The 55,318-nt window shown below is 70.8% G+C and carries 58 protein-coding genes and 1 pseudogene (2 of these 59 running past the window's edge); 18 read left to right on the forward strand and 41 right to left on the reverse strand.

Annotated elements, in window-relative coordinates:
* Nucleotides 1-1,887, forward strand: partial view of an AAA family ATPase gene (locus ACZ7OU_RS37620; RefSeq protein WP_470258906.1) — the 3' portion only. It extends 462 nt beyond the left edge of the window; the window shows 1,887 of its 2,349 coding nt (coding positions 463-2,349); its start codon lies beyond the left edge, outside the window; the stop codon is at nt 1,885-1,887.
* A gap of 85 nt (nt 1,888-1,972) precedes the next feature.
* On the forward strand, nt 1,973-2,395 hold the full coding sequence (locus ACZ7OU_RS37625) for a hypothetical protein (protein ID WP_470243096.1): 423 nt from the start codon (nt 1,973-1,975) through the stop codon (nt 2,393-2,395).
* A gap of 55 nt (nt 2,396-2,450) precedes the next feature.
* Here the strand turns inward: ACZ7OU_RS37625 and ACZ7OU_RS37630 are convergent, their stop codons facing one another.
* The 12 genes from ACZ7OU_RS37630 to ACZ7OU_RS37685 all read right to left on the reverse strand — a co-directional run bounded on the left by ACZ7OU_RS37630 (nt 2,451) and on the right by ACZ7OU_RS37685 (nt 12,330).
* Nucleotides 2,451-3,383, reverse strand: coding sequence for an SDR family NAD(P)-dependent oxidoreductase (locus ACZ7OU_RS37630; protein ID WP_470258907.1), 933 nt, complete (start codon nt 3,381-3,383; stop codon nt 2,451-2,453).
* A 13-nt stretch (nt 3,384-3,396) separates the two neighbouring features.
* Nucleotides 3,397-3,873, reverse strand: a complete 477-nt coding sequence (locus tag ACZ7OU_RS37635) for a TspO/MBR family protein (RefSeq protein ID WP_470258908.1) — start codon at nt 3,871-3,873, stop codon at nt 3,397-3,399.
* Nucleotides 3,870-5,234: a TIGR01777 family oxidoreductase gene (locus tag ACZ7OU_RS37640; protein ID WP_470258909.1), complete on the reverse strand. Its 1,365-nt coding sequence runs from the start codon at nt 5,232-5,234 to the stop codon at nt 3,870-3,872. Before ACZ7OU_RS37640 ends, ACZ7OU_RS37635 begins: the two co-directional genes overlap by 4 nt.
* 120 nt (nt 5,235-5,354) lie before the next feature.
* Complete coding sequence (locus tag ACZ7OU_RS37645) at nt 5,355-6,206, reverse strand: MerR family transcriptional regulator (RefSeq protein ID WP_470258910.1); 852 nt, start codon at nt 6,204-6,206, stop codon at nt 5,355-5,357.
* A gap of 34 nt (nt 6,207-6,240) precedes the next feature.
* A complete protein-coding gene (locus tag ACZ7OU_RS37650) occupies nt 6,241-7,107 on the reverse strand; it encodes an oxygenase MpaB family protein (protein ID WP_470258911.1) in 867 nt (288 codons plus the stop codon).
* Between the two features lie 290 nt (nt 7,108-7,397).
* Nucleotides 7,398-8,390, reverse strand: a complete 993-nt coding sequence (locus tag ACZ7OU_RS37655; RefSeq protein WP_470258912.1) for an RNA polymerase subunit sigma-70 — start codon at nt 8,388-8,390, stop codon at nt 7,398-7,400.
* 79 nt (nt 8,391-8,469) lie between these two features.
* Nucleotides 8,470-9,468 carry a zinc-binding dehydrogenase gene (locus ACZ7OU_RS37660; RefSeq protein ID WP_470258913.1) on the reverse strand — a complete coding sequence of 333 codons (999 nt, stop codon included), beginning with the start codon at nt 9,466-9,468 and terminating at the stop codon, nt 8,470-8,472.
* Between the two features lie 2 nt (nt 9,469-9,470).
* Nucleotides 9,471-9,908, reverse strand: a complete 438-nt coding sequence (locus ACZ7OU_RS37665) for a hypothetical protein (protein WP_470258914.1) — start codon at nt 9,906-9,908, stop codon at nt 9,471-9,473.
* Nucleotides 9,905-10,525, reverse strand: coding sequence for an MFS transporter (locus ACZ7OU_RS37670; RefSeq protein WP_470258915.1), 621 nt, complete (start codon nt 10,523-10,525; stop codon nt 9,905-9,907). The genes ACZ7OU_RS37665 and ACZ7OU_RS37670 overlap by 4 nt, the downstream gene beginning before the upstream one ends.
* The gene (locus tag ACZ7OU_RS37675) at nt 10,522-10,920 is read right to left on the reverse strand and encodes an arsenate reductase ArsC (protein WP_470258916.1); all 399 of its coding nucleotides are present in this window, start codon (nt 10,918-10,920) and stop codon (nt 10,522-10,524) included. Before ACZ7OU_RS37675 ends, ACZ7OU_RS37670 begins: the two co-directional genes overlap by 4 nt.
* Nucleotides 10,904-11,971 (reverse strand): ACR3 family arsenite efflux transporter, encoded by a 1,068-nt coding sequence (gene arsB / locus ACZ7OU_RS37680; RefSeq protein ID WP_470258917.1) that lies wholly within the window; start codon nt 11,969-11,971, stop codon nt 10,904-10,906. The genes ACZ7OU_RS37675 and arsB overlap by 17 nt, the downstream gene beginning before the upstream one ends.
* Nucleotides 11,968-12,330 (reverse strand): metalloregulator ArsR/SmtB family transcription factor, encoded by a 363-nt coding sequence (locus ACZ7OU_RS37685; RefSeq protein WP_470258918.1) that lies wholly within the window; start codon nt 12,328-12,330, stop codon nt 11,968-11,970. Before ACZ7OU_RS37685 ends, arsB begins: the two co-directional genes overlap by 4 nt.
* 83 nt (nt 12,331-12,413) lie before the next feature.
* Between ACZ7OU_RS37685 and ACZ7OU_RS37690 the strand changes: the two genes are divergently transcribed.
* Nucleotides 12,414-12,875, forward strand: coding sequence for an ArsI/CadI family heavy metal resistance metalloenzyme (locus ACZ7OU_RS37690; protein ID WP_470258919.1), 462 nt, complete (start codon nt 12,414-12,416; stop codon nt 12,873-12,875).
* Nucleotides 12,876-13,145: 270 nt separating this feature from the next.
* Here ACZ7OU_RS37690 and ACZ7OU_RS37695 read toward each other — a convergent pair whose 3' ends face one another.
* From ACZ7OU_RS37695 to ACZ7OU_RS37715, 5 genes and pseudogenes are all read right to left on the reverse strand, one after another.
* A complete protein-coding gene (locus tag ACZ7OU_RS37695) occupies nt 13,146-13,649 on the reverse strand; it encodes a GNAT family N-acetyltransferase (RefSeq protein WP_470258920.1) in 504 nt (167 codons plus the stop codon).
* Nucleotides 13,616-13,890 (reverse strand): annotated as a pseudogene (locus ACZ7OU_RS37700) (AMP-binding protein); the annotation flags it as partial. The pseudogene ACZ7OU_RS37700 and the gene ACZ7OU_RS37695, both read right to left, overlap by 34 nt.
* Before the next feature lie 15 nt (nt 13,891-13,905).
* Nucleotides 13,906-15,081, reverse strand: coding sequence for an acyl-CoA dehydrogenase family protein (locus tag ACZ7OU_RS37705; protein WP_470258921.1), 1,176 nt, complete (start codon nt 15,079-15,081; stop codon nt 13,906-13,908).
* Nucleotides 15,082-15,107: 26 nt separating this feature from the next.
* Entirely contained in the window at nt 15,108-16,217 is a 1,110-nt protein-coding gene (locus ACZ7OU_RS37710; protein WP_470258922.1) for an acyl-CoA dehydrogenase family protein, read from the reverse strand.
* 64 nt (nt 16,218-16,281) lie between these two features.
* Nucleotides 16,282-16,890: a TetR/AcrR family transcriptional regulator gene (locus ACZ7OU_RS37715; RefSeq protein ID WP_470258923.1), complete on the reverse strand. Its 609-nt coding sequence runs from the start codon at nt 16,888-16,890 to the stop codon at nt 16,282-16,284.
* A gap of 313 nt (nt 16,891-17,203) precedes the next feature.
* On the opposite strand from ACZ7OU_RS37715, the gene ACZ7OU_RS37720 reads away from it, so the two are divergent.
* From ACZ7OU_RS37720 to ACZ7OU_RS37740, 5 genes are all read left to right on the forward strand, one after another.
* Nucleotides 17,204-18,355 carry an acyl-CoA dehydrogenase family protein gene (locus ACZ7OU_RS37720; RefSeq protein WP_470258924.1) on the forward strand — a complete coding sequence of 384 codons (1,152 nt, stop codon included), beginning with the start codon at nt 17,204-17,206 and terminating at the stop codon, nt 18,353-18,355.
* 15 nt (nt 18,356-18,370) lie between these two features.
* Nucleotides 18,371-18,865 carry a PaaI family thioesterase gene (locus ACZ7OU_RS37725; protein ID WP_470258925.1) on the forward strand — a complete coding sequence of 165 codons (495 nt, stop codon included), beginning with the start codon at nt 18,371-18,373 and terminating at the stop codon, nt 18,863-18,865.
* A gap of 7 nt (nt 18,866-18,872) precedes the next feature.
* Complete coding sequence (locus ACZ7OU_RS37730) at nt 18,873-19,679, forward strand: LuxR C-terminal-related transcriptional regulator (protein ID WP_470258926.1); 807 nt, start codon at nt 18,873-18,875, stop codon at nt 19,677-19,679.
* A gap of 158 nt (nt 19,680-19,837) precedes the next feature.
* Entirely contained in the window at nt 19,838-20,797 is a 960-nt protein-coding gene (locus tag ACZ7OU_RS37735) for a patatin-like phospholipase family protein (RefSeq protein WP_470258927.1), read from the forward strand.
* On the forward strand, nt 20,788-21,285 hold the full coding sequence (locus ACZ7OU_RS37740) for a PaaI family thioesterase (protein WP_470258928.1): 498 nt from the start codon (nt 20,788-20,790) through the stop codon (nt 21,283-21,285). The genes ACZ7OU_RS37735 and ACZ7OU_RS37740 overlap by 10 nt, the downstream gene beginning before the upstream one ends.
* 574 nt (nt 21,286-21,859) lie before the next feature.
* On the opposite strand, the gene ACZ7OU_RS37745 is transcribed toward ACZ7OU_RS37740, so the two are convergent.
* From ACZ7OU_RS37745 to ACZ7OU_RS37755, 3 genes are read right to left on the reverse strand one after another with little or no spacing between them, the layout of a single operon-like run.
* Nucleotides 21,860-22,177, reverse strand: a complete 318-nt coding sequence (locus tag ACZ7OU_RS37745) for a carboxymuconolactone decarboxylase family protein (protein ID WP_470243108.1) — start codon at nt 22,175-22,177, stop codon at nt 21,860-21,862.
* A 16-nt stretch (nt 22,178-22,193) separates the two neighbouring features.
* A complete protein-coding gene (locus tag ACZ7OU_RS37750; protein ID WP_470258929.1) occupies nt 22,194-22,547 on the reverse strand; it encodes a DUF2255 family protein in 354 nt (117 codons plus the stop codon).
* Entirely contained in the window at nt 22,544-23,941 is a 1,398-nt protein-coding gene (locus tag ACZ7OU_RS37755; RefSeq protein ID WP_470258930.1) for an MFS transporter, read from the reverse strand. Before ACZ7OU_RS37755 ends, ACZ7OU_RS37750 begins: the two co-directional genes overlap by 4 nt.
* A 138-nt stretch (nt 23,942-24,079) precedes the next feature.
* Here ACZ7OU_RS37755 and ACZ7OU_RS37760 point away from each other — a divergent pair, with 138 nt between their 5' ends.
* A complete protein-coding gene (locus tag ACZ7OU_RS37760; protein ID WP_470258931.1) occupies nt 24,080-24,949 on the forward strand; it encodes a helix-turn-helix transcriptional regulator in 870 nt (289 codons plus the stop codon).
* A 13-nt stretch (nt 24,950-24,962) separates the two neighbouring features.
* A complete protein-coding gene (locus tag ACZ7OU_RS37765) occupies nt 24,963-25,382 on the forward strand; it encodes a (R)-mandelonitrile lyase (RefSeq protein ID WP_470243112.1) in 420 nt (139 codons plus the stop codon).
* Here the strand turns inward: ACZ7OU_RS37765 and ACZ7OU_RS37770 are convergent.
* The 8 genes from ACZ7OU_RS37770 to ACZ7OU_RS37805 are packed head-to-tail and all read right to left on the reverse strand — an operon-like array spanning nt 25,330 to nt 34,824.
* Nucleotides 25,330-26,622 carry an aspartate aminotransferase family protein gene (locus tag ACZ7OU_RS37770; protein WP_470258932.1) on the reverse strand — a complete coding sequence of 431 codons (1,293 nt, stop codon included), beginning with the start codon at nt 26,620-26,622 and terminating at the stop codon, nt 25,330-25,332. The genes ACZ7OU_RS37765 and ACZ7OU_RS37770 overlap by 53 nt on opposite strands.
* Nucleotides 26,622-27,731 (reverse strand): Zn-dependent alcohol dehydrogenase, encoded by a 1,110-nt coding sequence (locus tag ACZ7OU_RS37775; protein WP_470258933.1) that lies wholly within the window; start codon nt 27,729-27,731, stop codon nt 26,622-26,624. Before ACZ7OU_RS37775 ends, ACZ7OU_RS37770 begins: the two co-directional genes overlap by 1 nt.
* Entirely contained in the window at nt 27,728-29,002 is a 1,275-nt protein-coding gene (locus ACZ7OU_RS37780) for an NAD-dependent succinate-semialdehyde dehydrogenase (protein WP_470258934.1), read from the reverse strand. The genes ACZ7OU_RS37775 and ACZ7OU_RS37780 overlap by 4 nt, the downstream gene beginning before the upstream one ends.
* The gene (locus ACZ7OU_RS37785; protein WP_470258935.1) at nt 28,999-29,703 is read right to left on the reverse strand and encodes a transporter; all 705 of its coding nucleotides are present in this window, start codon (nt 29,701-29,703) and stop codon (nt 28,999-29,001) included. The genes ACZ7OU_RS37780 and ACZ7OU_RS37785 overlap by 4 nt, the downstream gene beginning before the upstream one ends.
* The gene (locus ACZ7OU_RS37790; protein ID WP_470258936.1) at nt 29,700-31,082 is read right to left on the reverse strand and encodes a flavin monoamine oxidase family protein; all 1,383 of its coding nucleotides are present in this window, start codon (nt 31,080-31,082) and stop codon (nt 29,700-29,702) included. The genes ACZ7OU_RS37785 and ACZ7OU_RS37790 overlap by 4 nt, the downstream gene beginning before the upstream one ends.
* Nucleotides 31,083-31,095: 13 nt before the next feature.
* Entirely contained in the window at nt 31,096-32,442 is a 1,347-nt protein-coding gene (locus tag ACZ7OU_RS37795) for an NAD(P)/FAD-dependent oxidoreductase (RefSeq protein ID WP_470258937.1), read from the reverse strand.
* A complete protein-coding gene (locus ACZ7OU_RS37800) occupies nt 32,439-33,338 on the reverse strand; it encodes an alpha/beta fold hydrolase (RefSeq protein ID WP_470258938.1) in 900 nt (299 codons plus the stop codon). The genes ACZ7OU_RS37795 and ACZ7OU_RS37800 overlap by 4 nt, the downstream gene beginning before the upstream one ends.
* A complete protein-coding gene (locus ACZ7OU_RS37805) occupies nt 33,331-34,824 on the reverse strand; it encodes a flavin-containing monooxygenase (protein ID WP_470258939.1) in 1,494 nt (497 codons plus the stop codon). The genes ACZ7OU_RS37800 and ACZ7OU_RS37805 overlap by 8 nt, the downstream gene beginning before the upstream one ends.
* Nucleotides 34,825-34,947: 123 nt before the next feature.
* Between ACZ7OU_RS37805 and ACZ7OU_RS37810 the strand changes: the two genes are divergently transcribed.
* Complete coding sequence (locus tag ACZ7OU_RS37810) at nt 34,948-36,168, forward strand: helix-turn-helix domain-containing protein (protein WP_470258940.1); 1,221 nt, start codon at nt 34,948-34,950, stop codon at nt 36,166-36,168.
* A 3-nt stretch (nt 36,169-36,171) separates the two neighbouring features.
* Here the strand turns inward: ACZ7OU_RS37810 and ACZ7OU_RS37815 are convergent, their stop codons facing one another.
* From ACZ7OU_RS37815 to ACZ7OU_RS37830, 4 genes are all read right to left on the reverse strand, one after another.
* On the reverse strand, nt 36,172-37,407 hold the full coding sequence (locus ACZ7OU_RS37815; protein ID WP_470258941.1) for an MFS transporter: 1,236 nt from the start codon (nt 37,405-37,407) through the stop codon (nt 36,172-36,174).
* A gap of 180 nt (nt 37,408-37,587) precedes the next feature.
* The gene (locus ACZ7OU_RS37820; RefSeq protein WP_470258942.1) at nt 37,588-38,442 is read right to left on the reverse strand and encodes an alpha/beta fold hydrolase; all 855 of its coding nucleotides are present in this window, start codon (nt 38,440-38,442) and stop codon (nt 37,588-37,590) included.
* Nucleotides 38,443-38,458: 16 nt separating this feature from the next.
* Nucleotides 38,459-39,310, reverse strand: coding sequence for an alpha/beta fold hydrolase (locus tag ACZ7OU_RS37825; protein WP_470258943.1), 852 nt, complete (start codon nt 39,308-39,310; stop codon nt 38,459-38,461).
* Between the two features lie 62 nt (nt 39,311-39,372).
* Nucleotides 39,373-39,957 (reverse strand): TetR/AcrR family transcriptional regulator, encoded by a 585-nt coding sequence (locus tag ACZ7OU_RS37830; RefSeq protein ID WP_470258944.1) that lies wholly within the window; start codon nt 39,955-39,957, stop codon nt 39,373-39,375.
* 135 nt (nt 39,958-40,092) lie between these two features.
* On the opposite strand from ACZ7OU_RS37830, the gene ACZ7OU_RS37835 reads away from it, so the two are divergent.
* A complete protein-coding gene (locus ACZ7OU_RS37835; protein ID WP_470259045.1) occupies nt 40,093-41,097 on the forward strand; it encodes an NADP-dependent oxidoreductase in 1,005 nt (334 codons plus the stop codon).
* A 172-nt stretch (nt 41,098-41,269) separates the two neighbouring features.
* Here the strand turns inward: ACZ7OU_RS37835 and ACZ7OU_RS37840 are convergent, their stop codons facing one another.
* The gene (locus ACZ7OU_RS37840; RefSeq protein WP_470258945.1) at nt 41,270-41,602 is read right to left on the reverse strand and encodes a helix-turn-helix domain-containing protein; all 333 of its coding nucleotides are present in this window, start codon (nt 41,600-41,602) and stop codon (nt 41,270-41,272) included.
* Nucleotides 41,603-42,653: 1,051 nt separating this feature from the next.
* Here ACZ7OU_RS37840 and ACZ7OU_RS37845 point away from each other — a divergent pair.
* Entirely contained in the window at nt 42,654-43,292 is a 639-nt protein-coding gene (locus tag ACZ7OU_RS37845) for a TetR/AcrR family transcriptional regulator (protein ID WP_470258946.1), read from the forward strand.
* On the opposite strand, the gene ACZ7OU_RS37850 is transcribed toward ACZ7OU_RS37845, so the two are convergent.
* The 4 genes from ACZ7OU_RS37850 to ACZ7OU_RS37865 are packed head-to-tail and all read right to left on the reverse strand — an operon-like array spanning nt 43,281 to nt 48,119.
* The gene (locus ACZ7OU_RS37850; protein WP_470243128.1) at nt 43,281-44,006 is read right to left on the reverse strand and encodes an SDR family oxidoreductase; all 726 of its coding nucleotides are present in this window, start codon (nt 44,004-44,006) and stop codon (nt 43,281-43,283) included. The genes ACZ7OU_RS37845 and ACZ7OU_RS37850 overlap by 12 nt on opposite strands.
* Nucleotides 44,003-44,773 carry an enoyl-CoA hydratase/isomerase family protein gene (locus tag ACZ7OU_RS37855; RefSeq protein ID WP_470258947.1) on the reverse strand — a complete coding sequence of 257 codons (771 nt, stop codon included), beginning with the start codon at nt 44,771-44,773 and terminating at the stop codon, nt 44,003-44,005. Before ACZ7OU_RS37855 ends, ACZ7OU_RS37850 begins: the two co-directional genes overlap by 4 nt.
* Nucleotides 44,770-46,377, reverse strand: coding sequence for an AMP-binding protein (locus ACZ7OU_RS37860; protein WP_470258948.1), 1,608 nt, complete (start codon nt 46,375-46,377; stop codon nt 44,770-44,772). The genes ACZ7OU_RS37855 and ACZ7OU_RS37860 overlap by 4 nt, the downstream gene beginning before the upstream one ends.
* Nucleotides 46,374-48,119, reverse strand: a complete 1,746-nt coding sequence (locus tag ACZ7OU_RS37865; RefSeq protein WP_470258949.1) for a CocE/NonD family hydrolase — start codon at nt 48,117-48,119, stop codon at nt 46,374-46,376. Before ACZ7OU_RS37865 ends, ACZ7OU_RS37860 begins: the two co-directional genes overlap by 4 nt.
* A gap of 126 nt (nt 48,120-48,245) precedes the next feature.
* Between ACZ7OU_RS37865 and ACZ7OU_RS37870 the strand changes: the two genes are divergently transcribed.
* Nucleotides 48,246-48,632, forward strand: coding sequence for an MmcQ/YjbR family DNA-binding protein (locus tag ACZ7OU_RS37870; RefSeq protein WP_470258950.1), 387 nt, complete (start codon nt 48,246-48,248; stop codon nt 48,630-48,632).
* A 91-nt stretch (nt 48,633-48,723) separates the two neighbouring features.
* Here the strand turns inward: ACZ7OU_RS37870 and ACZ7OU_RS37875 are convergent, their stop codons facing one another.
* A complete protein-coding gene (locus tag ACZ7OU_RS37875; RefSeq protein ID WP_470258951.1) occupies nt 48,724-50,049 on the reverse strand; it encodes an MFS transporter in 1,326 nt (441 codons plus the stop codon).
* Between the two features lie 190 nt (nt 50,050-50,239).
* Here ACZ7OU_RS37875 and ACZ7OU_RS37880 point away from each other — a divergent pair, with 190 nt between their 5' ends.
* The 4 genes from ACZ7OU_RS37880 to ACZ7OU_RS37895 are packed head-to-tail and all read left to right on the forward strand — an operon-like array spanning nt 50,240 to nt 53,099.
* Nucleotides 50,240-50,887 carry a bifunctional 4-hydroxy-2-oxoglutarate aldolase/2-dehydro-3-deoxy-phosphogluconate aldolase gene (locus tag ACZ7OU_RS37880; protein ID WP_470243135.1) on the forward strand — a complete coding sequence of 216 codons (648 nt, stop codon included), beginning with the start codon at nt 50,240-50,242 and terminating at the stop codon, nt 50,885-50,887.
* Nucleotides 50,884-51,450, forward strand: a complete 567-nt coding sequence (locus ACZ7OU_RS37885; protein ID WP_470258952.1) for a P-loop nucleotide/nucleoside kinase family protein — start codon at nt 50,884-50,886, stop codon at nt 51,448-51,450. Before ACZ7OU_RS37880 ends, ACZ7OU_RS37885 begins: the two co-directional genes overlap by 4 nt.
* A complete protein-coding gene (locus ACZ7OU_RS37890) occupies nt 51,447-52,280 on the forward strand; it encodes a shikimate dehydrogenase family protein (RefSeq protein ID WP_470258953.1) in 834 nt (277 codons plus the stop codon). Before ACZ7OU_RS37885 ends, ACZ7OU_RS37890 begins: the two co-directional genes overlap by 4 nt.
* 27 nt (nt 52,281-52,307) lie before the next feature.
* Nucleotides 52,308-53,099, forward strand: coding sequence for an SDR family NAD(P)-dependent oxidoreductase (locus tag ACZ7OU_RS37895; RefSeq protein WP_470258954.1), 792 nt, complete (start codon nt 52,308-52,310; stop codon nt 53,097-53,099).
* Nucleotides 53,100-53,102: 3 nt separating this feature from the next.
* Here the strand turns inward: ACZ7OU_RS37895 and ACZ7OU_RS37900 are convergent, their stop codons facing one another.
* The 3 genes in view from ACZ7OU_RS37900 to ACZ7OU_RS37910 are tightly spaced (at most 11 nt apart) and all read right to left on the reverse strand, a layout consistent with a single transcriptional unit that may run on beyond the window.
* Nucleotides 53,103-53,915, reverse strand: coding sequence for a sugar phosphate isomerase/epimerase family protein (locus tag ACZ7OU_RS37900; RefSeq protein WP_470258955.1), 813 nt, complete (start codon nt 53,913-53,915; stop codon nt 53,103-53,105).
* Between the two features lie 11 nt (nt 53,916-53,926).
* Nucleotides 53,927-54,916 carry a Gfo/Idh/MocA family protein gene (locus ACZ7OU_RS37905; RefSeq protein WP_470258956.1) on the reverse strand — a complete coding sequence of 330 codons (990 nt, stop codon included), beginning with the start codon at nt 54,914-54,916 and terminating at the stop codon, nt 53,927-53,929.
* Nucleotides 54,913-55,318 carry the final stretch of a sugar phosphate isomerase/epimerase family protein gene (locus tag ACZ7OU_RS37910; protein ID WP_470258957.1) on the reverse strand. It continues 485 nt past the right edge of the window, so the window shows 406 of its 891 coding nt (coding positions 486-891); the start codon falls outside the window, past its right edge; it ends in the stop codon at nt 54,913-54,915. The genes ACZ7OU_RS37905 and ACZ7OU_RS37910 overlap by 4 nt, the downstream gene beginning before the upstream one ends.

Consider the following 55,318-nt stretch of genomic DNA (forward strand, 5'->3'; position numbering starts at 1 on the left):
GGGGTCCGGCTGCTGGCCGCGGCCCGCGGGACCCGCGTGCCGTTCGGCCTGGAGCCCGACCGGATCCGCTGCCTCCGGCTCGCCGGGCTGCCACCGGCCGACCTGCGGCGGCTCGTCCGGCGCCGTGGTCCGCACCTCACCGGACGCGCGCTGCGGCGGCTGGCGGACGCGACCGGCGGCAACCCGTGCTACGCGCTCGAGCTGGCACACGAACCCCTGCGGCTGCCCGGTTCCCTCGTCGAACGCCTGGACCGGCTGCCACCCGAGACGCGGGAGGCGCTGCTCGTCGCCGCCGCGAGCCGGACTCCCGCCGCGGATGGCCCTTTGCAGGCCGCGGAGGACGCGGGGCTGATCGAAATCCGCGACGGGCACGTCCGATTCGTTCCTCCCCTGCTCGCCGACGCCGTCTACGCGCGTGCCCCGGCCGAAGCCCGCCGGGCACTGCACGCGCGGCTCGCCACGCTCGTCGAGGATCCCGACGAGCGGGCTCGGCACCGGGCGCGAGCGGTGGACGGTCCCGACGCCGGCGTCGCCGACGCAGTGGCCGAAGCGGCCGGCCGGGCGCAGGTTCCCGAAGTGGCCGCCGAACTGTGGCTGCTGGCCCGGGACCGGACGCCGCCCGGCGACCCCGCCGGCTTGGGACGCGCGGTCTCAGCGGCCGAAAGCCTCTTCTCCGCCGGTGACACGCCCGGGGCGCGGACGGTCCTGGAACCGGCGGCGGCCGAACCGGGACCCCACCGCGCGCGGGCTTTGCTGTGGCTGGGAACGATCCGCTTCTACGACGACGGTCCCCGCGCGGCCGTCGCGACGCTGCGGGAAGCCCTCGGCGAAGGCCGGGAACTGGCCGACACGCTCCACGAGCGCATCACGTCCGTCACCGACCACGACGTGCTGCGGCGGTCAGACAGCTGGGCCGAGAGCCCGGACATCCTGCGCACCCGCGCCGAGTGGCTGGCCCGGTACCAGGTGGCGGACGACACCACTCTTCCGCACGCTCTCGCGCAGCTCGCCGAGATCGAGTGCCGCCTGGGCGAACTCGACGTCGCCGCGCGGTACGCCGGGGAACTAACCGAACTGGCCGGACGCCGGTGGTGTGCCCACGCGCTGCACGTGACCGCGCTGGTGGCCGCCCACCGCGGCGATGTCGACATGGCGATCGCCGCGGCCACCGAAGGCCTGGCCCACGCCGAGTCCATAATGGACAAAGCGGCGGCCGTGCGGAACCTGGCCGTGCTCGGGTTCGCGGAGCTTTCCCGCGGTGCCCCGGAGGCCGCCGACCGCCACTTCACCCGGGCGGCCGCGCCGGGCACGTTCGCCGGCGACCACGTGGAAGCCCTGCTGCAGCTGGGTGCGGTGGACCGGGCGGCGGCAGTGGTCGCGGAGCTGGAGCGGCGCGCCGGATCGCCGTACTGGCGTTGTGTCGCCGCCCGAAGCCGTGCCCTGCTGGGCCTCGCCCGCGCCGACCTCACCGAGGTCGCGGACACCGAGCTGCCGCTGCCGTTCGAACGCGCTCGCACGCTGCTCGTCCAGGGTCAGATTCTCCGGCGGCGCAAGAAAAAGCGCGCCGCGGCGGACGTGCTGGACCGGGCCGGGGAGATCTTCGGCCGGTTGGGCGCGAAGCCGTGGCACGACCGGGTGGCGGCCGAGCTGCGGAGCCTCGGCCTGCGGCGGACCGCGCCGGACCGGCTGACCCCGGCCCAGCACCGGGTCGCCGCGCTCGTCGCCGCCGGGCGGAGCAACGACGAGGTCGCGGCCGCGCTGTTCCTCAGCCGGCGGACCGTCGAGACGCACCTTTCGCACATCTACCGCAAGGTCGGCGTCCGCTCCCGGACCCAGCTCGTCCAGGTCGTCGACCTCGACCTTACGTGTTTTCCCCGATTCGGCTGACCCGCCGCGCGCGGGATCGTGTGTCCGTCAACGCGGACGGCCCGCCGGAGCGGGCGCCGCGGAACCACGAGGGAGAGGAAACTCCGTGCGGAATCGCGTTTTCGGCTTGCTGGCGGCGATCGCCGTCGCGTTCGGGATCATGGCGACCGGGGGCACCCCGGCGCTGGCGGACTCGACGAAGGTGGTGGACGTCCACTTCCACAACGAGGGCTACTACTGGGCGTACGCGGACATCCAGGCCTACGACTCGTCGAACCGGCAGGTCTGGTCGGACTTCAGCGGCAGCCTCGGCCACACCGGCCACCGCACGTTCTTCGTGCCGGCGAACGTGGCGTGGATCCACTGGCAGGTCCGGATGGAGCCGTTCGGCAACACCATCCACGAGCAGTCGCTCGGCTGGGGCGACTTCAACGACTCCTGCCCGAGCGGCAAGCACGCGACCATCTACGTCGGCGGCATCGCCACGGACACCGACGACTACGACATGCACTGCTCGAACTGGTCCTGACCGGCAGGTGAGACGGGCCCGGGCACCCCGCCCGGGCCCGTCCGCGCGTCGCGGGTCACCGGCCGATCGCGTCCAGGCAATGTCGCAGCAGGCGTTCCGCTTCGCCTGGCTTGGGGCGGGTGCCCGGAATGACGTGACGAGGCCGCTCTCGCCGGTCGTGCCACCAGCCGCCCGGGACGGGTCCGGGGCGGGTCGCGGCCAGCCAGACCGCGGTGTCGGCGCCTTGGGCCGGCGTGCGCAAGACCGGTTCGAGGATCCGGCGAAACGCCGGCAAGGAACCGGCCAGCCCCGGGGTGTCGGCCCAACCGGGGTGGGTGCTGTGCACGGAAACTCCGTCCGGCCGCCAGCGTTCGGCGAGCAGCGGTGTCAGCTCGACCTGCATCCGCTTGGTGCGCGCGTACGCCGTCGCGCCGCGGTAGCGCCCGTTCCGATATTCCGGGTCGTCGACGGCCAGCGGCTGCGTGTACATCCCGCCGGACGACACCATGACCACCCGGCCGTCATCGGAGGCTCGCAGGGCCGGGAGCATCAGTTCGGTCAGCAGGAGCGGTCCGAGCATGTGGGTCGCGAAAGTGATCTCGTGCCCGTCGGCGCTCTCCTGACGCGCCGGGGGCAGCACGCCGGCGTTGTGGACCAGGACATCCACTTTCGGCTCTGTGGCCGCGAACTCCCGCACCGAACCGAAGTCGGCCAGGTCGCAGCGGGCCGTCCGCAGGTTCGCCTCCGGCGCCGCCGCGCGGACGCGGGTCAGCGCCCGCTCGCCGCGTTCGAGGTCGCGCACCACGAGGACGACTTCGGCGCCGAGCCGCGCCAGTCCGGCCGCGGTGGCTTCGCCCAGGCCGGAGCTCGCGCCGGTCACGAGAGCGACGCGGCCGCGCAAGGAGCCGGGGGCGGGGTCGTCACTCGCCCACGTGCGGCGCCGCAGCGCGTAGCCGACGCGGGAGTAACCCAGCAGCACGGTTCGGTCGAGCACGGTGTCGAGCAGCATGCGGTCCTTCCGGTCAGTTCAGCACGACGATCGCGGCGTTGAGCGCCGTCGCGAACAGGGTCCACGCCAGATACGGCAGCTGCAGCGCCGCGGCGGCCGGTGAACGACGGCGGAACACCAGCGCCGTCCCGATGATCACCAGGTCCAGGACCACGATCTCCACCAAGGCGAGAGTGTAGGCGCCGGCCGCGAAGAACAACGGTGTCCACGCCGCGTTCAGCACCAAGCCGGCCGCGTACCAGGCGAACTCGCGACGAGTGCCGCCCGCACGCCAGAACAGCCAGCCGGACAACGCGATCAGGAGGTAGAGCACCGTCCACACCGGACCGAACAGCCACCCGGGCGGAGCCCACGACGGCTGGTTCAGTCCTTCGTAGACAGCGCGGGACCGCACGGCGGCGAGACTGCCGACCGCGGCGACCACCGCCACGGCGGCGACGAACCCGGCCAGGACGATCGGCGCGGGGGCGGAACGGTGCACGGTCGTCATGCCGGTTCTCCTACGGTCGGGCGGGCCGGGAACGGAGCCCGGCCGAGCAGGTGGGCCAGCGCGTCTTCGAGCCGCGGATGCCGGAACACGTGCCCGGCCTCGATCAACCGGTCCGGCCGGACGCGCTGGTCGGCGAAGGCCAGTTCCCGGGCGCCGTCGCGGCCGAGCACCCACCGGGGGCCGAAGCTCGGCACCTTCAGCACCGCCGGCCGCCGCAGGACCTGGGCCAGCACCCGCGTGTACTCGGCGTTCCGGACCGGTTCCGGGCTCACCGCGTTGACGACGCCGGCGAGCGCGCGATCGGTCAGCGCGCGCAGGTAGATGTCGGTCAGGTCGTCGAGGCCGATCCACGGCGTCCAGTGCCGGCCGGCGCCGAGCGGCCCGCCCAGCCCGGCGGCGAACAGCGGGTGCTGTAGCCGCAGCAGGCCGCCGCGGGGGCTGAGCACCAGCCCGGTGCGCACCCGGACCACGCGGATCCCCGCCTCGGCCGCGGGCGCGGTGGCCGCCTCCCACGCGTCGACGACGCCGGCCAGGAAACCGTCACCGCGGGCCGCGTCCTCACCGAGGACCTCGTCCCCGCGCTCCGGGCCGTAGTAGCCGACCGCCGACGCCGAGACGAACACGCCGGGGCCGTCGGCCGTGCGGGCGGCCAGCTCCGCGAGCGCGCGGGTCGGGCCGAGGCGGCTGTCGCGCACGGCGCGCCGGTGGCGGTCGTCGAACCGCCCGGCGACCGAGGCGCCGGCCAGGTGCACGACCGCGTCGATGCCGGTCAGCAGCTTCTCGTCGGGCTCATCGGGCCGCCACGTCCGTTCGTCGGCGGTGCGGGCTTCGCGGCGCACCAGGCGGACCACGCGGTGCCCGCCGGTGGTCAGCAGCGCGGTCAGCGCCGAGCCGACGAGACCGCTCGCCCCGGTCACGGCGACGGTCAGCGGCTCGTGCCAGTACCGCCGCTGCGCGGCCAGGTCGCCGGCCAGCTGCCGGTGCCGGTAGGCGAACATCGGCCGCAGGACCGACTCCGGCAGCGGCGTCTCGACGCGGTCGGTGACGACTGTCCGATCAGGACCGTCGGCGTCGAACCGGTGGGTGTGCCGCCACGGCAGCACCGTCGCCAGGACCGGCGTGGCGAGCCGGTCGACGAACTGGTGCGGCGGCCGGTAGCCGGCGGCCTCGTGCGCCGCGGTCCAGCGCAGCCCGCCGGGGAGGACGAGCCGGGCCGAGCCGTCTCGCAGCGAGTCGGCTTCCGCGCCGACGCGCACGGGCTGCCATGGCGGGGCGAGCCGCGTGATCGCCCCGGGCAGGCCGTGCCAGGCGAACACCTCGTCCAGCGGCGCGGGCACGACGCCGGAGAACTCCACGCTCATCCAGACCTCCGATGCACATTCGACTCATCGTGTTTCCACGGTAACGAATGTGCACGAAAAGTGCCGAATCAGCACGTCATCTTCGATGCATCTCCGATGCAGATGCGTACGCCCGCGTCGTCAGCCGCCGAAGGCCGCCAGCGCTCCGGCGAACGACGGCGGCAGGGGTTCGCCCGCCGTGGGCAGTCCCCGCCACCCCGGGCCGGCCGGGCGGACCGACACTCCCTCCGCGCTCAGCGCGTGCAGGATCCGCACGTCCGCGGACTGCGAGGTCATCGACCACACGACCACGTCGCTCGGGACGAACCGGGTCGTGACCACCCGCAGCACGTCGAGCGACACGAGCCCGCCCAGGAACATCGCCGGGGCGCCGTTGTCGCTCAACGCCGTGCTGAGCATCTTGACCGGCAGCTCGTGTCGCTCGGCGGGCCCGCACACGAACAGCACCGGCGCCTGCCCCGCCCGGACGGGCGCGGGGGCCGGGTAGCGGTCCAGCGCGCCGGACGCCGCGGTGGCCAGCGCCCATTCCGCCGCCATGGCGTCGCGGTCGCCGCGGCGGGCCCAGCGTTCGCCGATCGCGCGCAGGACCGGGGCGACGACGTCGGTCCACGTCTTCGCGACGCCGAGGCTGCCGAGCGCGTCGTCGACCAGGCCGCCCATCGTCGGCAGGTCGAGGAGCTCGGCGGCCTCGGCGAGCCCTTCCTGCCGCTGGTGCGCGGTCGTGGCCGCCGCGGAGCGCGACAGCACCAGCCGGGCGGCTTCGCGCGCGCCCGTCCCCTGCGCCTGCAGCGCCCGCATGCGCCTCAGCTGTTCGACGTCCGCGGGCGTGTACCGGCGGCGGCCGTTCTCCTCGCGCAGCGTGGCGCCGATCCCGTACCGCTGTTCCCAGGTGCGCAGGGTCACCTGGGAGACGCCCAGCGCCCGCGCGACCTCGCTCGAGCTGAGCGACCGCGTCCCGGACGTGCTGCCCACCCGGCCTCCTCCGCCATCGGAAACGGGAATCGAATCACAGGGGCGCGGTCATCGCCCACCGCACCGCCTTGACCAGGGTGCGCCCGGCCAGCCGGACGGCCGTCGCCTCGGCCAGGGGCGCGTAGGGCACCCGCAGCTGCGGCCGGGTCCAGGCCGGCAGCATCCCGACGGCCGAAGCGGCCAGCACGGCGTACGGAACCCGTGCGGCCCAAGGGATCGGCGGGGTCAGCAGCAGGAACCGAGCCGCCTGACGCGCTTGCTCGGTCCCACGCAGTTCCGGCCGGTACGCGGCAAGCGCGTCGTCGAGCTCATCCCGCGTCCGCGGCGGCTCGAGCACACCGAGCTTGCGGGCGATCACCGCGGTCTCGGCGACGTACCGATCGCAGCCCTCGTCGTCGAGCGGGTACGCGCCATAACGCTGGTGGGCACGAAGGAAGCTGTCGACCTCGGCGACGTGCACCCAGGCCAGCAGGTGCGGATCGGCGGCCCGGTACGGCTGCCCGTCCGGGGAGGTCCCGGATACCCGGGCGTGAACGCCCCGCACCACCGAGACGGCCTCCTCGGCGTCGTCGGCGGTGCCGAAGGTCGTCACGGCGAGAAAGGTGCTGGTGCGCTGCAGCCGCCCCCACGGATCACCCCGGTACCCGGAGTGCGCGGCCACGGCGGCCATGGCGAGGGGATGCAGCGACTGCAGGAGCAACGCCCGCAGCCCGCCGACGAACATCGCGGTGTCCCCGTGCACCCGCTGGATCGCACTGTCGGGTTCGAACCACCGAGGCCCGGGGCTGTCGTGAATGCGCGCCCGGTTGCGGGGACCGTCCGGGCCGGCGACCCGCGCGAAGAGAGCGTCCCGCACTTGGGCGCGCACCGCGGACATCTTCGGTGGGGAGATCGTCGCCATAGGCGCTCCAGGTGCGATGCAGGGCCGGGCGGGCGTTCGCCGGGACAGATACGCAGTCTAGCTGCGCTTTTGCCTGCGCGAAGTCATCCGCCCTTGGCTGCTCGGGTCGGCCGGTCGGCCTGCGTTTGCATCGCCCCTGCGTCAGCGCGGTGGCCCGGGGTTCGAGAAGCAGATCCGCGCGCAACGCCAGCTCGAGGGTCAGCCGCGCGTCCGGGTCGGACATCTTATTCACCCTGCGCGACAACGCCACCTTCCACAACGGCGCGCCGGTCGACCTTCGCGCGTCCGGATCACGCCGCGAGGCTCTCCTGGAAGCCGAACGTCGAGACCAGCGCCGGGTCGTGGAACTCGACCACGCGGGAGACCCCGGTGATCGTCGCGGTCAGCACCACGATGCCGTGCGCCCGGAGGGTGCCGCCGGTGTCCCGGTGGTACACGGCGGCCGCCGGCTGGCCGTTGGCGGTCGTCGCCGTAAGCCGCCAGTCGCCCGGCGCGCCCAGCACGTGGGTGCCGAGCACGTGCAGGCAGTGCGCCCGGCCGGAGTACCACTGCCGGAACGGGGTCGCCTCCAACGTGGCGTCCGTGCGCAGCACCCGTTCCAGCAGACCGGCGTCGGAGCGTTCGAACGCGGCGATGTAGCCCTCGAGCAGCGCCCGCGCCCGCTGGTCGGTCGGTTCGAGCAGGTCCTCGGGCGGTGCCTCGACGGACTCCAGCCGGGCGCGGGCGCGCTGCAGGCCGCTCTTCACCGCCGCCGTGGTGGTACCGAGGATCCGTGCCGTTTCGGGTGCGGTGAACGCCAGCACTTCCCGCAGGATCAGGATCGCGCGCTGCCGCGGCGGCAGGTGCTGCAGGCTGACGATGAGCGCCAGCCGGAGGGACTCACGCGCCGCCACGACCGCCGCCGGGTCGGCGACCCAGTGGTCCGGCAACGGCTCCAGCCACGACACCTCACCCGGTGCAGCTTGGCTCGGCGGCCGATCGGGTCCGTCGTGGGGACCGGTCAACCCCGAGGGCAGCACCCGGTTCCGGCGCGGCTGCAAAGCGGTCAGGCAGACGTTGGTGGCGATCGCGTAGAGCCACGACCGGATCGACGAACGGCCCTCGAAACCGCCGTATGCCCGCCACGCCCGGAGGTAGGTCTCCTGCACCAGGTCCTCGGCGTCGTGCGCCGAGCCGGCCATGCGGTAGCAGTGCGCCAGCAGCTCGCGGCGGAATCCGGCGGCCTCGGTGGCGAACCGGTCCCGGTCCGTTGCGTTCGCCGCCGCGGTCTGCCCGTTCACCATGCGTCGCTCCTCGTCCCGGCCGATCGACATTGTCGCCCGGTACGACCGGCGCACCGCGGGAAAGGAATCGAAACGCAGGTCAGCGGGCCGGAATCAGGGCCATCTTGCCGACGGTCACCCGGCCGGCCAGGTCCGCGAAGACCTTCGGCCCGTCGGCCAGGTCACGGGTGACGGGGTCGGCGGGGAGGACGACCCCGGCGGCGACGAGAGCGGCCAGCTCGCCCGCGACCTCGCCAAAGGTCCTCGGCGCGGCCCGGATCACCGTGCCGAGGTTGAAGCCGATGACCTGCACCGGGTACCGGTAGACCAGCTCCCAGTTGGTGAGCGCGGCTTCGCCGCCCGCCAGGCCGTAGACGACGACCCGGCCGACGACCGGCTTGGCCGCGGCCAGGCTCGCGGCGAAGGTGCCGCCACCCGCCGACTCCAGCACCAGGTCGGCGCCGGCGTCACCGGTCAGGCGCCGGACTTCGGCGGCGAGGTCGTTCCCCCGGGAGTCCAGGACGTGGTCGGCTCCCAGCGCACGCACGGTCTCGTGCTTGCCCGCCGACGCGATCCCGACGACGGTCGCGCCGTAGTGCTTGGCCAGGGTCACGGCCGCCTGGCCGGTAGCGCCCGCCGCGGCGTGGACGACGACGGTATCGCCGGCCGCGACCCGCCCGAGCGGCTTGAGCGCGGCGATCGCGGTGGGCCAGTTCACGACGAGACCCAGCGCCTGCGCCGCGCTCCAGCCGGCCGGCACGGGCATCGCCGCCGCGGCGGGCAGGACCACGTACTCGGCGAAAGCCCCCTCTCCCACGCCGACGACGCACGTCCCCGGCGGCGGACCGGTCACCCCCTCCCCCATCGCGACGACCTCACCGGCGGCTTCGAACCCCGCCACATACGGCGGCCGCGGACCGTCCCGGAACGTGCCCCAGGCCTTGGAGAGGTCGGCGAAGTTGACCCCCGCGGCGGCAACCCGCACCAGAACCTCGCCCCGGCCGGGGATCGGTACGGGCGCGTCAACGATCAGCCGCATGTCTCGCGGGCCGTTCAGGGTGGTCTGCTGCAGGGCACGCATGGTGATGGGAACGCTCACGGCTACCGTCGCTTTCTCGAACAGGCTGTTCGGTCGACAAGAAGACCTCGGTGACGGCGAAAGGGAATCGGCCGCGAACTCGGGAGCCGTGATCGTTTCACCAGATTGACGCCTCTCACCGACGAACGCCGCATCCGCAGCAACGCCGTCGAGTAACTGCCGGTCAGCGCGGCCAGCACTGCCCCGGCGTAGGGCGCGACCGCCGACATGGTCACCAGCGGCGCGGACAGCAGGCCGCTGAGCCGTCCGTACCCGGCGGTGCCCCACCGGTCGGCGACGGCGGTCGCCTGCAGCAGCTTGAACACGCCGCGGGCCATCCCGGCCAGGACCGAGGCGCCGACCAGCGCCACCGCCGACGTCAGCACGCCGAGCAAGGTGGTCGTCGCTGCGAGCACGACGATGACGACGGCGGTGCGCGTCCGGACCCCGGTGCGGTTCACCAGCGTCGCGAACCCCAGCCGTCCGGCGGCCTGACCGGCACCACCCAGGCCGAGCGCGGTGAGGCTGAACGCGGCGACCAGCGCGACGAACGCCGGACTCCGCGCTTCGCTTCCCGGCTTCGACGGCTCGGCGTCTCCGATGACGGCCGGCCACGAGCGGCGGAGCCGAACCAGTGCCCAGGCACGGTGACGACGGCGAGCACGACCGCGAGGACGAGGTAGGTGGTCCGCCAGCTCGGGTGCCCGGCCAGCAGCGCGGTCAGCGGGGCGAACACCGTACTGGCGAACCCGGCGACCAGCGTCAGCGTCGTCAGGGCCCGGACGCGGCTAGGGCCGTACCAGCGGGTGAGCGCGGCGAACGCCGGCGGGTAGAACGTCGTGGCCATTGCGAGCCCGGCGCAGATCCAGCCGGTGAAGAACCACGGCAGCGTCCGCGCGGTGGCGATCACCACCACCGCGACCACGCCGACCACCGACCCGGCGGTCATCAGCAGCCGCGGACCTCGGCGGTCGAGCACCCGTCCGACCACGATGCCGGTCACCGCGGACACGAGCAGCGCGACCGACAGCGCGGCGCACAGGACGGCCAGTACCGTCCCCGGCTTGCGCTCGGTCAACGAAGTTCGGCGAGCAGCTCCCGCACCCGCCGATCGATCTCGTCCCGGATCGGCCGGACGTCCTCGACGCCCTTGCCCGCGGGGTCCTCGAGCTGCCAGTCCAGGTACCGCTTGCCGGGGAAGACCGGGCAGGCGTCGCCGCAGCCCATGGTGATCACGACGTCGGCGGCCTCGACCGCATCGGTCGTCAGCTTCTTCGGGACCTCTCGGGACAGGTCGAGCCCGATCTCGGCCATCGCCTCGCGCACGGCGGGGTTGACGCTGTCGGCGGGCGCGGAGCCGGCCGAACGGACGTCGACCGCGCCGTCGGCATGGTGGGCGAGCAGCGCGGCAGCCATCTGGGAACGGCCGGCGTTGTGCACGCAGACGAACAGGACTTCAGGCTTGCTGGTCACGAGTGTTCTCCCGTCGATGCCGCAGAGCGAGCGAAACGTACACGAGGCCGACGAGCACGGGGACTTCGATCAGCGGCCCGACGACCCCGGCGAGCGCTTGGCCACTGGTCGCGCCGAACGTCGCGACGGCCACGGCGATGGCGAGCTCGAAGTTGTTGCCCGCCGCGGTGAACGCGAGCGTCGTGGTCCGCTCGTAGTTGAGCCCCACGGCCCTGCCGAGCACGTAGGAGCCGGCCCACATCAGTCCGAAGTAGACGAGCAGCGGAACCGCGATGCGGGCGACGTCCAGCGGCCGGCTGGTGATCTGCTCACCTTGCAGGGCAAAGAGAATCACGATCGTGAGCAGCAGCCCGTAGAGCGCGACGGGCCCGACCTTCGGCAGGAAGTTCTTCTCATACCAGTCACGGCCCTTGGCACGTTCCCCGAAACGGCGGCTCAGGTAACCGGCGACCAGCGGGATGCCGAGGAAGATCAGCACGCTCTTGGCGATCTGCCACCCGGACACGTCGAGGTCGGTCTGCGGAAGACCGAGCCAACCGGGCAGGACGGCGAGGTAGAACCACCCGAGCAGGCCGAACGCGAGCACCTGGAACACCGAGTTCAGCGCAACGAGCACGGCGGCGGCTTCTCGGTCGCCACACGCGAGGTCGTTCCAGATGATGACCATGGCGATGCAGCGGGCGAGCCCGACGATGATCAGCCCGGTCCGGTATTCAGGCAGGTCCGGCAGCAGCAGCCAGGCGAGCGCGAACATCAGCGCCGGGCCGACGATCCAGTTCAGCATCAGCGACGGCCACAGCAGCCGCCGGTCGCGGGTGACCGTGCCGAGCCGGTCGTAGCGGACTTTCGCCAGCACCGGGTACATCATGACCAGCAGCCCGAGAGCGATCGGCAGCGAGATCCCGTCGACCTGCACCGCGGACAGCGCGGTGTCCAGCCCGGGAACCCACCGGCCGGCCAGCAGCCCGGCGACCATCGCGCCCGCGATCCACACCGGCAGGAACTTGTCCAGAGTGGACAGTCGCGGCGTCCGCGTGTCGACCGTGGTCACGCGGTGACCGTTTCGCCCGTGGTGGTGAGCACCGCCGAGAGCCGCGTTAGCACTTCGGGGTGCACGCGGTAGTAGATCCAGGTGCCGCGCCGGTCGCCGGTGATCAGCCCGGACTCGCGCAGGACCTTGAGGTGGTGGGAGATGGTCGGGCCGGTCAGGTCGAAGGCGTCGGTGAGATCGCAGACGCACGCTTCACCGCCGGCGTGGGAGGCGATCAGCGAGAGCAACCGCAGCCGGACGGGGTCGGCCATCGCCTTGAACAGGTGCGACAGTTCGACCGCCTGGTCCTGCGTCAGCGGCTCCCGGGTCAGAGGCGCACAGCAGGCGTCCATCGCGACGAGCGGAAGTTGCTTCGACATGCTTCTATATTGACAGATTCACATATAGACGGCAATCTAAGTTCGTCTAGTTAGACGGATGTCTATCCAAGGAGGTAGCGGAGATGTCACGAGTACAGCTGGCCTTGCGTGTCGGAGACCTGGCCGGATCGATCGACTTCTACTCGAAGCTGTTCGGAACGGAGCCGGCGAAGCTCCGGCCGGGCTACGCGAACTTCGCGATCGAGGAGCCGGCGCTGAAGCTGGTGCTGCTGGAGGGCGAGCCAGGCCAGGAGACGGCGCTGGACCACCTCGGCGTCGAGGTCGAGTCGACCGACCAGGTCAACGCGGCAACCCAGCGACTGACGGGCGAAGGCCTCGAGACGCTCACCGAGGACGACACGACGTGCTGCTACGCGGTACAGGACAAGGTGTGGGTCCACGGGCCAGGCAAGGAGCCCTGGGAGGTCTACACGGTAAAGAGCGACTCGACAACGTACGGCACCGACAGCGCGGCACTGCTCGCTCCGGCAACGTGCTGCACGCCCAGCGCTGAGACGGCCAAGCCGGAGGGCTGCTGCAACTGAAGCCGCAATCGCCCCGCAGACACCGACGCGCGCACTGAGGCGTTCGACCATGACAACGTCATGCCGTGGTGCCCAACCGTGACGAGACAGTGCGGATGAAGGACGCTGAGGCGAAGCCACGGCGACACCTGGCAGCCATCGAAGCTGTGGGGGTCGTACGGCCAGCCGTGGACGATGATCACCGGTCCCCGGTCGGCGTAGCCGACGTTCAGCACGCCCGCCTCGATCTGCTTGACCGGGCCGAGCTCCGGTTGAGCATCGAATCTCCTTTCAAGGGGTGAGAGTTCCGTAGACGGTGACGGTTTCGCCGTCACATTCGAAGCGGCCGTCGGCGAGGAGCCGCCCCAGCCAGTCGAGGACTAGCTTGTTGTCCCGGAGCACGTCGCAGCACACCCGTGCCGGGCCGGATGCCGTCAGCACGGCGGAAAGGTCGCTCACCAGCTTCCGAGCAACACCCCGGCGCCGGTACGCTTCGGCGACGACGACCCCGATGTCGGCCGTCCGGTCGTCGGCGCGGACGGCCATCACGTGGCCGACCACGGTCTCCCCGTCGAGTGCGAGCAGCGCCACCGGAGTGGTGATCATGGCTTCGACCAGGGCCGGGGTGATCTGCCGGATCCCCGAGAAGAACCGGTGGTACCGGCTCATCAGGGACAGCTCGGTCAGAAAGCCGCCGACCGCGCCGTGATCCTCCGGCCGCGGCGGACGGACGACGATCCGGCGTTCCCTTGTGGACACGATCAGCCGGCCGGAGAGGGAAGCCCCAGAGCCCATGCCGACTCGGCGCGCATCTCGACCTTGCGGATCTTCCCGGAGACCGTGGCCGGGAATTCCGTCACCGTGCGAACGTATCGGGGAATCTTGACGCACGCACACAGCTCCTTGCCGTAGCGCTCGTCGGGCACGCCGACGGCCTGAACGTCCTCGCCGCCGCGGATGACCATGTCCTGATACGGCCGACGATCAGCGCGTAGCCGTCTTCGCGCATGACGGCGAGGTCGCCCGTGCGCATCCAGCCTCGGCCCGGTGCTCACTTGAGTTCCGCCGAAGACTTCCCGAGCAGCCTCCGCGCCACGATGAGCTGCTGAATCTGCTGCGTACCTTCGAAGATGTCCATGATCTTCGCGTCGCGGGCCCACTTCTCGAGCAACGAGCGCTCCGAGTACCCGAGGCCGCCGACGAGCTCGATGCAGCGCAGCGTGATCTCGGTGGCGCTGCGGCCGGCCTTGGCCTTGGCCATCGACGCGTGCAGGGAGTTGGGCCGGGCGTTGTCCGCCATCCACGCGGCTTCCAGGGTCAGCAGGTAGGACGCCTCGTAATCGGCTTCCAGCTCGATGAACGCTGCGATGGCCGCGAGCTGACGCGGGCCCGCGCGGTCGTAGTCGATCGTCAGGCCGGCGTCGGTGAGCAGCTGGCGGGTCTCGTCCAGCGCCGCCCTCGCCACGCCGACGGCCATCGCGGCGACCAGTGGCCGGGTGTTGTCGAACGTCTGCATGACGCCGGCGAACCCGCGCCGGACGTCGATCTCCGGGTCGCCGAGCAGGTTCTCCCGGGGCACCCGGACCTTCTCCAGGCGGAAGTGCGCGGTGTCGGAGGCCCGGATGCCGAGCTTGTGCTCCAGGCGCACCAGCTCGAACCCCGGAGTGCCCTTCTCGACGACGAACGACTTGATCGCCGCCCGGCCCTTCGCCTTGTCCAGCGTCGCCCACACCACGACCACATCGGCGCGCTCACCGGAAGTCACGAAGATCTTCTCGCCGTCGAGCACGTAGTCGTCGCCGTCGAGCACGGCCGTCGTGCGAATCGCGGCCGAATCCGAGCCGCAGTCCGGCTCGGTGATCGCCATCGCCGCCCACTTGCCGGCGAACCGCTTCGCCTGCTCCTCGTTCGCGACCGAGGCGATCGCGGCGTTGCCGAGGCCCAGCCCCGGCAGTGACAGCAGCAGGGCCGCGTCGCCCCAGCACATCTCCATGATGCCGAGCACACTGGCGAGGTTGCTGCCGTTGCGGTTCTCCGCGCGGTCCGCCGGTTTCGCGCTCGACGCGCTCAGTCGCTGGGCGAGGGCGCCGAGCACGTCGAGTTCGGGCGGGCGGGTGTGTTCGGCGCGGTCGTTGTGGCGGGAGCCGGGCCGGAGGATCTCGGCCGCGGCCCGGTGGGCCTGGCTCACCACGGCGGCGAGCTGGTCCGGCACCTCGAGGGTGATCATGTGCTGCTCCTTGGGTACCGAAGGGTTCAGACGAGCACGCCGCCGGTGGCGACGCCGACCGCGCGCAGGTCGCGGTACCAGCGTTCGACCGGGTGCTCCCGGACGTAGCCGTGCCCGCCGAGCAATTGCACGCCGGCACTGCCGATGCGCATGCCCTGGTCCGCGCAGAGCCGGTGAGCCAGGACGGCTTCCCGGGCGAACGGCAGGCCGGCGTCGGCGCGGGCGGCCGCGCGGTAGGTGGCCAGCCGCATGGCCTCCAGCTCGATGGCGATGTCGGCGACGGTGAACGCGACGCCTTGGCGGTGGCTGATCGGTTCGCCGAACGCGACGCGGTCGTTGACGTACGGGATGACGTGGTCCAGCACGGCCTGCGCCGTACCGACGGCCAGCCCACACCAGGCGAGCCGGGACAGGCGCACACATTCCGCGTAGGCGCCACCGAAGAGGGCCGTCTCGGGCACGGGGACCTCGGCCAGGTCCACCCGGCCCAGTCCGGCGGCCCGGACACCCATCGCGGGGTCGGCCGTCACGGTCAAACCACTCGCGTCCGCCTCGACCACGAACAGCGCCGGCCCGCGGCCTTCGAGGTACGCCGCGATCACGAGCAGCTCGGCCTGCGCCGCCCGGACGACCATCGACTTGGCGCCGTCGAGGACGAACCCGCCTCGCGCCCGCCGGGCCACCGTGTGCGGCTCGAACGGGTCGGCCAGTGCGTGCGGCTCCGCGATCGCGAGGGCCGCGGCCGGCACGTCGGCGCCGACGAACCGCGGCAGGTACGTGGCCTGCGCGTCGCTACTGCCCCACAGCGCGAGCGCGGTGCTGACGGCGGCGGAGGCGAGGCAGGCGACGGCGAGGCCCATGTCGCCGACGGCGAGGGCTTCGGTGACCAGCACCGAGGTGACCGCCGAACGCGCGGTGGCGACGCCGCCGAGCTCCTCGGGCACGCCGAGCAAGGTCAGGCCGAGTTCGGCGGACTTGGCGACCAGGTCGTCCGGTGCGCCGCCGCGAGCGTCGGCTTCGGCCGCGCGATCGCGCAGCTGCTCGGCCGCGAACTCGGCGGCGGTGTCCCGGATGAGGCGCTGGTCGTCGGTCGGGGTGAGGTCGATCAGGCCGGGCGCGGACGTGCCGACAGCCATGGGGGTTCTCCTGAGCTGCGAAAGGCCGGCGCCCGGCCGGGGCGTCGACGAAAGGTGGTGAGTCCTATTTGGAGCGAGTGCGGCGCGCGGGGCCGAGACCGGTGACGAGCGCGGTCAGACCGAGCCGCCAGCGGCGGTCGACCGACTGCTTCGACGAGCCGAGCCGGCGGGCGCTTTCGGCGGTGGCCATGCCCTCGACGTAGGCGAAGAACACGTGGGCGAGGTCGGTCGCGTCCCCGGCGAGCACGCCCGCCTCCACGGCGTCCCGGACCCGCCGGACGAAGATCTTGCGCACCTTGACGCCGGCCTTGTCCTCGTCCCCGGTGGGGTCGAAGTCGACGAACGGGCGGGAGAACATGATCTGGGCCAGCACCGGCCGGGTGACGACGAACCGGCGGAACGCCTCGGCGAGGACGAGGAGGGCTTCGAGCGGTTCGGCGTCCGGCAACGCCGCCAGGTCGTCGCCCAGCAGCCGGAAGCCCTCGAAGAAGACCTCGCGGATGAGTCCCGCCTTGTCGCCGAAGACCTCGTAGATCGCCGGGACGGACGCGTCCGCGCGGCGAGCGACGGTTCTGGTGGTCAGCCCGGCCACGCCCTCCTCGGCGAGCACCGCCAGCGCACTCGCCACACCGCGCTCGCGGAGGGCGTCGGTGCGTTGCTTCACCCGAGGCACAGCGAGATGTTAACACCCGGCTCCCGATCTGGACAGACGTTACGGAACATCGATACGGAACAGCGTTACGACTTCCGCCACTCTCCACCGGCCGACCTGGCGTCGCTACCCTAGGACGGGGGTAATCGTTGGGCGGCAACAAGAACCGCTCGATACGGTGGGGTGGACAGCGGCACCGGTGCGTGGTTAGCATCGCCGGTGTTAACGACCGCTAACCCGGTCGCGCCGAGCGGGCACGTGCCGTGCTCGCAAGCGCCGCGCCGGCCTCCGCCCGCGCCGGACGCACCTACCCCAGGACTCGAAGGGAGTCACCGTGATCGACAACCGGCTCGACGACGAACACGAAGCCCTGCGCAAGACCGTCGAAGCGTTCGCCCGCACCGAAGTCGCGCCGGTGATCGGCGACCTCTACGAACGAGAGGCGTTCCCCTACGACATCGTGGCGAAGATGGGCGACCTGGGCCTGTTCGGCCTGCCCTTCGACGAAGCGTACGGCGGCATGGGCGGCGACTGCTTCGCGATGTGCGTCGCCGTCGAGGAACTGGCCCGGATCGACTCGTCGGTGGCGGTCACCCTCGAAGCCGGCGTCTCCCTGGGCGCGATGCCCATCTACCGCTTCGGCACCGAAGAGCAGAAGCAGGAGTGGCTCCCCCGGCTCTGCGGCGGCCGGATGCTCGGCGCGTTCGGCCTCACCGAGCCCGGCGCCGGCTCCGACGCGAGCGCGTCGCGCACGACCGCGGTCCGCGACGGCGACGACTGGGTCATCACCGGCACCAAGGCCTACATCACCAACTCGGGCACGGACATCACCGGGCTGATCACCGTCACCGCCGTGACCGGCACCGACGATGACGGCGGCAAGGCGATCTCCACCATCATCGTGCCGGCCGGCTCCCCCGGCCTGCACGTGGCCAAGGCGTACTCCAAGGTCGGCTGGTGCGCCTCCGACACGCGCGAGCTGGGCTTCGACGCCGTCCGGGTGCCGGCCGGGAACCTGCTCGGCGAACTCGGGCGCGGCTACGCGCAGTTCCTGTCCATCCTCAACGAAGGCCGGGTGGCGGTCTCGGCGCTCGCCACCGGCCTCGCGCAGGGCTGCGTCGACGAATGCCTGCGCTACGCGAAGGAACGCGAGACGTTCGGACAGCCCATCGGCAAGCACCAGGCCATCGCGTTCAAGATCGCCGAGATGGACGCCCGAGCCCACACCGCCCGGCTCGCCTACTACGCCGCGGCGGCGAAGATGCTGCGCGGCGAGCCCTTCAAGCGCGAGTCGGCCATCGCCAAGCTGATCTCCTCCAACGCGGCCATGGACAACGCGCGCGACGCCACGCAGATCTTCGGCGGCATGGGCTTCATCAACGAAGCACCGGTCGCCCGCTTCTACCGCGACGCCAAGATCCTCGAAGTCGGCGAGGGCACCAGCGAGGTGCAGAAGATGCTCATCGCCCGCGAACTCGGGCTCTAGAACGGAGGCACCACCATGGAAGGCACTCGGACGTACAGCTGGGTCGATCCGCGGGACCTGGCCGAGCTCAGCACCGAGATGGACGGGCTCGCGTTCAGCCGGCACCTGCTCGACGCCGGCGAGGCGGGGATCATGCCGATCGCCGCGACCCTGGGGTTCCGCCTCGCCGAGATCGACCGCGGGCACGCCGTGCTGACCGGTGAGCTCGGCGAGCACCTCTACAACCCGATCGGCATGGTGCACGGCGGAGTCGCCGCGACCTTGCTCGAAAGCGCCGCCGGGTACGCCGTCCAGACGACCGTGCCCGTCGGCAACGGCTACACCACGCTCGACCTGTCGGTGCACTACCTGCGCCCGCTCAGCGCGGACCTCGGAACGATCCGCGCCATCGGCACCGTGCTCAACCGCGGCCGGCGCACCGCGCTCGCGCACGCCGAGGTCCGCGACGCGGCGGACCGGCTCCTCGCCCACGCGACGAGCTCGTGCATGATCTTCGCCACCGGCGAGTGATCTTCCCGTGAACGGGCACGAGGACCGGTCGCCCCGGCGGATCATCGACGAGCTGCTGCCCGAGCGGCTCGAGCGGCTGCGGAAGGTGACCGGACTGCCGATCGTCCTCGGCGGCGCGACCCGCCGGGACGCCACCGGCGTGCGACTGGTCCTCGACCGGCTGGTGGGCAACTCCGGGGAGTCGTTGCGCGGGCTGATCGTCCACTCCGGAAAGGGGCTCGGCGGCTGCGTCCTGCGCAGCCGCCTCCCCTTCCGGGTCAACGACTACGCGTCCACCATGGCGATCACCCATGAATACGACCACGCGGTGCGCCAGGAGGGACTGACGTCCGTCTTCGCCGTCCCGGTCCTGGTCCGCGGCGAGGTCGGCGGGGTGCTCTACGGCGCGGTGCGGGAGGGCAGCCCGATCGGCGACCGGACGGTCCGCGGCGCCGTCGTGGTCGCCGGGCAGCTCCAGTCCGATGTGGAGCTCCGTCTCCGGCGCGACCCCGCCGACCGTTCGCGGGCGGCGCGCGCCGAGCTGGCCGCGCTGATCCGGGACACCGCCGATCCGGTGCTCCGGGCGCGGCTGGAACGGATCCGGACGGACCTGACCCGGGAGCCGGTGCCCCCGGAGGCGAGGTCCTCGCTCGCGCCGCGGGAGATCGACGTCCTGCGGCTGGTCGAGGTGGGCGCGGCCAACCTCGAGATCGCCGCCCGGCTCGGGCTCGGCCTGGAGACCGTGAAGGCGTACCTGCGCTCGGCGATGCGCAAGCTGGAGGTCCACAACCGAACGGCCGCCGCGCACCGCGCGCGGCTCAGCGGACTGTTGTAGCGATCAGCCCGTGGCTTGGCGTTGCAGCCGGCGGAACCGGAACTTCGAGCCGGCCGGCTCGTTGCAGCGCCGCGACGGTCACTGTTTCATCCGCGGGCATCACCGTCGTCGGCGCCCTGCTCGCGGTCACCAGTAAAAAAAGCGAACAAGGAGAATCAGTGACCGACAGCGTCCTTCAGCTGCTGCGAGATCGCCGGCACCAAGGAAGTACCCCGGGCGACCGCGCCGACGACGCGCGGCTCGTGCTCGTGATCGAAGGCGGGAGCTCGCGGGGTGCGTACTCGAGCGGGATGACCGTCGCGATCGAACGGCTCGGCCTGCTGCCGGCGTTCGACGCCGTCTACGGCAGCTCCGCGGGAGCGCTCAACGGGGCGTGGCTGCTGTGCGGTCGCGCCGAAAGCACCATGCACGCGTGGTGGGACCCGGCCATCATGGGCGCGACGATCGCCCCCCTGCGCGCGCTGCGCGGCCGCCCGGTCGTCGATACCCGGTACCTCGTCCACACCATCTACACCGAAATCATGCCGATGGGGTTCGGGGAAGTCCTCGGCAACGCCGTGGAGTTCCACCCGACCGCGACGGACGCCTTGACCGGCGACGCCGTCGACCTGCACGACCAGGTCGTCGACCGAGCGTCGCTGCAAGCCGCGCTGCGGGCGTCGACGGCGATGCCGCTGCTGGCCGGCAAGCCGGTCGAACTCGGCGGGCGGACCTACGTCGACGCGGGTGTGAGCGAGGCGGTCCCCATCCGGACGGCTGTGGCGCAGCGGGCCACCCACGTCGTCGCCCTGCGCACCAAGCGCCTGGACGAGCCCGCCGTGACCGCGCCTTCGCGCGCAGAGCGGCTGATCACGTCACGCTGGTTCGCCCGGCACGCGCCCGGCGCTCAGGTGACGTGGCTGCGCCGCGAGGTCATCCGAGCCGAAGAGGAACGGCTCCTGGCCACCCATCCCGGGACCCTGCAGATCCGTCCCCCGCTGGGCAGCGCGCGGATCGGCCGCACCGAACGGAACCCGGACCTGCTGCGCGCGGCCGTCGACGCCGGTATCCAGGCGGCGACGAGCGCGTTCTCCGCCGCCGATGTCACCACGGATCTCGAGGAGCTGCCGTGGACCTGACGACTGACCGTGTGCGCACCGTCACCTGGGCCGACCGGCGCGCGTTCGCGACCGCGACCGAGCTGACCGGCCTGGAGTTCCTCCAGGCCATGGCCCGCGGCGACGTTCCACCGGCACCGATGATGGATCTGCTCGGCATGCGCCTGATCTCGGCGGCCGAGGGCGAAACCGTCTTCCGGCTGGTACCGGCCGAGTTCCATTTCAATCCGATGTGGACGGTCCACGGCGGGGTGTACGCGACGATGCTGGACTCCGCGGCCGCCTGTGCGGTCCACACGACACTGCCCGCCGGAGCGGGATTCAGCACCCTCGACCTGTCGGTGCGGCTCTTCAAGGCCATCCGGGCCGACACGGGCGAGATCACGGCCACCGGGCGGGTGGTCCACCAAGGCCGGAACTTCGCGGTGGCCGAGGCACGTTTGGAAGACTCCGCGGGCACGCTGCTGGCGACGGCGGCAGCAGGCTGTTCCGTCGTCCGTCCACAGTGATCGGCGACGGGCGGATCCGGCGACGGCTCGCAGCATGCGCTGTCTTCGAAGTCGGATCCAGGCTCCACCGCGTCCGAAGAACTCGCGGGCGTGCCGTACGGCCCTCCAGCGACGGCGCAGGGCCTCGAGCACGTCGATCACCGCCGCGAAAGGCGATCGTGATCGCCCGCCGGGGGTCACCGGGGCACAGCCAGGTGCACTCCCGGCGGTGAGCGCCTGCCGCGGCAGCAGTGCGGTGGCCAGGCCTTACTCGACGAGCGTCGGTGCGGCAGGTCGGACGACTCGTAGCGGCCCCGGGGTTCGAAGCCGGCGGCGCGGCACACGGCCCTGGCCGAGGTCCGCGACGGTCGTACCGGGCCGCACGCCCACGGCGACGGCGGCGAACCAGCCGTCCCCAGGACGTCGGAGGCAGCCGGCGAGCTGGGGAGCAGCTCGTCGCCGGGCACCTCCGAGGTGGCGACGAGGGTGCCGTCCGCCAGCGGCACTGGCCGGGCGGATGGCGGTGACGTCGGAGCCGGCTTCTTCCACGATGCCTACGCACTCGTGACCGATCGGAGTCGGTGATCCTTTCGAGTCAGGCGAAGAGTTCTTTGGCCACGGTCATGGCGGACATGGCCTTGGGCCAGCCCGCGTAGAAGGCGAGGTGGGTGACGGCTTCGACAAGCTCGTCCTCGGTGGCGCCGTTGTCCTTGGCCAGGCCGAGGTGGAAGCGCAGCTGCTCGGTGTTGCCGCCGGTGACCAGCGCGGCGACGGTGATGAGGCTGCGTTCCTTCGGCGACAGGACTTCGCGGGGCCAGACCTGTCCGAAAAGGACGGTGTCGGTGAGGTCGACCAACGTCGGAGCGAAGTCGCCGAAGGCTTTTCGGGCTCCGGAGGGTTCGTTGTCGGGCATCAGCTGTTCCTTTCGTTCAGCGCGGCGCGAGCCGCAGGGTCGCCGCCCTCGCGGCGAGCATCGGGTCGAGGTAAGTGCGGCCGTAGCGGGCGTACTTGGCGCGGTAGGCCGCGTCCACCGCGGCATCGACGTCCTGCCCGGGGTGCTCGGCGGTGACGTCGGCTTCGGCACCGGCGGCGCGCACGCGGGCGTGGCCGGTACCGGCGGCGTGCCGGTACCAGGCGCCGCCGGATCCGCGGTAGGAGCGGACATAGACCTGGTCGCCGGCGCGCACGACCCAGATCGGTACCCAGGGCCGCGGTGTCCCTTCGGGACGGATGGTGGTGATCTCCAGTTCGTCGGCCGCGGCGACGATGTCGAAGTCGGTCACGGGTTCTCCTTCACGAGGGTCGGCCGCAGCCGCAGGGCCGCGGCGGTGGTGACGGCCAAGACGGCCGCGGCGAGCAGCAGGCTCGTCTGGACGCCCCGGGTGAACGTCGCGGGGTCGGCGAGCAGGCCACCGAACGCCGCCACCGCGAGCGCGCCGCCGACCTGGCGGCTGGTGTTGAACACCCCGGACGCGGTGCCCGCCAGCTCCCCGGGGACGGCGTCGAGCAGCACCGCCGTCGCGGGCGGGGCGACCAGCGGGCCGCCGAGCCCGACCAGCACCATCAGCCCCGAGAACACCCACAGCGGCGCCGAAGCCGGCAGCAGACCGAGGGCGAGCAGACCGAGGGTCATCGCGGCGAGGCCGGCGGTGATCAAGGTGCGGCGGCCGAGGCGTTCGGCCAGCCGCGCCGAGAAAGGCGTCAGCGCGGCGCCGATCGCCATCATCGGCAGGAACACCAGCCCGGTGCCCAGCGGGGACAGCCCGCGTTGCTGCTGCAGGAACAGGCTCGCCACGAACGGCAGGCCGTAGTAGCCGACCATGAACGCGAACCCGGTCACCACGACGATCACGACCGTGCGGGAACGGAACAACCGCGGCGGCACCATCGGGTGCGTCACTCGCGCCTGTACCCGCACGAATGTCGCCAGCGCGACCAGCGCGACGGCGAACGCCAGAAGGACCTGGGGCGCGGTCAATCCGGTCGTGCCGGCCTCGATGGCGCCGTAGGTCAGCCCGCCCATCGCGGTGGCCGCGGTGACCTGGCCGGCCCAGTCCACCGGCGTGGCCCGCCGCGGCGACGGCGCCACCCTGGCCACCAGCGCCAGAGCGGCCGCCCCGACCGGCAGGTTCACGGCGAAGATCCACCGCCAGTCCAGCAGCTCCAGGACGCCGCCGAGCAGCGGCCCGGACGTCGACGCGAGCGCGCCGCCCATCGCCCACACCGCCACCGCCCGGCCGCGAGCGACCGGGTGGGGATAAGCCTGCCGGATCAGCGCCATCGACGACGGCATCAGCACCGCCGCGGCGGTCCCCTGCAGGAACCGGGCGGCCACCAACGCCGGGAGCGTCGGCGCCGTCCCGCAGGCGGCGGACACCACGACGAACAGGACCATCCCGGCGGCGAACGCGCGGCGTGCCCCGAACCGGTCGGTCACCGAACCCGCGGTCAGCAGCAGGGCGGCGAACATCAGCGTGTAGCCGTCGAGCACCCACTGCAGCCCGCCGATCCCGCCACCGAGGTCGGTGCGGATGGCCGGCAACGCGACGTTGACGATGACCGCGTCGAGAGTGATGACGAAGAACCCGAGGACCGCCGCTGCCAGGGCCCTGTGCGGGTGCGCGGAAGCCGGTGCTCCGTCCGCGACGCGACTACTTTCAGTTACTTCACTGGTCATGGTCTCCTCACTCGCCGACCCCGGGGATCCGTTGGTCACCGTCGAGGAAACCCCACTTCGCAAGCGCGTGGGAGGTCGGGTTTATGGGGGTGGAAGCTCGACCTCCCTCACGACCGCGATCGACGTAGAGTGAGGTACATGGACCAGCGAGCCGAGATCCGGGAGTTCCTCGCCACCCGGCGAGCGAAGCTCACGCCCGAGCAGGCAGGGCTGCCCCGCGGCGCCGGAAGACGCCGCGTACCCGGGCTGCGCCGCGAGGAAGTCGCCGTGCTCGCCGGCGTGAGCACCGACTGGTACATCCGGCTCGAAAAGGGCCACATCGCCGGCGTGTCCGACGACGTCCTCGACGCCGTCGCCCGCGCCCTGCAGCTCGACGAAGCCGAACGCACCCACCTGTTCAACCTCGCCCGCGCCGCCAAACCCGGCCGAACCCCGCGCCGGCGCGCCAAACCGCAGCTGCGGCCGAGCGTGCAGCGGATCCTCGACTCGATGACCACGACCGCGGCGTTCGTCCGCAACGGGCGGCTGGACATCCTCGCCACCAACCCGCTCGGCCACGCCCTCTACGCACCGGTCCTCGACAACCCCGCCCACCGCGGCAACATCGCGCGGTTCAACTTCCTCGACCCGGCCGCCGGGGACTACTACCCCGACGTCGACGCGGCGTGCGACACCACCGTCGCGTTGCTGCGCACCGAAGCCGGCCGCGACCCGCACAACCGCGAGCTCACCGACCTCGTCGGCGAGCTCGCCACCCGCAGCGACGCTTTCCGCACCCGCTGGGGCGCCCACAACGTCCGCCTCCACCGCGCCGGCCTGAAGTGCTTCCACCACCCCGTCGTCGGTGACCTCGACCTCGACTTCGACTCCCTGGACCTACCGAGCGACACCGCGGACAAGCTGACCCTCACCGCCTACACCGCCGAACCCGGTACTCCGGCAGCGGACGCACTGGCACTGCTCGCCAGCTGGGCCGCCACCCACACCACCGACCAGCACATCCGATAACCGAAGGACACCAGTGGAACTCACCCCCGTGAACGACACCGCCAAGGCACCGGAGGCCGCTTTCACCGGTGACGTCTACGTCACCCCGATCAAGAAGGCCGAACCCGCCTCACATCTGATCGCCTCCCTGGTCCGGTTCACCCCCGGCGCCCGCACCCACTGGCACTCCCACGCCAACGGACAGACCCTCCACGTCACCGAGGGCGCCGGCTACGTCGCCAACCGCGACGGCCAGGTCATCCGCATGCGCGCGGGCGACACCGTCTGGACCCCACCCGGCGAAGAACACTGGCACGGCGGCACGAACACCACCTGCATGAGCCACCTCGCCATGCTCGAAGGCACCGACGACGGCGACGGCACGACCTGGCTCGAAGCGGTCACGGACGAGCAGTACGAGGCTGCTCACCAGAGCCAGGCCACGGACTTGTAGCCGACCAGTCAGCGGGCGGGAGCGCGGCGAGTGCCTCGGCCGTTGCCTCGATGTCCGAGGTGGTGTGCGCTGTGCTGAGGAAAACCTTGCCGGACGGCATGAACAGGAAGCCCTGGCGCAGCATCCCCTCCAGGATCACCGTCCAGAGCCCGCCGGTGCCGTGGAGTCCGGTCGCCCCGTCCGCGGGGACGTATTGGAGGAGCGAGCCGACCCGGTTGAAGCGGCCCGAACCGAGGGCGCCGCCGACGAGGGCTTCGAACTCCGACGACGTCTTCTCGAGCGCCTCGTAGACCGCCGGGTCCGCCAGCACGCGCATCGTCGCCTCGACGGCCGCGAGCGCGATCGGGTTGGCGTTGAACGTTCCCGCGTGGACGACGCCGGCCGTCACCTGGTCGATCAGGTCCGCCCGGCCGACGACGGCACTCTGGGTGAAGCCTCCGGCCATCGCCTTTCCGAACACGGACAGGTCGGGGCGGACGCCGTACCTCTCGGCCGCGCCGCCGCGTGCGATCCGGAACCCGGCGATCACCTCGTCGAAGATGAGGACGACGCCGTATCGGTCGCACAGGTTCCGCAGCGTGGCCAGGAATTCCGGCGACGGCGCCTCGACACCGGCGTTGCTCATCACCGGGTCGACGAGCACCGCCGCGAGGTCGGGCTCGCCCAGGAGGCGCTCGGTCAGCGGGACGTCGTTGAAGCGCCCGACGACCAAGTCGTCCAGAACGCTCGCCGACTGCCCTCTGCCGCCCGGCCGCGCGGGTCGATCACCGTCCTCTTCGGACATTCCGGCGTGCACGGTGTCGTGCCAGCCGTGGTAGCTCTTCGCGAACTTGAGTACGCGGCGCCGCCCCGTCGCGGCCCGAGCGAGACGCAGGGCGACCTGCACGGCTTCGGTTCCGGTGTTGCTCCACAGCAGCCGCTCGCCGTGGGGCACGGCTTCGAGGACCGCCTCCGCGGCGAGGTACTCGAGGGCGTGGCCGGTGCCGACGACCTGCATCTTCTTCGCGACCTCGGACACCGCGGACAGCACGCGCGGGTCGCCGTGACCGAGCACGAGCGGCCCCCAGGCCATGACGTAGTCGACGTACCGGTCGCCATCCAGGTCCCACACGTGCGCGCCTCGGGCCTCCCGCACGAAGAGCGGGTGGGGACGCATCGCGGCGCGCAGGCCCGACCCCACGCCGCCGCCGACGCTGCGGCGGGCTCGTTCGAACGCGAGACGGGACGATTCCAGAGCCATCAGTACTTGATCACCGTCCGGATGCCGACGCCGCGCTTCATCTCGTCGAACGCCTCGTTGACGTCCGCCAGATCGATCACGCGCGTCACCAGCGAGTCGAGATCGATGCGGTGGTTCATGTAGTGCTCGACCAGCAACGGGAAGTCGACGGCGGGCTTGCTCGAGCCGTAGTTGGAGCCGATGAGCGAAAGTTCCCGATCGGACAGGACGAACGGATCGATCGAGACGCGCACGCCGTCCGCCACCTGCCCGGCCACGACGGCCCTTCCGCCGCGCGCCAGCACCGAGTAGGCCGACTCGATGGTGCCGGGCAGCCCGATGGCCTCGATGGCGACATCCACGCCGCGTCCTCCGGTGAGCTGGGCGACCCGCTCCGCGAAATCCTCCCGGGCGCTGTTGATCACGTCGGTCGCGCCGAATACGCGGGCCTGCTCGAGCTTGGGGTCGGCGATGTCCGCGGCGATGATCTTCCGCGCGCCGACCAGGCGGGCACCCTGGATCGCGTTCAGCCCGACGCCGCCGCAGCCCAGCACCAGCACGGTGTCGCTCGGCCGGACCTGCGCGGTGGTGACCGCCGCCCCGACCCCGGTCGTGACCGCGCAGCCGATCAGGGCCGCCTGCTCGAACGGGGCGTCGTCCCGGATCGCGATGGCGCCCGACTCGGGCACGAGCGCGTACTGGCCGAACGTGCCGACGCCCGCGAAGCTGTGGACGTCCCGGTCGTCCGCCGTGACGCGGGTCCGGCCGTCGAACGACAGGTGGTTGGCCGAGTGCCGGCTGACCAGGTCGCAGAGGACGGGCCTGCCGCTGACGCAGTAGCGGCACCGGCGGCACGACGGTGTCCAGGACAGCACGACGTGATCGCCCTTCGCCAGCGTCGTGACCCCTTCGCCCACGCTCTCGACGATTCCGGCGCCTTCATGGCCGAGGATCATCGGCGACGGCACCTCCCATTCGCCGACGAGCACGTGCAGGTCGCTGTGGCACACCCCGCTCGCTTTGAGCCGCACCAGAACTTCACCCGGCGGCGTGGCGGGAAGCGAGACCCGCTCGACGGTCAGCGGCGCGTCCGGCGTCCTGAAGACGGCGGCGTCGAATTCGATGGTCACGGCAAGGTCCCCCCGCGGATCAGCTTCCTGTTGGCGAACTCGTCGATCCCCGCCCGGCCCAGCTCGCGGCCGAAGCCGGACCGCTTGATCCCGCCGAACGGCAGTTCGGGGCCTTCCAGGCCGACGCCGTTGACGAAGACCATGCCCGCCTCGATCCGGTCGGCGACGCGCATCGCCTGCTCGGGGTCCGTGGTGAAGACGTAGGAGCCCAGTCCGTACGGGGTGCTGTTGGCCAGCTCGACGGCTTCGGCTTCGGATCCCGCTCGGTAGACGGTCGCGACGGGGCCGAACAGTTCCTCGGCGGCCGACGGCGAAGACGGCGACACACCGGTCAGGACACCCGGCGGGAAGTACGCGCCTTCGCGCCGTCCTTCGCAGACCAGGGTCGCGCCGTCCTGGACCGCTCGCCGGACCTGTTCTTCGAGGCGCTCGGCGGCCGTCACCGACGACAGCGGAGCCAGTCCGTCGGCTTTGGCGAGCACCTTTTTTGTGAACCTGTCGAGGAATTCGTCGTAGATGTCCTCGGCGACGATGAACCGCTTGCCCGCGTTGCACGCTTGCCCGGCGTTCTCGAACCGGGCGTCCACCGCGGCCTGGACCGTGGCGTCCAGGTCCTCTGTGGACAGCACGAGGAACGGGTCCGAGCCGCCCAGCTCGAGCACGACCTTCTTGAGGTTGCGGCCCGCCGTTTCCGCGACCTGCGCTCCGCCTCGCTCGGAACCGGTGAAGGACACGCCTTGCACCCTGGTGTCGGCGATGGCGTCGGCGACCTGTTCGTTGGTCGCCCGGACGTTGACGTAGCAGCCCTCGGGGTAGCCGGCGTCGGTGAAGATCCGCTGCAGGGCCGCGGCCGAGTCCGGGCATTGCGGCGCGTGCTTGAGCACGATGGTGTTGCCCAGGGCGAGGTTGGGCGCGGCGAACCGGGCGACCTGGTAGTACGGGTAGTTCCAGGGCATGATGCCCAGCAGGACGCCGATCGGCTGGCGGCGGACGAACGCCGTGCCCTCCCCCTCGAGCAGCTCGACGGGCTCGTCGGCGAGGAACGTCTCCGCGTTCGCCGCGTAGTAGGCGTAGATGGACGCGCTGAACTCGACCTCGGCGACGGCCTCGTCCAGGGGTTTGCCCATCTCCTCGTGCGCGAGGCGGGCGAGTTCGCCGCTGCGCGCGGTGTGGAGGGCGGCGACGGTGTGCAGCAGTTCGGCACGCTGAGCCAGCGTGGTCGCTTTCGACCGGTAGGCCTTCTCGGCCAGGTCGAGCGCCCGGTCCATCATGAAGACGCACCCGCTTCCTGGGTCGGTTTCGCGCTCGAGGCCACGTTGTGGTCGTGCAGCGCGCGGTAGGCGAAGAAGTAGACGAATCCCTGCGTGCCCCACGTCGCCAAAGCGGCGGTGTAGAAGAACGTGCGGTTGGCGTCGTCGAACGGGAAGGGGAAGAAGTCGTAGACGATCGCGATGGTGGTGCCGGCCGCGGTGACCAGGCCCGTCCAGATCGCGGGCCACCTCGCGCCGACGTCCCACAGCCGCTTGGCGAAGTACGCCAGGAAGACCGCCGTGACGAGGTTGGCCACGACGTAGAACGCGGCGACGGCGAACGCGGCATGGTCGGCGTAGGGGTCTTCGCCGTGGAAGTGCCGGAGGAACAGCCCGGCCGCGGTGGCGAGCGCGAACACTCCGACGTCGACGGCGACGGACGGCTTGTAGCCACGGGTGACCTTCAGCAAGCCCATGACGAGGATGAGCGTGATGCCGACCGACCGCGAGAAGGCGTCGAAGAAGTACGCCACGCCGTACAGCACGCTGCTCTTGTCGCCGCCGAGCAACGACCAGATGAGGAAGTTGCTGCCCGAAGTCGCGACGACCATCCATTCGAGACCGAGCAGGTAGTTGCCGTAGCGGCGGATCAACCGCCAGCCGAAGAAGTAGCCGACGAAGATCATCCACAGGTCGGCGAGCAGGAAGAGCACGTCCTTCATCGCGCCGGCACCTCCCGCGCGACCATGGCCGCGACGCGCTCGGCGGCGCGCTGACCGCTCAGGACTGCGCCGTTCATGGAGCCCGCCCACTCCCCCGCGGTTTCCGTGCCGGCCCAGTGGACGCGGCCGTGGGGCTCGGTGAGCGCCGGGCCGTAGGTCGTGGTCGCGTACGGGGCGACGGCCGGGTTCGGGCCGCCCGGGGCGAACGGTTCGGCTCCCCAGCAGTGGTCGACGTAGTCGAGGGGGGCGCTCGCCTGCGTGCCGTACAGCTGGACGAGCTGCCGCAAAACCATGCCGCGCCGGGTCTCGGGGCCGAAGCCGTCGAACACGCGCGGGTCGCAGAACGCCATCAGGACACCGGGACCACCGTCGGGCGAGACGTCGAAGGTGACGAACACGGTCCCGGTGTCGGTCACCGCCTCGCCCGAAAGCCCGTTGGTCCGCCAAAACGGCTTGTCGTACGCGACGAACGCCTTGCTCAGGACGCCCATGCGCCACGTTTTCACGAGCCCTTCGGCCGGCTCGGGCAACGCCGGGTGGAACGCGATACCCGCGCGGTGTGCCGTCGCGACGGCGACGATCGCGTACTTCGCCGTGATCTCCGCCGAATCGGTGCGGACCAGGACACCGGAGTCGTCTTGGGTGATCCAACGCACCGGCGTCCCCAGGACGACGCGGTCACCGAGCCGCTCCGCGACCCGCTTCGCGATTTCCTGGGTGGTTTCGAGGTAGCGGTCCTGTTGCTGGCCGCCCTCCACGTCGAGCATGTGGTCCACGCCGCCCGCCGCGCGGATGTAGCGCAACGCGTGCAGCAGTGAGACGTCTCCCGGACTGCAGCCCCACTGCACCTTGCTGATGACGGTCATCAGGGCACGGGTGGCCGGCAGCGCGTTCTTCCGGTCGAGCCACTCGCCGAACGAGATCGCGTCGAACTCGCCGGCCCGGGGCGACTCCCAGGCCGCGTCGACGTCGACGGCCGCGACCAGCTTCTCCAGCGCCATCTGGACGCGGGCCATGTCCACCAGCGCCGCCGGCGAGACCTTGGGAATGGTGCCGCGGTAGGTGCGGCGCCGGCCGGCCATCCACAGGACGTTGCGTCCCTGGGCGAACTGGCCGGTCGTGGTGCACCCCACGCGGTCGGCGAGATCGCGGATCGCCGTGTGCCGCCGGGCGACCCACGTCGCGCCGAAGTCGACCGGCACGCCCGCCACCTCGCCGGACAGCGATCGGCCGCCGACCCGGTCGCGCCCTTCCAGGACGAGGACGGACAGGCCGGTGCTCACCAGCCGCTCGGCGGCACTCAGGCCGGCGAACCCGGCGCCGACGACCACGACGTCGACCGAGGTGGCCACGGGACGGCGCTCACGAGAGGGCGACATGATTTTCTCCTTTTCAGCGCACACGGGCGGCCGCGCGCAGGGCACGGCGCCGGCTGCCGTTGATCGAGTCGGTGAAGCGGTCGAGTGCCGACACCAGGCGGAGACTGCGCGGGCCGACCATCGCGAAGGGCGGGAACTTCGGCTTCTCCGCCCAGATGCCCTCGAGGTCGTCGTGCCGCGATCCGTCCACAATGGAGTCGGCGATGAGCGACCCGACGTACGGTGCCTGGGCGAGGCCGTGCCCGTTGCAGGCGATCGAGTAGTGGACGTTGTCCTCGAGCCGGCCGGCGATCGACAGCCAGGACGACGTGATCGCGATCCAGCCGCCCCACGCCCGCTCGACGGCGACGTCGGCCAGCGTCGGGAACCGGCTCGCGAACGCCCCGGCGAGCTCTTCGACCAGCTCGCGGTCCGGGGCCTTCGCCGGCAGGGGGTAGGTCATACCGCGCTCGACGCGCCGGACGCCGAACACGACGGTGCCGCGCGCGGTGAGGCGGTAGTGCTCCATGACCTGGTGCTGGGTGATCACTCCCGACCGGCTGCTCCAGCCCAGTGCGGCCAGCCGCTCCGGGGCGATGGGCTCGGTCTCCATCTCGATGAGCCACAGCGGCACCGAGAGGCGTTTCGGGGTGATGCTCCACTCCCCCGAGTAGGCGTTCGTCGCGAGCACCGCCTGCTTCGCCCGCACGGTGCCGCCGGAGGTCGAGATGACGACCTGGCCGCCCCGCCGCGTCACGTCGGTGACCTTGGTCCGCTCGAAAACCCGGGCCGACGACGAGACCAGGGCGCGGCGCACTCCCCGGCTCAGCTTGCCGGGGTTCAGCATTCCGCCCACGGCCTCGCGCATGCCGCCCACGAAGCCGCGGGGAATGCCGAGCTGCTCGCTCGTGCCGACGTGACCGCGTCCTCCGGCGCGCCGGAGGATCGCCGCCACGGTCCGGGTTCGCAGCATCTGCCCGGGTCCCACCGCGGCGAACGCCAGGCCGTTGGGCTCGTAGTCGCAGTCGATGGCGTGGGTCTTGATGAGGTCTTCCACGAAGCTCGCGGAATTCTCGGCCAGGCGCACCATTCCCGGCACCTTCTTGGGGTAGAAGAGGCTCAGCAGGCGGAGGTCCCCGCCCGGAACGCTCGCGATCTGGCCGCCGTTGCGCGAACTGGACCCGTAGCCGCAGAACTCGGCCTCCAGCAGCACGACGTCCCGGCCGCGCTCGGCGAGCCGCAACGCCGTCGCCATGCCGCCCATGCCCCCGCCGATGACCGCGACGTCGCACGTGACGTCGCCGTCGAGGCTCGGGAGGACGTCGGTGGGCGGGTCGATCCAGCCGCTGAAGGTGCTGCACTCGACGTTGTCGATCCTCATGATGCTCCTTCCGTCACGCGGCCGGCGTGGTCCGAGATGTGCCGGGTGATGGGCTCGACGACGGCCTCGGGGATGTGGTGACCCATGCCGGGGATGACGACGTGCCGGGCGCCGGGGATGGCCTTCGCCGTTGCGGCGCCGCCGCTGGGGGCGACCAGCAGGTCCCGGTCGCCGTTGACGACCAGGGTGGGCGCGGTGATCCGGCGCAGCTGGGCGGTCCGGTCTCCGGAGCGCTGGATCGCCTGGATCTGCCGGGCCGCACCCGCGGCCAGGTCGCCGGCGGCGCGGTCCCAGCCCCCGGCCGCCATGGCGGCCTCGGCCGCGTCGTCGATCGGGTACCCCGTGCCGGCGATGTGGCTGGTGATCCGCAGGTGGGCGCGTACCGCCGCGGTTCTGGTCCGGGCCGGTGGGCCGGCGAGGAGCAGGAGCGTCGACCGGGCCGGCTGACCGGCCTTCTTCGCCCCCGTGGTCGAGAAGATCGACGTCAGGGACAGGACCCGCGCGGGTTCGGTCGCGGCGATCGTCTGGGCGATCATCCCGCCCAGGGACCGGCCGGCCAGGTGGGCCTGCCGGATGCCGAGGTGGTCGAGGACGCCGACCGCGTCGGCGGCCATGTCCGCCAGCGAGTAGGCATCACGACGAGGGCGCGCGAGCAGCTGACGCCACAACGAGGGCGGTGGCGTGGTCGCGAACGTGGACCGGCCGACGTCGCGGTTGTCCATCGTGACGACCCGGAAACCCCGGGCCAGCAGCGAGTTGACGAACGAGCCGGTCCAGAAGGTGAGGTCCTCGCCCAATCCGGCGATGAGCAGGATCGCGGGGGCGGCCTGGTCGCCGTGGTCGCGGTAGCAGATGGTCGTGCCGGAGGGCAGCGCCGCGTAGTGGTCTTCAGACACGGGCGGACCGCCGTCCGGCGGACAGCGCGGTGCCGAACTCGAGGTTCTCGTCGGCGACCGGGCCGCGCAGGGCCTTGGCGTCTTCGGGGTAGGACATCGCCATCCGCCAGGGGGCGGTGTCTCCTTGCTTGGGCAGGATCTTCTCGGCGCGCTTGGCGTAGCCGGCCTGCAGGTCCATCACCGGCCGGCGCGGCGTGCCCGGGAGCGCGACCGGGACCACCCGGTCGTGGCCGTGCGCGTCCATGTGCCGCACCAGGTCGATGAAGTAGCGGCACATCAGGCTCACCTTGAGGGTCCAGGACGAGGTCGTGTAGCCGATCGCCATCGCCCAGTTCGGGATCCCGCTCAGCAGCATCCCGCGGTAGGAGACCGAGTCCGCGAGGTCGATCTCGCGCCCGTCGACCACGATCGGCATCCCGTCGAACAGCCGCATGGTCAACCCGGTCGCCGTGACGATGATGTCGGCTTCGAGCTCCTCGCCCGACTCCAGGACGATGCCGCGCTTGCTGAACCGCGTGATCGTGTCGGTGACGACGGAAGCGGTGCCAGCCTTGATCGCGGCGAAGAAGTCGCCGTCCGGGGCCAGGCACAGCCGCTGGTCCCACGGCTCGTACGGCGGGGTGAAGTGCTTGTCGACGTCGAAGCCCTTCGGCAGCCGCTTGCGGTTCTCGCGCCGGATCACCGCTCGCCCGAGCTGGGGGAACGCCCGCAGGCCCTTGACGGTCGCGTGTTCGATCCAGATGTTCTTGAACCGCGTCGCGGCGTACCCACGCTTCTCGCCGAGCAGCTTCGTGAGCGTCGTCGCGACCCGGTCGACGCGGGGCAGCGCCATGACGTAGGTAGGGGTGCGCTGCAGCATCGTGACGTGCCGGGCCTCGGCGGCCATCGCCGGCACCAGCGTGATCGCGGTCGCGCCGCTGCCGATGACGACGACCTTCTTGCCGCTGTGGTCGAGGTTCTCGGGCCAGTGCTGCGGGTGGACGATCCGGCCCGCGAAGTCGTCGCGCCCCGGGAACTCCGGCGAGAACCCCTTGTCGTACCGGTAGTAGCCGGTGGCGGCGAACACCCAGCGTGCGCGGATTGTCTTGACGGACTCCGGAGTCTCGACGCGCAGTGTCCACTTCGAGTCCACTGAGGACCATTCCGCCCGGACCACCCGGTGGCGTAGCCTGATGAGGCGCGCCAGGTCGTTCTCCTCGACCGTCTCCTGGAGGTACTCCCGGATCAGCGGGGCGTCGGCGATCGCGGCCTCGTGGCGCCACGGCTTGAACTCGTAGCCGAAGGTGTGCAGGTCCGAGTCCGAGCGGATACCGGGGTACCGGAAGAGATCCCAGGTACCCCCGATGTTGTCGCGACCCTCCAGCACGACGAGGGACTTCCCGGGGAGCTCCCGGCTGAAATAAGTCGCCGCGCCGATCCCGGAAATCCCCGCGCCGATGACGACCACGTCGAACTCCTCGTCGGCGTCCAGCACCTCAGCTGCCATGGTCTGCCTCTCCTCGCCGAGCCGGCTTTGTGATGGGTTCACTGTCGCCAAGCCATGGCCGCGGTCACAACGACAGCGGGCACAGGGTTCGCGCGGAGCTGGTGCACGGTGCACACTTCGGGGATGGAAGAGCTGTGGCCGGCGCCGCCCCTCGACGTCGCCGACGCGATCCGGTCCGTGTGCCAGCGGCTCCTGGCGGACACGGACGCGCTGACCGACGCCATCTCGACGCTCGCGCTCACGGCGCAGGACGACCCCGCGCTGCTCTCGGACGCGTCGCTGGTCGAGGAGGACCGCCACCTCAACCGCTCGGATCTGGTGCAGTGGCTGACTTCGAACATCCAGCACCCGGGGCGGCGGGTGGAGCCGTACGTCGGCCCGAGGATCACCGCGTACATCGGCGATCTCGTGGCCCGCGGCATCGCGCCCGACTTCGCCGGCGGATGGCGGGCGGCGCTGGGGATCGGCTGGCGCCGGTGGCTGGAGGAGTGCGCGGCGCACTGCGCGGATCGCGACCTGCTCGTGGGGGTCTTGGACGTGTCGGCGAAGTCGCTGGTGCAGTACGCCCTCGACTCGGTCGCGGTCCTGCGCGAGGTGAGCCTCGCCGCGGCGATGGGCAACGCGGACGCCGAGGCGATCGCCCTGATCCAGATGATCGCCGGCGGGGCACCGATGTCGGAGGACTTCGCCGAGGGACGCCTGCGCTACCGGATGGCGCGGTGGCACGTGGGCCTGGTGCTGTGGGTCGATGATCCCGGGCGGCACGACGCGCTGGACGAGGCGACCACGGCCGTGCGCTCCGCCACGGCGGACCGGAGCACGTTGGTGGCCCGTGCCAGTGCCACGTCACGCTGGATCTGGCTGTCCGGCACGGAGTCAGTCGACCTGCCCAAGGTCGAGGAGGTCGTGGCCGAGGAGGTTCGCGTGGCGGTGGGACGGCCGGGACGCGGGCTCGACGGGTTCCGGTCCAGCCACCAGGACGCCCTCTCGGCCCAGGCACTGGTCGTCCGGCTCGGCTCCGCCCGGCGGTTCACCGCCTACGCCGACGTCGAGCTGATCGACGTCCTCACCAAGGACCGCGCGAGCGCCCGCCGGTTCGTCGGCAACACCCTCGGTCCGCTGGCCGACGCCGACCCGGAGCTACGGCGGACGCTGCTCACCTACGTGCAGTGCGGCTTCAACACCACCCGGGCCGCCGCGGCCCTCTACGCCCACCGCAACACCGTCGAGCGGCGGGTCTCACGCGCCAACGAGCTCGCGGTCGTCAAGGTCGAGGACAACCCCACCCACGTCGCGGCGGCCCTGCTCGTCCTGGACATCGCGCCCGAGATCATGGCCGGTTGAGCTTCACCCCAACTTCCGGAACCAGCGTAAGGCCGGCAAGGCCAGCAGCGTCGCGCCGGACAGCGCCACGAAGGCGATGGCCGGGCTGGTCACGAGGAACCCGATCGCCGTCGCCAGCACGACCCCGCCCAGGTTGCCCGCCATCCAGATCAGCCCGGCGGCGGTGCTCTCGGCGTCGGGCGCGTGGCGCTCACTCAGCGAGAGCACGATGGGCAGCGCCGGCAGCAGCACGAAACCCGTCCCCAGCAGCGTCAGGAAGGCCATCGGCGTGCTGGGTACCAGGGCCAGGTGCAGGCACGCCACGGCCGTGAACGCGATGCCCGCGCCCATGAGCCCGACCTCGCGGCCGCGCCGGTCCGCCCACACCGGCACGACAGCGCAGCCGAGCACCCCGGCGATCATGGTGCCCGCGAGGATGAGCCCGGCGGTGGATTCCGGGACTCCGGCCGGCGCCAGCAGCGGTTGCGCGAACGTCGCGAGGGCGATGAACGTGCCCATGGGGACGGCGACGACCGCGCACAACCGCCGGATGTACCGGTTGCCGAACGCCGCACGCACGGCTCGGAGGCCGCCGACGGGGCTCGCCTGCGCCGGCGCGAAGCGCAGCGCTCCGACGAGGCACAGCGCGGCGTCCAGGGCGATCAGCGCGGTGATGAGCGTGAGGTCGCGGATGTGGCTCTCGCCGGGCAGGAACGCCCCGAGCAGATACCCCACGACCATCCCGCCGAAGGTGGCGGAGGACGCGGCGGCGATCCCGGCGGCGCGGTCCTTGGCGGCCAGGTAGCCCACGGCGAGACCCGGGATGGCGTTGAGGACGAACGGCTGCCCCGCCGCGGCGACGACCTGCCCGATCAAAGCCCAGGTGAAATCGTCGGCGACCAGCCTCAGGAACGCCCCGGCGGCGGTGAGGACCGCGCCGGCGACGAGGGCCGGCCGGAGAAACCGGTCGAGTGCGAGGCCCGCCGGGATCGCGAGCAGCACGTAGATCAGCGGGAAGACCTGCGACAACCAGCCGATCGCCCCGACCGAAACGCCGAAGTGCCGCGCGGCGTCCCCGGTCACGGGCGCGTAGGTCACGAAGAGTGCCTGGCTCGCGGCCGCCAGCAGCCCGTAGGCGAGAAGAACCAGCCACCGGCTCTTCACCTGCGGCTGGGCCTTCGGGGAAGCGACCCGCGTCCTGCGGCGTGGAGCGTGCAGACCGAACGACTCGCCACGCCGGCGGGCGGTGCTCCCGATCATGACCGTGACGACTGCGACCGCGCCGGCGGCGGCAGCACCACGCACTCTTCGCCGAGGGGGCGTCAAATCCGGCATCTGGTTGTCCTTGTCGGTCGATCGTGAGGCTCCACTGTCGCCATCGCGATCGTCCTTGGGTACGACACTTCGCACCCCGATCCGCCCCGCGCGGTGCATCCGGCACTATCGCGCCAGGAACTCCAGGGCCTTGTCGACGAACCGGGCGTGGAACTGGAAGATGCCGCCGTGGCCCGCGTCGGGGTAGATCACCAGTTCGCTGTCCGGCAGGCGACGGGCCAGGTCGTGGGTGTTCTTCGTCGGCACCATCCGGTCGTGGTCGCCGTTGGCGACCAGCACGGGCTGCCGGATGCCGGAGAGGTCGGACGGCGTGTCCAGGCCCCACCGGTGAATGGCCTTGAGCTGGGCGAGGTAGGCCCTCGGCGCGATCGCCTTGTCCCGGTCGTTCTTGCGTTCCTTCAACCGGGCCAGGAACTCCTTGCCCGCCCGCTTGCCGTTCGGCGTCCGGGTGAAGAAGAGGAACTGCTTCGGGTCCTGGAGCGTCAGCAGCGCCCGGACGGTGTCGAGGTTCGAGATCCGGGTGACGTTCTTGATGCCCTCACCTCCCGCGGGCCCGGTGCCGGCGATGATCAGCTTGCGGACCAGGTCCGGCTCGGTCTGGGCGATCACCTGCGCGATCATGCCGCCCATCGAGAACCCGAGCAGGTCGACCTTCGTCAAGCCCAGCGCGCGGATAAAGGTGACGGCGTCGGCCGCCATCGCCTGGATCGACTTCGGGGTGGTGCCGGTGGTCGCGCCCACGCCGCGGTTGTCGAAGGCGATGACCCGGTGGTGCGCGGCGATCCCGTCGACGACGCGGGGGTCCCAGTTGTCCAGGACCGCGGCCAGGTGGGTCAGGAAGACGACCGGGACCCCGGTCTTCGGGCCGAGCTCGCGGTAGGCGAAGTCGACGCCGCCGGCGGAGACGGTGCGGGTCGGTGCGTCCCGATAGGACAGGACGACGTCTTGGCTGTTGTTCATGGTTCGTCCTTTTCGGTCACTTGCCGAGGAAGAGGTCGACCTGGGCGGCGAACTCGTCGATGTGCTGGAACAGGAAGGCGTGGCCGGCGTCGCCGTAGAGGACCAGCGTGGAGTCGGGGACCTCTTCGACCGCCTTGTAGGAGCCGAGGGCGGAGATCATCACGTCGTGGATCCCGTTGGCGTACAGGACCGGCTGGCCGATCGCCCTCAGCTGGGCCTGCAGCTGGTCCCATTCCACGGCCAGGAGGCGTCCGACGGCGGCGAGCTGGCCCTGGGCGGCGTCCTCGGTGACCGCGGGACCGCCCGCTTCGAGGCGTTTGGCCACCTTCCCGAGGTGCTCGAGGCCCGCGGCCCGGGCCTGGTCGGTTTCCGGGTAGAAGAGGTAGAGCAGGTCTTCGGCGTCCGCGTCCGGTTTGGCCATGATGGACAGCACCTGCTCCCCCATCGCCGGGGTGCCCGGCGCGACACCCGGCCCGCTGCTGCCGGCGACGACGATCTTGCGCACGAGACCGGGCCGCCGGAGCGCCACGAGCTGCGCCACGATGCCGCCGAGCGACCAGCCGAGCAGGTCGACCGGCCCCAGCCCGAGGGCCTCGATGAACTCGATCGCGCCGTCGGCGAACCCCTCCGCGGTGTCGCGCGGCTCGCCGCCGGTGTACCCGATGCCGACGTTGTCGAACAGGATCACGTCGCGGTCCGCGGCGAGCCGGTCGACGAACTCCGGGTCCCACCAGTCGATGGTGCCGCGGAACCGCATGAGCAGGACCAGGGGCACGCCACCCCGCGGTCCGGTGCGCCGGTAGGTGAAGACCGCGGAAGGACCCGCGGCGGTGTGGTTCTCGAGGGTGTCAGCCGTGTACGTGGTCATGGTTTATATTATGACCATAATTCTATGAGCGGTGCAAGCACTCCCGTTCATGACGCGGCGGCTCAGCCGGCCGGCGGGGCGTCCAGCACGGTCAGCGCGTTGCGGATCCCCTGCTCCAGGACGCCGTCGGAGAGCTGCCGGTCGGCCAGGGCGCGAGCGAGCTGCAGGGTCCCGACCATCAGCGCGTAGATGCTGAGCGTCTTGACGCGCGCCGACGGCGGGTCGTGCGGCGCCAGGCGGGCGGCGATGTCGTCGATGACGGCCAGCACGCTTCCGGTGTAGGTCTCCTTGGTCGGATCCGCGCAGCGGCCGATCTCGTCCAGCAGCGCGGCGGACGGGCAGCCCTCTTCGGGATTGTCGCGGTGTTCGGGCGAGAGGTACGTACGCACCATCCGCTCGACGCCGTCGCGGCCGGGCGGGAACGAGGTGAGCCACTCGCGCTGACCGCGCAGCTGCTCGGAGACCACGGTGGCGACCAAGTCCTCTTTGGACTCGAAGTGGGCGTAGAAGGCGCCGTTGGTCAGGCCCGCGTCCTTCATGAGCGTGGCGACGCCGGAGCCGTCGATCCCGTCGCGCTTGAGCCGGCGCCCGGCCGTCTCGATGATCCGCTGCCGCGTCGCCTGCTTGTGCTCTTTCGCGTACCGCACCACGCGCGCCTCCACTCACCGGGACCGAAGCCCTTATGTTAGTACGATCATAATCTAAGTGCGGCCGACCCCCTTGCGGCCCGACCCGCCCAGACATATTGTAGTACGATCATAATCTAAAGATGGGTGACTGAGATGAAGGCGTTCGTCGTCGATCGCTACGGGAAGAACGGCAACACACTGCGGGCGGGCGACGTGCCTGAGCCCGCCGTCGGCGAGCACGACGTGCTGGTCGAGGTGCACGCCGCCGGCGTCAACGCCCTGGACTCGAAGATCAGGGACGGGGAGTTCAAGCTCTTCCTCCCCTACCGCCCGCCGTTCGTGCTGGGCAACGACGTGGCCGGTGTCGTGCTCCGCGTCGGGGCCCGCGTGCGCGAGTTCAAGCCCGGCGACGAGGTCTACGCGCGCCCGGACAAGGACCGGATCGGCACCTTCGCGGAGTTCATCGCCGTCCACGAAGACGACCTGGCCCTGAAGCCGAAGCGGCTCACGATGGCGGAAGCCGCTTCCGTCCCGCTCGTCGGTTTGACCGCCTGGCAGGCACTGATCGAACGTGCCCGGCTGCGCAAGGGGCAGAAGGTCTTCATCCAGGCGGGTTCCGGCGGCGTGGGGACGTTCGCGATCCAGCTGGCGAAGCACCTCGGCGCCACCGTCGCCACGACCACGAGCACGGCGAACGTCGACCTGGTCGAGCGCCTCGGCGCGGACGTCGTCATCGACTACCGCAAGGACGACTTCGAAGACGTCCTGCACGGCTACGACGTGGTCCTGCACAGCCTCGACGGCGAAGCGCTCAAGAAGTCCCTGCGGATCCTGAAGCCCGGCGGCAAGCTCATCTCCCTCTCCGGCCCACCCGACCCGGACTTCGCGCGGGAGATGGGAAAGCCGTGGATCCTGCGCCCGGCGACACGCGTGCTGAGCCACGGAATCCGGACCGCGGCCAAGCGCCGCCAGGTGGACTACTCGTTCCTCTTCATGCGCGCCGGCGGCCCCCAGCTCCGCGAGATCACCGCCCTCATCGACGCCGGTGTCATCGAGCCGGTCGTGGACCGGATCTTCCCCTTCGACGCGACCAACGACGCCATGGCGTACGTCGACAAAGGACGCGCCAGAGGCAAGGTCGTCGTCACGGTGCGCTGAGGAGGATCGGGGGGATCGACGATGACCGGGAGGCCGATCGCGTCGCGTTTCGCGTCGCCGCGCCCGCCGGCGACGGCGCGGACCGCTGCGGCGTCGCCGCGGATGGACCGCTGGCCCAGCGGTTCGATTCACTGCCGGGGGCCCTGGCCGAGTCGGGTCTCGGCCGACGAGCTCAGTTGCCGGCGCGGAGTTCGGTGTTGAGGCGCTGGGCTTCGTGGAGCTGGTCTTCGAGGGTGACGATGCGGCAGGCGGCGTCGATGGCGGTTCCCCGGTCGACCAGTTCGCGCACGCGGGCGGCCAGTCGCAGCTGCCGGCGTGAGTAGCGGCGGTGCCCGCCGGCGGAGCGTTGCGGCGTGATCAGCCCGGCTTCGTCGAGGCTGCGCAGAAAGCCTTGGGTGGTGCCGAGCAGGTCGGCGGCCCGGCCCATCGTGTAGGCGGGGTAGTGCTCGTCGTCGAACTTGTCGGCCGCGCCGGGCGTGGCCGGTCCTGCTTGCTCAGGGATCATCCGACCTCCACATCACAAAGGACCCCGGGTGCCGCGCACGGCACCCGGGGTCCTCAAGGGTTGGGTTTCACCATTGTCAACCGGCGCGACCGCCGGCTTCCTGCACCCGCGTCCGGCCGAAAGCCGGGTGTCGCGGGGATCGCTTACTCGTGACCGAGCACCACCTCCGAACTCGATGGGACTGCGGCACCCGCGCGGCGCTACTACCCAGCCGCTGCGGGCGATCCAATGATGCTCCCGATCCCTTCTCTCCTGTGTTTTCCACTTACTGGGTACTGCTGGTACTGCGTTCACTGCTACCGGCGCCACGGCTGGAACCCTTCCACTGATCGGTCCCAGCACGCTGACGCCGCTGGCCACTGCCCGAAGCCCCGTTCATTGATCGGCTCCGGCCACCTAACCGGTCCTGCAACTGCACTTGCGACTTGCACAAACAACTACGAGTACTGCTGATCTTCACTATCGGTACTGCCGAACTCGCGGCCACCAGCCGAAACCTTGTTCCGTGATCGGCTCCGCGCTGCCTGGCCGCCTTGTCTCACCTCGCGGGTAGTTACGTCCTCTCCCGCGCCTGCTTGACGTTGTCTTCCTCGTTACGAGTAGAACACTACACACACCCGCCATCCAATGTCTACTCCAGTCGGCATAGATTTTCTGAGACGCGTGGGACTGCAGGCCGAGGCGCTGACGCACGAGAGGATGCGGTCGAGTCGGACGAAGCGGTTCCCGACGAAGATCCCGCCGCGGGCGAAGCAGAACAGCGGAACGCCTCGTCACCCAAGCGCGAGGCAGGACGCGGCCCCCGATCGGCTTTCGGCCGGCCGGCTGCTCGAACACGCCCCAGGTGCCATCGCCCGACGATCGACGAATTCCCCCGGACGGCGCAGCGCCGATCCCCCAATCGGTGTGATTTTCGCACAAGTGGGTAGTCAGACTTCCAGTTCTGGGGTTTCGGCGCGCAGGAACCCCGGAATCAGGCTTCGCCGGTCCAGACCCGAGGGCCGGCGAAGCCGCCCGGGCCCGGACCTCTCCCCCGGGTCATACTGGGTCCGTGACGACGGGGCCCCTGATGACCGCACTGGACGACACCGGCAACGGTTCGGCGCGACGCCGCCGGGTCGACCCCGAACGCCGCGCTCAGCTGCTCAGGGACGTCGAGGAACTCGTGCTCGCCGAGGGCTTCATGGCGCTGAGCATGGACGACCTGGCGCACCGTCTCCACTGTTCGAAGGCGACGCTCTACAGCGTGGCCGGGAACAAGGAACAGCTGGTGGTGGCCCTGACCAAGGGATTCTTCCGGCAGGCGACCGAGCAGATCGAGCAGGCCCTGGCCGAGGTGGCCGACCCGCGGCTGCGCATTCCGGCCTACCTGTCAGGGGTCGGCCGCGCGATGAGCCGGTGTTCGACCCAGTTCTACGCCGACATGATCGGCTTTCGGTCCACCGCGAGCATCTATCGGACGAACTCCGCGGCCGCGGCCCGGCGCGTCCGGGAGCTGATCGCCGAAGGCGTCAAGGAAGGCGCGCTGCGCTCGATAGACGGGAACTTCGCCGGGCAGCTCGTGGCACTGGCCATCGAAGGGGTCCAGTCCGGAGTGCTCCTGCAGGGCGGCCTGAGCGCGGGTGAGGCGTACACCGAAATGGCTGATCTCCTGCTCCACGGGCTCAGCGCGCCACAATCATCGGATTGACGAGCCGATGGAGATGCCGCCGTCGACGTCCAGGACGACGCCGGTGAGGTAGCCGGCAGCCTCACTGGCCAGGAACGCCGCGGCCTCGGCGATGTCCTCCGGCCGGCCGGTGTGGCGCATCGGGATCTTGCCAGTGAGCTTGTCGCGGGCGGGGCCGTTCATGGAGGCGAGCATGGGGGTTTCGATGAGGCCCGGGGCGATGGCGTTGGCGGTGATGCCGTGGCGCGCGCCCTCGAGGGCGAGGGTGCGGGTCAGGCCGACGATGCCGGCCTTGGCGGCCACGTAGTTGGCCTGCCCGAAGTTCCCGCGCCACGACATGGACGAGAAGCTGACGATGCGTCCGTAGCCCTGGCGCTTCATCGGCCCGAACGCGGCGCGCGCGCAGTGGAAGCTGCCGGTGAGACTGACGTCGAGCACCGCGTGCCAGTCGTCGTCGGTGATGTCCTCGACCCGGTTGTCGCGGATGATGCCGGCGTTGTTGACCAGCACGTCCAGGCGGCCGAAGTCCTCGACGACGGCGGCGATCCAGGCGTTCACCCCGGCCGAGTCGGTCACGTCGACCACGTCGGCGCGGTGTGGACCGGCCAGGGCTTCGCCGTTGACGTCGGCCACCGCGACAGTGGCGCCTTCGGCGGCGAACCGGGTCGCCATGGCGAGGCCCAGGCCTTGCGCGCCACCGGTGATGGCGACGACACGTCCGTGGTAGCGGTTCATCGGTGGTCTCCGGTCTCGAGAAACGCGCGCAGGGCCTCAGCTACTGAGCTCGCGGGCCAGTTGTCGGCGAAGGTGGCCAGTTCCTCGCGCAGGGCGGGTTCGGGCGCCACACCGTCGATGCGGTGCAGCAAGGTCTTGAGCCGCTGCTGGGCCGGACTGGCACGCGCGGCCAGCTGACGGCAGACGCGGTCGGCCGTGTCCTGCAGATCCGCTTCGGGCACGATCGCGCGGAGCCAGCCGGTGCCGGCGAACGCGGTCGCGGGCAGCAGCTCGCCGGTGAGCAGGAGCCAGCGCGACAGCCCGCGCCCGACCGCGCCGGGCAACCGGACGCTGGATCCGCCCGCCGGGACGAGCCGGCGGGTGAGGTGACCGTCGCCGATGAGGGTGGTGTCGGCGGCGACCACGACGTCACAGGCCAAGGCGAGTTCGAGGCCGCCGGCGACGGCGTGGCCGTGCAGCACCGCGACCCACGGTTTGGTGGCGGCCGCGATCCGGGTGAAGCAGGCCGACACGTCGGTCAGGAAGCCGACGGGGTTCTCGCCCCGGTCGTGCAGCTCCAGGAACTGGTGGAAGTCGCCGCCGGCGCAGAAGCTCGGCCCGGTGCCCGCCACCGCGACGACCGCGGTGGCGGGATCGGCTTCGGCGCTGGTGATCTGCTTGTCCAGGGCTTCGATCAGGGTGACGTCGAGGGCGTTGCGCCGCTCGGGGCGGTTGAGCCGCAACCACCGGACGGCGCCGCGTTGCTCGACGAGCAGCGGTTCGGTCACCGTGTCCCCGCGGTCAGTTCCGCTCGCCTCCGGCGCAGCAGGTAGCGCTGCGTCTTGCCGCTGGGCGTCTTGGGCAGGGCCTCGATGAAGTGGACGGTGCGCGGGTAGGCGTGGGCGGCGTAGCGGGTCTTGACGAACTGCTGGAGCTCGGTGGCCAGCGCCGGCGAGGCGTCGTGGCCGTCGCGGAGGACGACGTAGGCCTCGATGACCTCCCCGCGGACGTCGTCGGGGGCGCCGATGACGCTGCACTCGGCGACGGCGGGGTGCTGGACGAGAACGCTCTCGATTTCGAACGGCCCGATGCGGTACCCGGCCATGATGATGACGTCGTCGTCGCGCGAGGAGAAGAAGAAGTCGCCGTCCGCGTCGAACCGCCCGGCATCGCCGGTGAGGTACCAGCGTCCGCCGTCGGTGAACTTGGCGTCGCTCTGCCCGGGGAGCTGGTAGCCGCGGAAGGTCATCAGCGGGCTCGCGGCGACGTCGATGGCGACCCGGCCGAGCACGCCGGGTTCGACGGGCTCGTCCTGGTCGTCGGCCAGGACGGTGAGGCTCCAGCCGGGCACCGGCCGACCCATCGATCCGCTCTTCAGGGGACGGGCGAGTTCCGGATGGTGGTGGTTGGCCAGCGGCATGCCGACCTCGGTCTGGCCGAAGTGGTCGTGCACGGCGAGGCCGAGTGCGGCGCGCGCCCAGTCGTTGACCTCGGGGGTCAGCGGCTCCCCCGCGCTGGACGCCCGTTCCAGGCTCAGCCCCCGTGGCACGGGCACCGAGGACGCTCGCAGCCCCCGGAACACCGTCGGGGCGGCCGTGAAGTCGGTGACCGAGTGCTCGAGGAGGGTGCGCCAGGTCGTCTCGACGGAGAATCCGCCGGCCAGCAGCAGGCTCGGGATGCCGGCGGCCAGCGGAGCGACGACGGCGGAGTACAGCCCGTAGGCCCAGCCGGGATCGGCGGCGCACCAGTAGCTGCTCGCCTGGGTGACACCCAGGGCGTACTCGAGGTAGATCTGCCAGCCGGCGACGTACGAGACGGGGTGGATCACGCCCTTGGGCTTGCCAGTGGTTCCGGAGGTGAACATGTGCACCAGAGGGCCGTCCCCGCTCGTGGTGACCCGGGGCACCGGCTCCGGGGACGCGGCGGTGGCCAGGTCCGCCAGCGACGCGCCGGTGACGACGCGGCGCCGAGGGTCGTCCGGCAGGTCGGGACCCGGGTCGAGTTTGTGGCGCTGATCCGGGTCGACGACCACGACGTGCGCACCCGAACCCTCCAGCCGCAGGGCGATGGCCTGGGGCGCGAACGCGGTGAACAGCGGGGCGTAGACCGCGCCGAGCCGCCAGATCGCGAGGATGAGCGTGACCAGGTCGGTGCTCTTGCCCATCAAGGTCGCCACCCGGTCGCCGGGACCGACGCCGAGCCCTTGCAACGCGCGCGCGTAGCGGTGCGAGCGCGCTGCCAGCTCTCCGTAGGACAGCGTGGACGGCTCGCCGTCGACGACGGTGAACGCGACGCGATCTGCGGGATGCCGATCGCACAGCAGCCACGCCACGTCGAGGACGGGTGCGCCGAATTCCGCGGTCAGCTCCGCGACCCGGTCGGCGGCGCTCACTGCGGTCCCTTCCGGTCGATGACCGGCAGGACGAGGCGGCTGGGATGCTCCGGCCCGTGGTGGATGCGGTTGATCGCGGGCACCATCTGCGCTTCGGTCTCGCGGGCGATGACGCCGCCGGTGTTGGTGTTGCGGTCGTAGCGCGGGAAGTTGCTGCTGGAGACGTCCAGGCGGATGCGGTGCCCGGGAAGGAAGACGTTGGAGGTCGCGGTCAGGTCGACGGTGATTTCGTAGACCGTGCCGGGCTCCATCGGTTCTTCCGTGGCGAGGCCGTTGCGGTAGCGGGCGCGCAGGATCCCGTCGCACAGGTTGATCGCCTTGCCGTCGGGGAAGACGTCGACGAGCTTGGCGGTGAAGTCGGTGTCCACAGTGGACGAGGAGACGAACAGCTTCGCGTAGACCGGTCCGGTGACCTCGACGGGCTCCTCGAGCACGGGACCGGTGAAACACATGACATCCTCGCGGCCGGCGACGGTCCGCTGGTCGACCGGGCCGCCGAAGCCCGGGGTCATCGGCAGGCACGCCCCGCCGGCCGTGGGCACCGGGCGGCGCGGGTCGTAGAGGTAGGTGTCGTGCTCGGCGATCGCCGCGGGCTCGGTGGTCAGCACGCCGTCGCCGCCGGCGGTGTTGGCGTGGCCGGCGCTGCCGAGGTGGAAGTCGGTCCACCGCGTGTCGGGCAGCGGCCAGTCCTGCTCGTCACGCCACTGGTCGATGCCCATCACGAAGATCTTCACCGGCGCCACACCGTCCAACGCGGTGGTCTCGCCCTTGACCCAGTGGTCGAAGAACTTCACGTGCAGGTCGGTCAGGCCCATCAGCTGGGCCGTGGCCATCGGGCCGAAGGACCGGTCGGGATAGACGCCGTCCGCGGAGAGGTGGTCCCACGGACCGATGATCAGCCGCTGCCCCTCGCGCGCCTGCTCGCTGCCGGCGTTCCGGCGGGCGGCGGTGAAGGTGCGGACGGTCTGTCCGATGTAGAGGTCGTACCAGCCGCCGATGTTCAGGGCCGGGGCGGTGACGTTCTTCAGCTCGGGCGTGAGCTCCATCGCGTCCCAGTACCCGTCGTGCGACGGGTGGGCCATCCAGTCGTCCCACCACTTCCCGTACGCCGCCAAGACCGGGACCTCGGCCGTCGGCAGCACCTCGTTGAGGGACTCCTGGGTCAGTACCGCCTGGACGAGCTCCTGCACCTGGGACAACGAGCCTTCGCCGAGCGCCAAGGACCGCTGCGCGTCGGCCGCGTACATCATGGAGTTCCAGAACGTGACCAGGCTCAGGGAAAGCGCACCGCCCGCGGAGTACCAGGGAGCCTCGTAGTTGTCGATCGAGGTGACCGACGGCGCGATCGCCTTCAACGCGGGAGATCCCGTCGCGGCGGCCTCCCACTGGACCATCCCGAGGTAGGACGGCCCGTACATGCCCACCGTTCCGTCCGACCACGGCTGACCGGCGATCCAGGCGAGAGTGTCCTCGCCGTCGGCGCGATCGGCCATGTGCGGGACGAACTCGCCTTCCGAGCGATGGGTACCCCGGCAGTCCTGCACCACCAGCGCGTAGCCGGCCTCCAGGAAAGCGAGGAAGTCGGGCATGACCGACGTGGTGATGCCCATGGCGTCCTTGCCGTACGGGAGACGCACGAGCAGCGTCGGCCCGTCGCCCTCGGCCAGGCGCCACACGTTGGCCGCCAGGGCGACGCCGTCACGCATCGGAATCCGGACATCTATCTCGTACACGTGCGGCATGCGGCGCTCCTCGATGAGCTGAACGGCGGTTTCAGATGACGGTACGTTAGGCAGAACATCTGTACCCTGTCAACGTACCGGAGCATCATCGCCCCAGCCCGTCACCACCCGAGAAGGCTCATCACGATGAACTTGCAGAAGACGGCCGCCGGCCGCGCGGAGGAACTGCCCGGAGCTCGGCTGGAGCATCCCTTCGGCCCCGGCTGGGAGGTCTTCAAGGTCCGCGGCAAGGTGTTCATGCTGATGACCGAGGTTCCGGGGCGCCCCGTCGTGATCCTCAAGGCGGACCCCGGCGAGGCCCTCGCCCTGCGGGAGCAGTACCGCCACATCACCCCCGGCTACCACATGAACAAGAAGCACTGGATCACGCTGGAGGCCGGGGAAGGCGTCGACCAAGAGCTGGTCGAAGAGCTCGTCACCGACTCCTACTTGCTCGTGGTCTCCCACCTGCCCAAGGCCGAGCGGCCCGTCGACCCGCACACCTACGGCCGCGGCACCCGGGCAGCCAGGTGAGCGCGGCCGGTGACCGCTCAGAGCTCGCAGTCCTGCGGGTCCGCCGCAGCTCCACGTCCCTCCGCAGAGCGTGCAGCTCACGAAGAACCGCCTACGACACGGAACCCCTCGTCGGGGTGCGCACCGTGGCCTCCTCCAGCCCACCTTCCACGACCTCCGGGTCCTTCAGCGCGACGGTCGCCCGCAGTGTCTTGCTGCCCGTCTCCGGAAGCGTGAAGTAGACGGCGAGGCAGACGACGATGATCACGATCATGTAGAGCGCGACGAACCTGGGGTGCCCGGCGCCGACGAACGCGGCGGCGATCAGGGGGGCCGTGCCGCCGAAGAGGGCGATCACCAGCTGGTGGGAGAAGCCGATGCCGGCCACCCGGACCGACGCCGGGAACAGCTCCGCCTGGATCGTCGGGTACACCGCCTGCCAGATGCCCAGGACGATCCATCCCGACGCGGCCACCACGACGTAGACCCAGAAGCCCGGCCGGTCGAGGAGGAGCAGCAGGGGGTAGAAGAGCACGATCATGCCGACCGCACCCACGACGGGGAAGATCTTGCGCCGGCCGAGGCGGTCCGACAGCGCGCCGCAGATCGGCACGACGATGACCAGCAGCGTGAGCCCGATGACGCTGCCGACCAGGGTGGAGGTCTTGTCCCGTCCGCTGGTGAGCTGGGCGTAGGTGGGCAGGAAGGTCGCCCAGGTGTAGTAGGCCACGGCCGGCGCGGACAGCGCCGCCGTCTGCAGCAGGGCCTTCGGATGCTCACGGAGCAGCGCCATCAGCCGTGCGGGTGCCGACTTCTTGTCGACGAGGGAACTGGCCTCGAACTCGGAGGTCTCGTCGGCGCGGGCCCGCAGGACGAGGCCGACCACACCCAGGAGGCCGCCCACGAGGAAGGGGATGCGCCAGCCCCAGGCCGCGAGCTCGGCCGGGGAGAAGGCCGAGGTGATGATCGCCGCGGCCCCGGTCGCGGCGAGGGTCGCCAAGCCACTCGCCATGTTCGAGAAGGACCCGAACAGGCCCCTCCTGTTCGGCGGCGCGTGCTCGACCATGAACGAGATGGCGCTCTGCTGCTCGCTGCCGGCCGAGATGCCCTGCAGGATCCGGGCCACCACGAAGAGGATGGGCGCCGCGTAGCCGATCTGGTCGTACCCGGGGGTGAGCGCGATGATCAGGGCGCCGAGCGCCATCCCGGACACGGACAGGGTGAGGATCACCCGCCGGCCGTAGCGATCGGCCAGCGGCGAAACGATGATCCCGCTGAAGGGGCGGACGACGAACCCGATCGCGTACGTGAGCAGCGCCGCGATGAGCGAAGCGAACGGTGAGTGGCTGGGAAAGATCTGCGGGGCGAACACCGCGGCCAGCAACCCGTAGATGTACCAGTCGTACCACTCGACGAAGTGGCCGATCGTGCCCGCCACCAGGTTGACGGGGCGGCGAGGGCGTTCCAGAACCTCGGAGAGCTCGGGAGGGCTTGACGTCCCGGAGGAGTCTGAGGAGTTCGTCGTCATTGAGCGCTCCACAATGAGATCGGTTGCTGAGATCGGTTGCAGAGACCGTAAGGAGCGTGCGAGTATTTGTCAATCACGCTCCCGGCCAGAGGGGACACAGGTGTTCACCAAGCTTGCGACACTGCGCTCGATCGACGAGTCGGGCGCCGTGCTCATCGTTCGGCTGCCCGACGCGGACAGCGCGGAGCGCGTCGCGCACGCCGCGATCGAGGGCGGGTTCCGCGCCCTGGAGATCACGCTCTCCATCCCGGGGGCCGTCGAGCTCATCCGGCGGTTGGCCACGCGGTACGCACCGGACGGGGTCGCCGTGGGAGCGGGAACCGTCCTCGACGGCCACGCCGCGTACGAGTGCATCCGAGCCGGTGCCGCGTTCTTGGTCAGCCCGCAGCTCAACTCCGGGATGATCCGCGTCGCGAACCGCTACCAGGTGCCGACGATCAGCGGGGCCTTCACCCCGACCGAGATCCTCGAGACCGCCGAGGCGGGCGCGGACATCGTCAAGCTGTTCCCCACCGAGAACGCGGGTATCCCCTACGCCAAGGCCGTGCTCGCGCCGCTGGCGCACCTGCCGATCATGCCCGCCGGTGGGGTGACCGCCGAGAACGTCGAGGAGTGGTTCGCCGCGGGCGTGGCGGGGGTCGGCGTGGGCAGCGCCGTCACCAAGGCGTGGCAGCCCGACGGCGACTTCACCCGGGTGACCACCGCCGCCCGCGACTTCCTGACGGCGGTGCGGGACGCGCGCGGATGAACGCGCCGACCCTGCGCATCGTCATCGGCACGGCGGGCTCCGGCAAGTCGACGATCGCCCGGCGCCTCGCGCGGCAGCACGGCGCCGCGTACCTCGACAAGGACGCGATGAGCGCGCGGTTCGTCGAAGCCGCCCTGGTGTCGGCCGGGTACGACCCCGGCGACCGCGAGGCCAACCCGTTCTACCGCGACACCATCCTGCCCCTCGAGTACGACTCGCTGCTCGACGTCGCCGGGGCCAACCTCCGCCTCGGCCGCCCCGTGGTGGTCGACGCGCCCTTCAGCCCCTACCTGTCCGACCCCACCTTCATCACCGCGGCCGCGGAGCGCTTCGACTGGCCGCCGATCGACGTGGAGGTGGTACGGGTCCGCGTCTCCCCGAGGACGCTGCAGGACCGGCTGCGCAAGCGTGGCCTCGAACGCGACCAGGTCAAGCTCGCCCATTGGGACGAGTACTGGGCCGTGCACGGCGGGCTGCGGTGCGCGTGGAGCGGCGTACGGATGTCCGAGCTCTCCAACGACGCGCAGGAGCCAGGGACCGGCACGGATGGAGGCACCCGATGATCAGCGGAACGACCACGCTCGTCGCGCACATGGGCCACCCCACGCACACGTTCAAGTCGTCGCTGATCTGCAATCCCTGGTTCGAGAAGAACGGGATCGACGCCGTCGTCGTCCCGATGGGGATCAAGGCCGGGGACTACCCGAACTTCTTCCGGTCGATCTTCGACCTCACCAACATCCGCGGTGCGCTGGTCACCATGCCGCACAAGGTCACCACCATGGAGCTGGTGGACGAGATCAGCCCGACCGCCGCGATCGCCGGCGCGACGAACGCCGTCCTGAAGCGCGAGGACGGGTCGCTCCTCGCCGACCAGTTCGACGGCGCCGGCTTCGTCCGCGGCATGCTGCGCAAGGGGTTCGACCCGGCCGGGAAACGCGCGCTGGTCGTCGGCAACGGCGGGGTCGGTTCGTCGATCGCCGCGTCGCTGGCCGGCCTCGGCCTGGCCGGGATCGGCTTGTTCGATCCCGACGCAGCCGCCTCCGAAGCGCTCTCCCAGCGCATCGGCCGGCACTACTCGGACGTGCGGGTCGTGCTGGGGTCGAGGGATCCCGAGGGCTACGACCTGATCGTGAACGCCACGCCCATCGGAATGAACGACGGCGATCCGCTGCCCGTCGACGTCGACCGCATCGCCCCCGGTTCGTACGTCGGAGATGTGGTGCTCAAGACCGACATGACCCCGTTCCTGCGGGCAGCCGGGGACAAGGGCTGCACGATCCAGGTCGGCAGCGACATGTTGTTCGAGCTGATTCCCGCCTACCTGGAGTTCTTCGGCTTCGAAGGCGCGACACCCGACGATCTGCGCGCGGCCGCGCAGCTCCCGTCCTAGTGATTCCCGGCTATTGGAGTGTGCACGATGAGGGCTTTGGTCAGTGGTGGAAGCAGCGGCATCGGCGCGTCCACCTGCGTGAGGCTCGCGGAGGCGGCTCTCGCCCGGGGCGAGCGGCCGCAGATCGCCGTGTGCGGACACAAAGTGACCACCGGTCAAGAGCAGATCGTCCGTTCGATCCGGTCACTGGGCGGTACCGCCATCGCATTGGCGGGTGACCTCGGTGATCCCGACGTGCCAGGTCAACTCGTGGAAGCCGCGGTGGCCGAATTCGGCGGCCTGGACGGGCTGGTGGCGAACGCCGGAATCGCGAGCCCCGGCGCGATCTGCGACTTGTCCGTCGAGGCCTGGGACGACATGTTCTCCGTCAACCTCCGCGGCGCGTGGCTCCTCGCCAAAGCGAGCTACCCGCACCTGAAGCGCAGTCGCGGTTCGGCTTGTTTCACCTCCTCGATGTCCGGGCAGCTACCACATGCCGGATCAGGTGCTTACAGCCCCAGCAAAGCCGCTTTGACGATGCTGGCCCAGACGCTCGCCTTGGAGTGGGCTCCCGACGGTATTCGCGTGAACGTGGTATCCCCCGGCATGACTCATACATCGATGACCGAGAAGATGTACGCCGACCCTCAGATCAAGAAAGCAAGGGAAGACATCATTCCGCTGGCGCGGATTGGGGATCCCGCGGACATCGCGAACGTGATCGAGTTCCTGGTGGGCCCGTTGTCGGGTTATGTCACAGGGCAGGACATCTGTGTCGACGGCGGCTTCTCGAAGTCTATTCTCAGCCATATTCCCGGCCGACCGAGCTCCAGCTCTTGAGAGCTAGATTCCCAACTTCCAGCCCTTATTTCCGAGGTCGCGCATTGCCTGACCGAACTCATACACAGTGTTTTCTTCACGAATCACCTCGAGCACGACATTGCTTACCCCGCATGTCGCTTCGACAGCGGCCCCCAGCCCTTCGAAATCCACCACCCCAGTGCCGATCGGATCATGACCCCAAGTCTCCAAACCCGTATCAGAAATATGCACGAGTGCAATGGATTCCTGATGCGAGAGCAAACCCGCCACGGGATCCTCTTCGATGTAAGCGGCATTGGCGACGTCGTACACGATCTTGAGTGCATCATCGTCGACCGTACTGACGATACCCGCCAGGTCCCGAACGGTAGGAGTGAAGCAGTAGGGAGTGTTTTCCAGAAGGAGCCGCGTGCCGGCCTGCTTGGCCAGCGGAATCAGATCACCCAGGCTCTCGTACATCCATCCGTACGCTTTTTCGAGCGAAGGTGAAATCATAGGGCGCCTGGTACCGGGAGATATCACCACCTCGGGGACATCCCAAGCCACAGCCAAGTCGATCACCGACTTGACGTGTTCGATACTCTTACGACGCATGTTCGCACCGGGGCTCGCCAGATTGATGTCATATCCACCGGCATTGAGCGATCGGATACTCGCACCGTAATCACTGAGCCTTGCTTTTATGGCCGAGCGCTCCGAGCCGGACAGTTCATCCGGCCAACAGTGCGGAGAGCTGATCGGCACTTCGAAAGTCCTGTACCCATTGTCGACCAATTCCGCAATTGCTTCGATCGCCGTCGACGACCATAGATACGAAAACGTGTTGATGATCACGTCGAAATCCCTCACTTCTTGGCGTGGCTGCTCCAGGCCCGTCCCGGTTGCTCGTCGGTGGGGAGCCCGGCGGCGGCGAGGATGCGATCGAGGAGGAGCTGGGTCTTCACCGCGTCGGCCCCGGACGTCAAGGGCTCACCGCGGTCCCGGACCCGGTCCAGGAAGTGGTGAACCGCTCCGGCGAAGCCGAACGTCTGCGTCGCCGTCGCCCAGCCGAAGGCCTCGGGCGACATCTCGCGCACGGTCGTCCCGTCGGGCCGGGTGATCGAGATCCGGTCGGGCGCGGTGACGTTCGCGCTCGTCCCGGCTCCGTGGGCGTCGAGTTTCTCGCTCCAGCCGCCGGCGTCGCGGGCCCCCACGAGCACGCCGGAGTGACCGTTGTCGAACCGGACGAGCGCGGCCACGCCGTCCTCCTGCCAGCGGTCCTCACCGGCCGCGTGCGCGCTGACGTCGACGGGCTCGCCCCCGCAGTACCAGCGCAGCAGGTCGACCATGTGGATCGCGTTCTCGAAGGTGGCGCGGTACTCGGAGCCCGCCCGGTTCTTCTGGGCGACGCAGAAGCTCGCGCCGCTCGCCCCGAAAGCCGCGCGACCGGCCTCGTACACCGGAGCGAAGCGGCGGTTGAACCCGACCATCAGCACCCGTTCCCGGGCGGCGGCCAGCTCGGCGAGGGACTGCGCGTCCGACGCGCTCGTCGCCAGCGGCTTCTCGCAGAAGACGTCGACGCCGGCCTCCAGCGCGAGACGCGTCGCGTGGACGTGCTCCGACCGGGGCGTGAGGACGAACAACGCGTCCAGCTCCTCCGCCTCGAGCACCGCCTCGACCGTCGGGTAGGCACGGCGGAAGCCCCAGCGCCGCATCAGGGGCTGCGGGTCTTCCTTGCGGGTGACCAGGCCCCGCAGCTCCACGTCGTCGCGCGCGACGAGGGTCGGGAGCTGGGCGATGCTCGCGATGTTGCCGGCGCCCGCCACACCGATGCGCAGCACGTCTCCCCTCGTCACGCGGGCACCACCGTGGCGAGCATCTCGCGGAGCGCAAGCGCGGAGTCCTTGAAGCCGATCGCGGGGTCGGGCAGGTCCTGCGGATGCCACCGGTACTCGTACTCGAGTGAAAGCACGTCGTCGTAACCGCGGCGCACGAGCTCCGCGAGGATGTCCGGCCACGGCACGACGCCCGTACCGACGACCCGGGACCGGACGGCACGTTCCTCGGCCTTGACCCGGGCGGTGTCCGAGGCCCGGAAGGGCGCCTCCGGGTCCTTGAAGACCAGGTCCTTCACGTGCACGTGGCCGACGAGCTCCCCCTGGACGGCAAAGGCCTCCCGCCAGGTCTCGTCATGGGTGAAGGTCAGGTTGGCCTGGTCGTACAGGACGCGGACGGAAGGGAGGCCGACCTCGGCGACG

It is taken from the genome of Amycolatopsis sp. NPDC114505 (genome assembly GCF_055633615.1).

Bases quoted from the DNA above. Each gene is read 5' to 3' on its own strand.
- ACZ7OU_RS37865 (WP_470258949.1), bottom strand. From the start codon at position 48,119: ATGCCGCACGTGTACGAGATAGATGTCCGGATTCCGATGCGTGACGGC.
- ACZ7OU_RS37885 (WP_470258952.1), top strand. From the start codon at position 50,884: ATGAACGCGCCGACCCTGCGCATCGTCATCGGCACGGCGGGCTCCGGC.
- ACZ7OU_RS37635 (WP_470258908.1), bottom strand. From the start codon at position 3,873: ATGACGACCGTGCACCGTTCCGCCCCCGCGCCGATCGTCCTGGCCGGG.
- ACZ7OU_RS37690 (WP_470258919.1), top strand. From the start codon at position 12,414: ATGTCACGAGTACAGCTGGCCTTGCGTGTCGGAGACCTGGCCGGATCG.
- ACZ7OU_RS37630 (WP_470258907.1), bottom strand. From the start codon at position 3,383: ATGCTGCTCGACACCGTGCTCGACCGAACCGTGCTGCTGGGTTACTCC.
- ACZ7OU_RS37640 (WP_470258909.1), bottom strand. From the start codon at position 5,234: ATGAGCGTGGAGTTCTCCGGCGTCGTGCCCGCGCCGCTGGACGAGGTG.
- ACZ7OU_RS37650 (WP_470258911.1), bottom strand. From the start codon at position 7,107: ATGGCGACGATCTCCCCACCGAAGATGTCCGCGGTGCGCGCCCAAGTG.
- ACZ7OU_RS37780 (WP_470258934.1), bottom strand. From the start codon at position 29,002: ATGATGGACCGGGCGCTCGACCTGGCCGAGAAGGCCTACCGGTCGAAA.
- ACZ7OU_RS37710 (WP_470258922.1), bottom strand. From the start codon at position 16,217: ATGGCTGTCGGCACGTCCGCGCCCGGCCTGATCGACCTCACCCCGACC.
- ACZ7OU_RS37705 (WP_470258921.1), bottom strand. From the start codon at position 15,081: ATGATCACCCTCGAGGTGCCGGACCAGCTCGCCGCCGTGGTGAGCCAG.
- ACZ7OU_RS37850 (WP_470243128.1), bottom strand. From the start codon at position 44,006: ATGAACCGCTACCACGGACGTGTCGTCGCCATCACCGGTGGCGCGCAA.
- ACZ7OU_RS37725 (WP_470258925.1), top strand. From the start codon at position 18,371: ATGGAAGGCACTCGGACGTACAGCTGGGTCGATCCGCGGGACCTGGCC.
- ACZ7OU_RS37820 (WP_470258942.1), bottom strand. From the start codon at position 38,442: ATGAACAACAGCCAAGACGTCGTCCTGTCCTATCGGGACGCACCGACC.
- ACZ7OU_RS37870 (WP_470258950.1), top strand. From the start codon at position 48,246: ATGAACTTGCAGAAGACGGCCGCCGGCCGCGCGGAGGAACTGCCCGGA.
- ACZ7OU_RS37755 (WP_470258930.1), bottom strand. From the start codon at position 23,941: ATGACCAGTGAAGTAACTGAAAGTAGTCGCGTCGCGGACGGAGCACCG.
- ACZ7OU_RS37795 (WP_470258937.1), bottom strand. From the start codon at position 32,442: ATGAGGATCGACAACGTCGAGTGCAGCACCTTCAGCGGCTGGATCGAC.
- ACZ7OU_RS37745 (WP_470243108.1), bottom strand. From the start codon at position 22,177: ATGCCCGACAACGAACCCTCCGGAGCCCGAAAAGCCTTCGGCGACTTC.
- ACZ7OU_RS37890 (WP_470258953.1), top strand. From the start codon at position 51,447: ATGATCAGCGGAACGACCACGCTCGTCGCGCACATGGGCCACCCCACG.
- ACZ7OU_RS37840 (WP_470258945.1), bottom strand. From the start codon at position 41,602: ATGATCCCTGAGCAAGCAGGACCGGCCACGCCCGGCGCGGCCGACAAG.
- ACZ7OU_RS37790 (WP_470258936.1), bottom strand. From the start codon at position 31,082: ATGTCGCCCTCTCGTGAGCGCCGTCCCGTGGCCACCTCGGTCGACGTC.
- ACZ7OU_RS37760 (WP_470258931.1), top strand. From the start codon at position 24,080: ATGGACCAGCGAGCCGAGATCCGGGAGTTCCTCGCCACCCGGCGAGCG.
- ACZ7OU_RS37835 (WP_470259045.1), top strand. From the start codon at position 40,093: ATGAAGGCGTTCGTCGTCGATCGCTACGGGAAGAACGGCAACACACTG.
- ACZ7OU_RS37770 (WP_470258932.1), bottom strand. From the start codon at position 26,622: ATGGCTCTGGAATCGTCCCGTCTCGCGTTCGAACGAGCCCGCCGCAGC.
- ACZ7OU_RS37815 (WP_470258941.1), bottom strand. From the start codon at position 37,407: ATGATCGGGAGCACCGCCCGCCGGCGTGGCGAGTCGTTCGGTCTGCAC.
- ACZ7OU_RS37825 (WP_470258943.1), bottom strand. From the start codon at position 39,310: ATGACCACGTACACGGCTGACACCCTCGAGAACCACACCGCCGCGGGT.
- ACZ7OU_RS37810 (WP_470258940.1), top strand. From the start codon at position 34,948: ATGGAAGAGCTGTGGCCGGCGCCGCCCCTCGACGTCGCCGACGCGATC.
- ACZ7OU_RS37785 (WP_470258935.1), bottom strand. From the start codon at position 29,703: ATGAAGGACGTGCTCTTCCTGCTCGCCGACCTGTGGATGATCTTCGTC.
- ACZ7OU_RS37805 (WP_470258939.1), bottom strand. From the start codon at position 34,824: ATGGCAGCTGAGGTGCTGGACGCCGACGAGGAGTTCGACGTGGTCGTC.
- ACZ7OU_RS37895 (WP_470258954.1), top strand. From the start codon at position 52,308: ATGAGGGCTTTGGTCAGTGGTGGAAGCAGCGGCATCGGCGCGTCCACC.
- ACZ7OU_RS37695 (WP_470258920.1), bottom strand. From the start codon at position 13,649: ATGGGCTCTGGGGCTTCCCTCTCCGGCCGGCTGATCGTGTCCACAAGG.
- ACZ7OU_RS37655 (WP_470258912.1), bottom strand. From the start codon at position 8,390: ATGGTGAACGGGCAGACCGCGGCGGCGAACGCAACGGACCGGGACCGG.
- ACZ7OU_RS37685 (WP_470258918.1), bottom strand. From the start codon at position 12,330: ATGTCGAAGCAACTTCCGCTCGTCGCGATGGACGCCTGCTGTGCGCCT.